The organism is Nonomuraea sp. NPDC003754 (genome assembly GCF_053605785.1).
The window spans coordinates 57,672-114,648 of sequence record NZ_JBSGJX010000016.1 but is presented as its reverse complement, the minus strand read 5'-3'; the positions used below and the strand labels follow the sequence as shown (position 1 = coordinate 114,648).

Here is a 56,977-nt window from a genome sequence, read left to right as displayed (position 1 = left end):
GAAACGGAGGGCTCCGCTCCTGCGAGGAAGACGCCGGCGAAATCATATCCGGTGCCGTTCCATGATCCGGCCCTGGCGATCTTCTTGGGGTGCGGCATGGAGCCGAACGGCAGCGCGAGCGTGTCGCCCTCCGGCGCGCCGAACTTCTTCAGCAGCCGTTGCAGCCTGACGATCTGCTCCTTGACCTTCTTGTCCGGCAGCACGGCCAGGTTGGGGTGGCCCCAGGTGTGGTTGGCCACCTCGAAGCCGTGGTCGGTCAGCCACCGCACGGCCCTGGCCTGGTCGTCCTGCCGCTGCAGCCCGAACGGCTGGCGGTTGACCCAGAAGGTGGCCACGGGCCGGAAGCCGGGGTACTTCCTGGCCACGTCGTAGATGATCGCGACGGCGGTGTCCTTCTTCGGCATGCCCGCGCCGTCCAGCGCGAAGTGGCTCGGGTGGCCGTCGTCGAAGGTGAGCACGACGGGGAACTTGCCGGCCGGCACCGCGATGTCGCCGGTCACGAACTCCTTGGCGGTGATCGGGACGTACCCCTGCCTGGCCAGCTTCTCCAGCTCCTGGCGGAACTGCGAGGGCGTGCGGTCGATCGACGCGAACCGCTTCTTCATGATCCGGTGATACATGATCGCCGGGACCAGGCCGAGCTCGTTGGCCTTCACCTGCTTGGCGAACTCCGGCGTGGCGGTGACCGGGGGCGGCCGGTCGGAACTGGGCAGGTCCGCTTCCGCCTCGGGGGTCGCAGGAGCGTTCCCTGACGGCTTGGCCGTGCCGACCGTCGCGGCCTGCCCGACGGTGGGCTCGCCGGCTGTGGGCAGCAGTAAGAGGGTGGCGATCGCGATCGTGATGACCACGACGTTGACTATCCCGATGATCCGCGTGAGCAACGCTGAATTCCGCACTGAACTCCCGTGCCGATCGGGGGCAGACCAACCATCTCAGCCTAGACCAGAACGGCTCAGAGGCTTTCATGATCGATCCGCCCGGTGGTCACATTCTCCTGCCGCTGCCCGCCGCCGGCGGCCGCAACCCCGCGCCGAGCGCTTCCCGCACAGGCCGGCCCTGTCCAGCCGAGGCACCCACCCGTCACGAGCAGGGCGCATCCCCGGCCGGGCGGGTCACGGGCGAGGTCAGGATCCCGAGCGAGTCACGCCGAGCGAGCCAAGCCGAGCGCCGCGCATCCGGACGGCCACGCGCCGGACGGAGCGCACGAGCGTCCAGAAGGACACCCGCCAGGCCCAGACGGAGGGCACGGGCCTCCGGAAGGACACCCGCCCGGCCCGGACGCAGCGCACGGGCCTCCGGAAGGACACCCGCCAGGCCCAAACGGAACGCACGGGCCTCCGGCAGGACAACCTGGGCAGGTCGTTCGCCGGCGGACAGGCGCCGTGCCGAGGGCGCGGGAAGCGCCGCTCCCCCGAGACGAAAAGCCCGTCAGCCAGCCCCCCGTGGCCGGCGGCATCGGCAGCGGCCACGGCAGGCCGCGCTCGAGCGTCCGCCCGCGGTCCGAAGAAGGCGGCCGACGACCCCGGCGTCCGCCACCCCGGCCCCGCGGGGCTGGAGTGGCGTGATGGACGGGCGCCGGCCCCGTGCCCAGAGTGGCCTATCCCCCGCGTGCCGTACAGGCACGGGGACTTCTCCCGCGCGCACAGGCATGGGGCCCTTCCCGTGCGTGCCGTACAGGCACGGGAGCCTGTCCCGTGAAACAGGCGCGGTGGCCTCTCGCGGGCGTGCCGTACAGGCACGCCCGTCGGTGCGCCCGGCGGGCATTCCCGGCCGGACGCCCGGCGGTCAGTGGCCGGCGTCCTCCCAGGTGCGGCCGACGCCGACGGAGACCTCCAGGGGCACGCGCAGGCTGTAGGCCGAGTTCATCTGGTCGCAGACGACCTGGCGGAGCGTCTCCAGCTCGCCAGGGGCCACCTCGAAGACCAGCTCGTCGTGCACCTGCAGCAGCATGCGCGAGCGCAGCCCCTCCTCGCGCAGCGCCTGGCTCACGTGGAGCATCGCGACCTTGATGATGTCGGCCGCCGAGCCCTGGATCGGCGCGTTGAGCGCCATCCGCTCGGCCATCTCCCGCCGCTGCCTGTTGTCGCTGGTCAGGTCGGGCAGGTAGCGGCGGCGGCCCATGATGGTCTCGGTGTAGCCGTCCTTGCGGGCCTGGGTGACGATCTCGTGCAGGAAGTCGCGGACCCCGCCGAACTCCTCGAAGTACTCCTCCTTGAGCGCCCTGGCCTCGGCGACGGGGATGTTGAGCTGGCCCGACAGGCCGAAGTCGGACAGCCCGTAGGCCAGGCCGTAGTTCATCGCCTTGATGCGGGCCCGCAGCTCGCCGTCGACCTGCTCGGGCGGCAGGTCGAAGACGCGTGCGGCGGTCGCCTGGTGGAAGTCGTGGCCTGACTCGAAGGCGGCGATCAGCGACTCGTCGCCCGACAGGTGGGCCATGATCCGCAGCTCGATCTGGCTGTAGTCGGCCGTCAGCAGCGTCTCGTAGCCCTCCCCGACGACGAAGCCCTGCCGGATGCGGCGGCCCTCGGACGTGCGGATCGGGATGTTCTGCAGGTTGGGCTTCTCGCTCGACAGGCGCCCGGTGGCGGCGACGATCTGGTTGAACGTCGTGTGGATGCGTCCGTTGTCGGAGATCTCCTTGATCAGACCCTCGACGGTGGTGCGCAGCTTCTGCTGGTCGCGGTGGCGCAGCATGATGACCGGCAGCTCGTGGTCGGTCTGCGTGGCCAGCCAGGCGAGCGCGTCGGCGTCGGTGGTGTAGCCGGTCTTGGTCTTCTTCGTCTTGGGCAGGTTGAGCCTGACGAAGAAGATCTCCTGCAGCTGCTTGGGCGAGCCGAGGTTGAACGGCTCGCCGACCACGCGGTGCGCCTCCTCGACGGCCTGCTTGACGGCGGCGCCGAACTCGGCCTCCAGGCCCGCGAGGTAGGCGCGGTCGGCGCCGATGCCGGCCCGCTCCATCTCGGCCAGCACGCTCAGCAGCGGAAGCTCGACGTCCTGCAGCAGCTGGGTGCCGCCCCGCCCGGCCAGGAACGACTCCAGCGAGTCGGCCAGCTCGCGCACCGCGTGGGCGCGCAGGGCGAGGTCCTTGGCGGGCGCGTCCTCGTCGTCGCCGAACAGCGCGGCCTGGCCGCCGGACTCCTCCTCGACCTTGAGGTCGCGGTGGAGGTAGCGGCGGGCCAGATCCTCGAGGGCGAAGGTGCGCTGGCCGGGCATGGCCAGGTAGGCGGCCAGCGCCGTGTCGCACGACAGGCCCTTCAGCTCCATCCCCTGGGCCCACAGGGCCAGCATGGGCCCCTTGGCGTCGTGGACGGCCTTCGGCCTCGCCTCGTCGCCCAGCCACGCTCTGAGGGCGCTCTCGTCGGCCTCGGTGAGCCGTGTGGGGTCGATGTGGGCGGCTGTGCCGTCGGGCGAGGCGATCGCGATGCCGTCGATGCGGCCGCGGCCGCTGCCGTAGGCGCCGCGGAAGGCCACTCCCGCGCGGCCCTCGGGCATCGCCGACAGCCATCCGGCCACCCTGTCGGGGCCGAGGATCACGGTCTCGACCTCGAAGCCCTGCTCGGGCTCCGCCTCGCCGGTGCCGAGCACCTTGAAGACGCGCTCGCGCAGCTCGCCGCGGATCTGCAGGGAGTCGAACAGCTTGTTGATCTCCTCGCGGTCCCAGGTGCCCTGCCGCAGCTCGGCCAGGTCGGCCTCGAGGGGCACGTCGCGCAGCAGCTCGGTCAGCCGCCGGTTCATCAGGACCTGGGCGACGTGCTCGCGCAGCTTGTCGCCGACCTTGCCCTTGACCTCGTCGACCCGGTCGATGAGGGCGGTCAGCGAGCCGAACTCGCGCACCCACTTGGCCGCGGTCTTCTCGCCCACGCCGGGGATGCTCAGCAGGTTGTCGCTGGGGTCGCCGCGCAGCGCGGCGAAGTCGGGGTACTGCTGCGGAGTCAGGTCGTACTTCTCCTGCACGGCCTCGGGAGTGAAGCGGGTCATGTCGCTGATGCCGCGCCGGGTCATCAGCACCGTGACCGCGGGGCTGACCAGCTGGAGCGCGTCGCGGTCGCCGGTGACGATCAGGACGTTCATGTCCTCGGCGGCGGCGCGGGTGGCCAGCGTGGCGATGAGGTCGTCGGCCTCGTAGCCGGCCAGCGACAGCCGCGGGATGCGCAGCGTGTCGAGCAGCTCGAAGATCAGCTGCATCTGGCCGCGGAAGTCCTCCGGCGTCTCGCTGCGGTTGGCCTTGTAGTCGGCGTACTCGGCATGCCGGAACGTGGGCTCGGACCGGTCGAAGCACACCACCACGTTGGTCGGCTGCTCATCCCGCAGGATGTTGGTCAGCATGGAGGTGAACCCGTAGACCGCCTCGGTGTGCTGACCGTCGGTGGTCATCAGGTTGGCATCCTTCAAGGCGTAGAACGCCCGATAGGCAAGGGAATGCCCATCCAGGAGCAACAGGCACGGACGGGCGGGGGTCACTTCACTCTTCGGCACACTCGCAGCCTAGTCTCCATGTGCGACAGAAAACGTGAGCTCTAGGTACAGGAGGCGTCCCCTTGACGTTCGACGTGGCAGCGGTGAACGAGCTGAACAAGGGCACGATCGGCGAGCGCATGGGCATCGAGTTCCTCGAGGCCGCCGCCGAGCGGGTGGTGGCGAGGATGCCGGTGAAAGGCAACACCCAGCCGTACGGCCTGCTGCACGGCGGCGCCTCGGTGGTCCTCGCCGAGTCGATCGGCTCGATCGGCGCGGCCATTCACGCCGGACCCCGGCGCATCGCGGTGGGGATCGAGATCAACGCCACCCACCACAGGTCCGCGACCGAGGGTTACGTGACCGGCGTGGGCACCATGCTGCACGGCGGCAGGTCGCTGGCGAGCTACGAGGTGGTGATCACCGACGAGCAGGGCCGCCGGGTGTGCACCTCGCGCATCACCTGCATGCTGCGGGACGCGTGAGTCACAGGCGCGACTTGTGCCCATTCTTTGCGCGCCCGCCCCGGGGATCGCTACGGTGGTGCCGACAGACCCGCGGGGAGGCCGAGTAGAAAACGTGTGGGGCCGGGGAAGCCCTGCACGGTCCCAAAGGCCCCCCCGGGTTGCCCCTTACGGCTAGAGCACCTTCGACAGGAACAGCTTCGTCCGCTCGTGCTGCGGATTGCCCAGCACCTCGCGCGGCGCCCCCTTCTCGACGACGACGCCGTCGTCCATGAACACCAGCGAGTCGCCGACCTCGCGCGCGAAGCCCATCTCGTGGGTGACCACGACCATGGTCATGCCCTCCCGCGCCAGTCCCTTCATGACGTCGAGGACCTCGCCGACCAGCTCGGGGTCGAGCGCGGAGGTCGGCTCGTCGAAGAGCATGAGCTTCGGCTGCATGGCCAGCGCCCTGGCGATCGCCACGCGCTGCTGCTGACCGCCGGACAGCTGGGCGGGGTAGTTGCGCATCTTCGCGCCCAGCCCGACCCGCTCCAGCAGCTCGGCGGCCCTGGCGCGGACGGCGGCCGAGGACTCCCGCTTGACCCGCTGGGGCGCCTCCATGACGTTCTCCAGCGCGGTCATGTGCGGGAAGAGGTTGAAGCGCTGGAACACCATGCCGATGTCCTTGCGCTGCGCGGCGACCTCCTTCTCCTTGAGCTCGTGCAGCTTGCCGCCGTGCTCGCGGTAGCCGATCAGCTTGCCGTCGACCCACAGGCGGCCGGCGTTGATCTTCTCCAGGTGGTTGATGCAGCGCAGGAAGGTGGACTTGCCCGATCCCGACGGGCCGATGACGCACATCACCTCGCCGTTGCGCACCTCGAGGTCGATGCCCTTGAGCACCTCGACGTGGCCGAAGTTCTTGCAGACCTGCTCGGCCCTGACCATCACATCGCTCACGCCGCACCGCCTATGATCCTGACCCGGCCGCCGCCAGGGTGCGCTCCCCTGGCGAAGTGGCGCTCCAGGTAGTACTGCCCCACCATCATGATCGAGGAAAGGATCAGGTACCAGATGCATGCCATGATCAGCATCGGGATGACCTGATAGGTCGAGGCGTAGATCGTCTGCGCGGTGAAGGTCAGCTCGAGGTACGGCACGGCCGCCACCAGCGAGGTGTTCTTCAGCATCGAGATGGCCTCGTTGCCCGTCGGCGGCACGATGACGCGCATCGCCTGCGGCAGGACGATCCTGCGCATCGTCTGCATGCGGGTCATGCCCAGCGCCTGGGAGGCCTCCTGCTGGCCGGGATCGACCGACACGATGCCGGCCCTGATGATCTCGGCCATGTAGGCGGCCTCGTTCAGGATCAGGCCGATCGCCGCCACCAGGGCCAGATTCCCCACCAGCGACTGCGTGCTGAAGCTGATGAACTCCGGCCCGAAGGGGATGCCGAGGCTCAACGTCGGGAACAGCGCCCCGATGGCGCTCCAGATCAGCAGCTGGGTGTAGAGCGGGGTGCCGCGGAAGATCCACAGGTACACCCACGCCGTGCCGCGCATCAGCGGGTTGGGCGACATCCGCATCAGCGCGAGCACGACCCCCAGGCCGATGCCGCCGACCATGGCCACGAGCGTGAGCCAGATCGTGTTGCGCACGCCGTTCAGGACCGGCGCGGACAGGAAGTACCGCCACTGCTCGGGCCAGTTGTAGTTCGGGTTGGTGATGAGGTTGCTCACCAGCATCGCGGCGAGCACCACGATGACGGCCGCCGCCACCCACCGGCCGGGGTGCCGGACGGGCACGGCCCTGATCACCTCAGGGCGTGCCCTCTCCGTGTCGCTCATGGGTTATCCCTGTGCTCCGTTGATGACCGGGTCCGTGATGGCACCGTCGCCGACGCCCCACTTGTCGAGGATCGACTTGTAGGTGCCGTCCGCGATGAGCTCCTTCAGCGCGCCGAGCCACGCGTCCTTGAAGGTCGCGGAGTTCTTTCCGATGGCGTAGCCGTAGGGCGCGGTGTCGTAGGCCTGGCCGATGATCTCCAGCTTGCCGCCGGTCTGCTTGACCGCGTAGCCGACGATGGGCGAGTCGGCGAGCATGCCGTCGATCTTGCCCGACACCAGGTCGGCGTTGACCTCGGTCTGCTGCTTGCGCACGACCTGCTCGATGGCGGGCTTGCCCGCCTTGGTGCACTCCTCGCTCTTGGCCTTGATGTCGTCGACCTGCACGGTGCCCTGCTGCACACCGATCTTCTTGCCGCAGGCGTCGGCGGGGTTGACCGCCTTCGGGTTGCCCGTCTGGGTGGCCCAGGAGGTGCCCGCGGAGTAGTAGGTGACGAAGTCGACGACCTTCTCCCGCTCCTTGTTGTCCGTGAAGGAGGAGGCGCCCAGCTCGTACTTGCCCGACTGCAGGCCCGGGATGATCGTGTCGAAGCCGGCGTTCTGGAACTCGGCGGTCAGGCCGAGCTTGCCCGCGACGGCCTCCACCAGCTCGACGTCCCAGCCCACGATCTTCTGCGTGGCGGGGTCGACCGACTCGTTCGGCGGGTAGGAGGCGTCGACACCGACGATCAGCTTGCCGTCCGACTTGATGGCGTCGGGCACCATCGCCGCCAGCGTGCTCTGCGGGCTGGCCGCCGCCGAGGAGGCCCCGGTTGCCGCCGTGGCCGCCGGACTGGCGGCAGTGGTGCCGCCTCCGCCACCACAGGCCGTGAGCGTCAGCGCGCCCGCGACGACGAACGTGCCAGCCGCGAGCGCGCGGCGGGAAAGAGTACCCATACTCACAACGGTCCCCTTCGGTTCCTGGTCTTGTCGCAGAGATGCTCCCGCAAGCTTGTCACCAGGCAGATCACCGCTCAGACACAATCGGACAACTTCCTACAAGCGTAAGTCTTTCGATGAAGACCGAATATCGGCTCAACATCTCTTGCGGCGGACACCTGTCACATTGCCCGCCCTCCTCGTACGGTGGCGACGTGCGCCGACCCGTCCTCACCGCGTGCGCCCTCGTGGCGCTGAGCGCCCTCCTGGCCGCCTGCAGCCCCGCACCTCCACCGGCGAAGCCTCAGGCCAGCCCGACCTACGACCTGCCGGCCCGCCCGGTCCGCGTCAACGAGGTGCCGATCCACGCGGCGCCCGTCACCGACGGCGACACGCGATTCCAGGTGATCGGCCTGCAGACCGGCCAGGCCAGCCTCTCAGGCAGCCACGCGGAGTGGCCCGCCAAGGGGCAGTTCGTCACTGTCCGTGTCGTGGTGGAGAACCCGGGAAGATCCACGTCCCGGTTCGACGCGCGCAAACAGCGGCTCGTCACGGCCGACAGGCGGGAATTCCCCATCAGCGACACCGCGCAGATCACCAAACGCCAGCCCGTCGAGATCCCGGTGGGCGCCGGCGTGCGCATGGAGATGGACCTCTGGTTCGACATCCCCAAGGACGCCAGACCCACCGCGGTCAAACTGTACGGTGACCCGCCCATCGGCTATCCCACCACCGACGGCGTCCGGGTGGCGCTCACGTGAGGGTGAGGTGAGCGCGGGCGGAACCTGGACGGCCCCGCCCGCGCCGTACGTCAGTGCTGCTGGCCGTTGGGGCTGGTCTCGCCCAGGTCGCCGCCCAGATAGGCGGCGCGCACGGCCGGGTCGTTGAGAAGGTCGTGCGCCGGAGCGCTCTTGACGATCTTCCCGGTCTCCAGCACGTAGGCCCGGTGGGCCAGTTGCAGCGCCTGCTGGGCGTTCTGCTCCACCAGCAGGACCGTCGTGCCCCTGCGGTTGATCTCCTCGATGATGTCGAAGATCTGCTTGACCAGTAGCGGCGCCAGACCCATCGAGGGCTCGTCGAGCAGGAGCACCTTCGGCTTGGCCATCAGCGCCCTGCCGATCGCCAGCATCTGCTGCTCACCGCCGGACATCGTGCCCGCGGCCTGGTTGCGCCGCTCGGCGAGCCTGGGGAACAGCTCGTAGGCCTCGTTCAGCTCGGGGGCGATGTCGCCGCTGCGCGAGTAGGCGCCCATCAGCAGGTTGTCGTGGACCGACATGCCGGGGAAGATGCCGCGGCCCTCGGGCGCCTGGCCCAGGCCCGCCTCGACCCGCTTGTGGCCGGCCAGCTTGCTGATGTCCTTGCCGTCGAAGACGATCGAGCCCGACGACAGCGGGCGCAGGCCCGAGATGGTCTTCAGCGTGGTCGTCTTGCCCGCGCCGTTGGCGCCGATGAGTGTGACGATCTCGCCCTCGTTGACCTCGACCGAGATGCCCTTGATCGCCTCGATCTTGCCGTAGTGGACGTGGATGTCCTTGACCTCAAGAAGCATCTGCGGGTGCCCCCAAGTACGCCTCGATGACCCGAGGGTCGTTCCGCACCTCGTCGGGCAGGCCGTCCGCGATCTTCTGACCGAAGTCGATGACGCCGATGCGGTCGCTGATGCCCATGACGAGGCTCATGTCGTGCTCGATCAGCAGGACGGTGCGCCCCGCGTCCCGGATCTTCCTGATGAGCTGCTGCAGCGACTCCTTCTCCGCGGGGTTCATGCCCGCCGCGGGCTCGTCGAGCAGCAGCAGCTTCGGCTTGGTGGCCAGCGCCCTGGCGATCTCCAGCCGGCGCTGGTCACCGTAGGCGAGATTCTTGGCGTAGTCGCCGGCCCGGCTGGCCACGCCGCAGAACTCCAGCAGCTCCATCGCCAGCTCGCGGCCCTCGCGCTCGGCCTTGCGGTGCCACGGCAGGCCGAGAGCCACGCTGACCATGCCCGACCTGTGGTGCGCGTCGGCGCCCACCATGACGTTCTCCAGCGCCGACATGTTGTGGAACAGCCGGATGTTCTGGAACGTACGGGCGATGCCCCGCTTGGTGATCTTGAAGCGCTTCAGACCGCTGATCTTCTCGCCCTCGAAGCGCACCTCGCCCTCGGTCGGCTGGTAGACGCCGGTGACCACGTTGAACACCGTGGTCTTGCCGGCGCCGTTAGGGCCGATCAGCGCGAAGATCTCGCCCTCGTTGACGGTGAGCTCGACGCCGCGCAGCGCCGTCACGCCGCCGAAGCGCATCGTGAGCCCTCGCAGCTCGAGCAGGGCCTTCTTCTCCTGGTTCACTTGCTGGCCCCCTCAACGACCTCGGGCTTGGCCTCGGGCCCCGCGACCTCGGCACCGAGACTGCCCATGCCGCCCGAACCTTCCTTCAGCTCGGCCTTGCGTTGTCTGGAGGGCAGCAGACCCTCCGGCCTGAAGATCATCAGAGCGACCAGCACCGCACCGAAGATCAGCATGCGGTATTCCTGCAGGCCACGGAAGCGCTCGGGCAGCCACGCGACGATGAACGCGCCCAGCATGACACCCGGAAGGTTGCCCGCGCCACCCATGACCACCGCGGCCAGGATCGTCGCCGACAGCAGGAACAGGAAGTCGTTCGGGTTCAGCGAGATGACCTTGGCCGCCCAGACCACGCCCATCGCGCCACCGATCGAGGCGCCGATGGCGAAGGCGAGCATCTTGAACCTGAAGGTCGGCACGCCCATGACCTCGGCGGCGTCCTCGTCCTCCCGGATGGCCGCCCAGGCCCGGCCGACACGGCTCTTCTCCCAGCGCTTCACCAGGATGATCACGACGACCGCGAGCGCGACCAGCATGTAGTAGTACGGCCGCGGGTCCAGCACGCCGTACTTGAAGATCTGGATGCCGAACAGCTCCACACCCTCGATGCTCGGCGGGTGCGGGATGCCGCGGATACCGTTCGGGCCGCCGATCGCGTCGGTGTTGCGGGCCGTGATGCGGATGATCTCACCGAAGCCCAGCGTGACGATCGCCAGGTAGTCACCGCGCAGCCGCAGCGTCGGCGCTCCCAGCACGACGCCGGACAGGGCGCAGATGAGGATGCCGACGACCAGGATCTCCCAGAAGTTCCAGCCCAGCTTGGTGCCCAGCAGGCCCATCGCGTAGCCGCCCACCGCGTAGAAGGCGACGTACCCGAGGTCGAGCAGACCGGCCTGGCCGACCACCACGTTGAGGCCGATCGCCAGCACCACGAAGGTGCCGATCGGGAAGAACAGCACGCTCGCCCAGTCGGAGTACGGCGACATGATCGGCGCCAGCGAGTCCGACGGGAGGAGCAGCGCGGCGACGATGAGCAGGATGTAGACCGCCCAGCGCTGCCACCAGGGAGCCACGGCCCACGCGTGGTGCAGGCGGTCGGTGAAACCGCCCCACGCGGAACGGATGTTTGACATTGCGTTCTTCTGGTTCATGCGCGCGCCTGCTGGAGTGATTCACCGAGAAGACCGGTGGGCCGGAACATCAGGACCAAGACGAGGACCGTGAACGAGATCACGTGCTTCCAGTCGGAGCCGAAGATGATGGCGCCGTAGTTCTCCACCAACCCCAGCGCGATTCCGCCGACCAAGGCGCCACGAAGGTTTCCGATGCCGCCGAGAACGGCCGCGGTGAAGGCTTTGATGCCGAAGAGAAAACCGATGTAGTAGTTGGTGTTCTCGTACGCGAGCAGATACAGCGCGCCGGCCACACCGGCCATCGCGCCGCCGATCAAGAACGTCATCTGGACGATCTTGTTGATGTCGACGCCCATGAGCACCGCGGCCTCGGGATTCTGCGCGGTCGCGCGAATACCACGGCCGATCTTGGTCCGGTTGACCAACCGCTCCAGCAGGATCATCATCAGCAGCGCGGACACGACCACGAACACCTGGTGAGCCATCACCTTGTGACCGAAGATCGAGAACAGCTCCGTGCGCTCCATGATGCGCGGCAGGCCCATCTGAATGCGGCCGCGCTCAGGCCTGTCGAAGACGGTAGGGATGATCAGGAGCGCGAACAGCTCCTGAAGGAAGATGGAGGCGCCGATGGCCGAGATGAGCGCGGCCAGGCGGGAGGCGCCACGCTTGCGCAGCGGGCGGTAGGCGATCCGCTCGAGCGCCGCGGCGGTGCCCGCCGAGGCGAGCGCACCGGCCGCGATCATGGCCACGACGAGGCCGACCAACGCGACACCGGTCAGGGGCGAGTTGATGCCGAGCGCGAACGGCACGTACATCGCGCCGAAAGTGCCGATCATGAACACTTCGGAGTGCGCGAAGTTGATCAGCCGCAGCACGCCGTACACCATCGTGTATCCGAGCGCGATCAGCGCGTAAATGGATCCGAAGGCAAGGCCGTCAATGGTTTGCGGCCAGAACTGAGCAAAGAAGTCATTGAACACTTGACGATAACCACTTCTAGGCGAGGGTTCTCCAGCACTGCCGGTAGCGAATGCGCGAAAGGAGCGGGACCGCTCGCGGCGATCCCGCTCCCCGCGTTCATCAGCTACCCGATCTCACCTGAGAGACAGGCGGGAGACCGTTACCCGAGCTTGGCCTCGGAAGCCTTGCCGAGCAGGCTGATGTTGCCACCCTTGACCTGGTACATGTAAATGTCCTTGGCCACGACCTCACCATTGGACTCGAACTTCACCTGCTTGGAAACGCCGGGGAAGTCGACCGTCTGGATGAAGGTGTTGATGTCCTCGGGCGTCACCTTGCCGGCCTTGACGGCCTCGATGAAGACCGAGGCGGCATCGAAGCCCTCGGTGGCGTAGATGGCGGGGTCGGCGCTGTAGGCGGCCTTGTAGTCGGCCGCGAACTTCTTGACCTTCTCGTCGGTCACGTCAGGCGTGGCGATGTAGCAGGGGCAGCCCACGAGCGCACCCTCGGCGTTGGCCGCGCCGGCGCCCTCGATGAGACCCTTGTCCAGCGAACCGTCGCCGCTGAAGAACTTGGCGTCCTTCACACCCTTGTCACGCAGCTGCTTGAGCAGCGGACCTGCCGCCGCGTAGTAGCCGCCGAAGAAGATGGCGTCGGGCTTGCCCGCGGCCACCTTGTTGACCACCGAGGAGAAGTCGCTCTCCGCCGGGTCGAGCGAGTCGTCGGTGACGGTCACGCCCTTGGACTTCAGCTGCGCGCGGACAGCGTCGGCCAGCGGCTTGCCGTACTCGGACTTGTCGTCGATCACGAAGACGTTCTTGGCCGCGGCGGCGCCGGCGATGAAGTCGGCGATGCCGGGACCCTGCACGCTGTCGTTCGGCAGCACGCGGTGCCAGTACTTCCAGCCGTTCTGTGCCAGCGCGGCGTTGGTCGCCGAAGCCGAGACACTCGGAATCTTGGCCTCTTCAAGCACCGGGGCCACCTGGGCGGACTCACCGGAGAACGCGGGGCCGACCAGAGCCACGATCTTGTCGGTCTTGATGGCCTGCTGGGCGAGGCCGACCGCCTTGGTGGCGTCAGCCTGGCTGTCGTACTCCACCATCTCGATCTTGACCTTGGGGTTGGTCGCGTTGTACTGGTCGATGGCCAGCTTCGCGCCGTTCCTGGGCGGGATCACGATGCCCGCGTTGGAGCCAGTCAGGTCGCCCATGAAGCCAATCTTGACAGTGGTGGGCGCCGCTTCACCGCCACCAGTGGGCGCTCCCGCGGGAGCGTCGGAGCCGCCGCCGCACGCAGCGAGACCGAGCGTGAGAGCCATACCAACGGCAAGCGCGCCGCCGAAGCGAGCAATCTTTGGCCGCAAGGCTGCCTTCCTTTCGCCTGATCCTTTGTCAGGACCGGAATCACAGAGTCATACCCATGCTGGGCTGACCCAGGGGGGTTGTGACGGTTAGTACAGCCAGGAGATGTCACGGGTTGGTACAGCGAACAGCCTCGTTACCGCTTCGTTATTACACCGATCCTTTACGGCTACCGCAGCGAATTGAAAGGTCAAACAACCTCAAAGGAACGTTCCACAGTATGAAACGACCAGTAGACACTTCCGCACATCAGAGGGCATGCTGATGTGAAATCGGCCGGCGGATGACGCTGTGGCGGTCGGGAATCCGGCCGATTCCTCACCCCTGCTTGGCGGCGTCGTCCACGACGATCTGCGCCACCTCGCGCATGCTCAGCCGGCGGTCCATCGAGGCCTTCTGGATCCACCTGAACGCCTGGGGCTCGCTCCAGCCGTGCTGGGCCATCAGCAGACCCTTGGCCCGCTCGACGAGCTTGCGGGTCTCCAGCCGGCCCGACAGCGACGACACCTCGGCCGCCAGCGCCACCATCTCCTCGTGCCTGCTGACCGCCATCTCGATCGCCGGCACGAGGTCGGCCTTGGTGAACGGCTTGACCAGGTAGGCCATGGCGCCCGCGTCACGCGCCCGCTCCACCAGGTCACGCTGGGAGAAGGCGGTGAGGATGAGGCAGGGCGCGACCCTGTCGGCCACGATCCGCTCGGCGGCGGAGATGCCGTCGAGGATGGGCATCTTCACATCGAGGATCACCAGGTCGGGACGGAGCTCGGTGGCCAGCTTGATCGCGTGCTCGCCGTCACCGGCCTCGCCCACGACGACGTAGCCGTCCTCCTGGAGCATCTCCTTGAGGTCGAGGCGGATCAGCGCCTCGTCTTCCGCGATCACCACTCGCCGCTGCGTACTCACGAGCAGAAGCCTACCGACGTCCGCTAGATTAGATCCACGCTGGCGTCCGGGGCTGATCCACCGCTGTGGGTAGACTCTGGACAGCAGAACCGGACAAGTCCGAAAAATGCCCCGATATCCCAATGGCAGAGGAAATGGTCTCAAACACCATCGAGTGTGGGTTCGAATCCCACTCGGGGCACCATCACCGCCGACCCTCCGATCCCGCCCCTCCGTAGAGCCACCATCCCGAAACTGTCGGTGACGGTTGCCATGCTGGCGGCATGCACCCTCGCGACACCGTGGACCGCGCACTCTCCCTGTCCGCCCAGGGCGTGAGCGACAGGGAGGTGGCCGCGCGATGCGGCGTCTCCGTCGGCGCCGTCAGGAAGTGGCGCACGGGCGAGCGGCGGGCCCGCGACGAGGCCGACCGACGGCGGCGCCGCGACTGCCCGCGATGTCACGACCGCCCGATGGACGTCACGGCCTACGCCCAGCCAGGTAGGCGACGCCGGGCGCGTCGGGCAGGTCCAGCGCCGCCACCGCCTTCACCAGCGTCTCGGAGCCGGCCGCGGGGGCGCCGCTCCTGCACACCCTGACCAGGTCGCGCGGCAGGTCGAGATGGTCGCCGCCCTCCTCGGCCTCCACCGCGCCGAAGACCGCCGCGTCCGCCGGTACGGCACGCAGCATCGCCCCGAACGCCACCGCGGCCGTCTCCTCCCCCGCGAACAGGTGGTACGGCGCGCCCTGCCGTACGGTGAGCTTGCCTTCGGGTTTGGTGAAGGCGACCTCCTGGCCGGGGCGGGCGGTCCTGACCCAGGTGGCGCCGGGCGCGTCGGCGCCGTGGTCGTAGCCGATCAGGTCGATGCACTCCCATGTGGGGTCGTGCTGCCAGACGGCGTACGTGCGCAGCGTCAGCGGGGCGTCGACGAGGACGCGGACGTGTTGTCCCGGTGTCCAGGCCAGGCCGGCCCGGCGATCCTGAGCCTGCGCATCCTGGGGGCGACCTGTTCGGCTGCCACGATCTCACCGGTGACGAACAGCCGGGAACGCAGCGCGCGGGTGATGGTGTTCACGGCACCCCTCTCCGATATATCTGTACTATTCAGCGACTATATCGCGACATATCGCGCTGGGCACGGGGTTCTGCGCCCCGAGATGTCGGCGGCGGCTCGGTTGGGATCGCGCTGGGCGGGGATGTTCTCCATCGACGTGATCACTGGAGGGGGGCAGGGATGACGCTGACCGTGTCGGACCGTGAGGCGTTCCTGGCAGAACCGCACATCGGGGCGCTGGCCGTACATGAGGAGGAAGGGCGCGGGCCGCTGGCCGTGCCGGTCTGGTACCACTACACGCCCGGCGGCGAGGTGGCGTTCCTGACCGACGGCGACTCCCGCAAAGCCGCGCTGATCACCAAGGCGGGGCGGTTCACCATGCTCGCCCAGCGGATGATCCCCACCTACCGCTACGTCTCGGTCGAGGGCCCCGTCATCTCCGCCAACCCGACGACCGTGGAGGAGATGGCCAAGATCGCCGCGCGCTACCTGCACGAGGACGCCGTCGAGGGCTACGTCGCCCAGTCGAACCTCTCGGCGCTCGTGACCTTCCACATGCGTCCCGAGCGCTGGCTGTCAGCTGACCTGGGCACCATCTGACGCTCCGGTATTTTGTGCCATGTGACTGCTATCGATCCCACCAGCACCGGCGCGTACGGCGTCGGGCTTGCCACGATTGCCGCCGACGGCACGGTTCTCGACACCTGGTTCCCCGCCCCCGCGTTGGGTGAGCCGCCCTCCGTGGGCACGCGGCGCCTGTCCGCCGAGGAGGCCGGCGACCTCGCCGCGCTGACCGGCAGGGACGACGCCCGTGGGGTCGAGGTGGTCGCCGTGCGCACCGGCATCGCCAAGCTGTCGGAGGCACCCGCCGACGCCCACGACGCCTACCTGCGCCTGCACCTGCTGTCGGCCCGACTGGTCCGCCCGCACGGGCTGAACCTGGACGGCGTGTTCGGCAAGCTGGCCAATGTCGTGTGGACCAACCACGGCCCGTGCGCCGTCGACGGCTTCGAGCAGACCAGGGTACGGCTGCGCGCCAAGGGCACGGTGACCGTCTACGGCGTGGACAAGTTCCCGCGGATGGTCGACTACGTGGTGCCGTCCGGGGTGCGCGTGGCCGACGCCGACCGGGTACGGCTCGGCGCCCACCTGGCCAGCGGCACCACGGTCATGCACGAGGGCTTCGTGAACTTCAACGCCGGAACGCTCGGCGCGTCGATGGTCGAAGGGCGGATCTCGGCCGGCGTCGTGGTCGGCGACGGCTCCGACGTCGGCGGCGGCGCCTCGATCATGGGCACCCTGTCCGGCGGCGGCAAGGAAGTCATCTCGATCGGCGAGCGCTGCCTGCTCGGCGCGAACGCGGGCATCGGGATCTCGCTCGGCGACGACTGCGTGGTGGAGGCCGGGCTGTACGTCACGGCCGGCACCAAGGTGGCCCTCCCCGACGGGCGCGTGGTGAAGGGCAAGGAGCTGTCCGGCTCGAGCGGGCTGCTGCTGCGCAGGAACTCGCAGACGGGAGCGGTGGAGGCGGTTCCGCGCACCGGAACGGGCATCGAGCTGAACGCGGCCCTGCACGCCAACGACTGACCCCGGACCCTTCTGTGTCGCCGACCGGAGTCATGGCCGGTCGGCGACGTCAGTCGAACAACTCGTCCACGGTGGTGACGTCGAACGCCCGGTCGATCCACGCGTCCGCGAGATCGGGATCGTGGCAGGCGAGGATCCGCTCCCGCGCCTGCTCCGAGACGACGAGCTTCCGCCTGGCGAGGATCTTCAGGATGGCCTCGGCCTTCCCTTCAATCTTCCCTTCGGCCTGATACTTCCGAGCGAAGTCGCTCTTGTACTCGTACGTTCCCACAGCCATCAATTCCTCCAGATGCTTGCGGGCGGCCTCCGGCAGCGCCGAGACCAGGTAGTTCAAGGGTGAGACCCATGGCGGATTATCGATATTGCCTTCGAGGAAGGCGTGAGGCACCGCGGGAGAGCGACAGCACACTCCTGAGGAGCGCGCCTGCGCGGCGGCTCCCCGGAGGATGCGCATCCGGGGAGACACAGCCGAGGGCGCCGGGCGGGCGACCGTACCGCTCGCCTGGGGTCCGCCCGTCCCGTCTGGATCGGGACGGCACGGGCGCCGGGTGAAGGGCGTGCTGTCAGTGGGCGTGGGAGACGGCGGAGCCGATCGTGTGGACGCGCAGCGCGTTCGTCGAGCCGGGCGTGCCGGGAGGCGAACCCGCGACGATGACGACCTTGTCGCCCTTCTCCAGCCGGCCGGTTGACAGCAGGGACGCCTCCACCTGCCTGACCATGTCGTCGGTGTGGTGCACGAACGGCACCTGGAACGTCTCCACCCCCCACGTCAGCGACAGCTGTCCGCGCACGTGGGGCGCGGAGGTGAAGGCCAGCAGCGGGATCGGCGAACGGTAGCGGGCCAGGCGGCGCGCGGTCTCGCCGGACATCGTGAACGCGACCAGCGCCTTCGCCCCGACGATCGCGCCGACCTCGGCCGCGGCGCGGGCGATGGCGCCGCCGGTGGTCTCGGGGAGACGGTCGAGGCTGTGGGTGGCGCGCAGCGACGACTTCTCCGCGGCGCAGGCGATGCGGTCCATGGTGGCGACGGACTCGACGGGGAAGCTCCCGACCGAGGTCTCGCCGGACAGCATGACCGCGTCGGCGCCGTCCATGACGGCGTAGGCGACGTCGGAGGCCTCGGCGCGGGTGGGACGCGGGGCGTTCATCATCGAGTCGAGCATCTGGGTGGCCACGATGACCGGGCGGGCCTTCTCGCGGCACAGCTCGATGATGCGCTTCTGGACGATCGGCACCTCTTCGAGAGGCAGCTCGACGCCGAGGTCGCCCCGGGCGACCATGATGCCGTCGAACGCCTCGACGATCTCGGGCAGCCGCTCGACGGCCTGCGGCTTCTCGATCTTGGCGAGCAGCGGGAGCCGTACGGCCTCCTGCTCCATGATGTTGCGGACCACGTCGGCGTCGGAGGGGCGGCGCACGAACGACAGGGCGATCATGTCGAACCCGGTGCGCAGCGCCCAGCGCAGGTCGGCCTCGTCCTTGTCGGTGAGGGCGGGGGCGCTGACGTTGACGCCCGGCAGGTTGAGCCCCTTGTTGTCGGAGATCATGCCGCCGATGACGACGCGGGTGGTGACGCGCGGGCCGTCGACGCGGGTGACCTCCAGGACCACGCGCCCGTCGTCGACGAGGATCGTGTCGCCGGGCCGCACGTCGTTCGGCAGGCCCTTGTAGGTCGTGGAGACCTGCTCGCGGTCGCCGGGGACCTCCTCGGTGGTGACGGTGAACACGTCACCGAAGCCCAGACGCACCGGGCCTTCCTCGAACTTGCCCACCCGGATCTTGGGGCCCTGCAGGTCGGCGAGCACGCCTACACCGCGGCCGAGGTCGGCCGCCACCTCCCGCACGCGGTCGAAGACCTCTTTGTGCAGCTCGTGGGAGCCGTGGCTGAGGTTGAAGCGGGCGACGTCCATGCCGGCGCCGATCAGCTCGCGGAGCCGGTCGGGCGTGGAGGTGGCAGGACCGAGGGTACAGACGATTTTCGCGCGACGAGTCACGTGTCCTACCTTAATTGGTACAGACCACTTGGCAGTCACGCGCGGGAGAAATCCCGGTGACGACGTCTCCACAGGTACCCGACCCAGGAGATAACTACAAGGACGGCCACGCCGAGCCGTACGAGATTGGTGTATTGCTCCGGATAGATGACGCCCTCGATGTAGTGGTCGATGAACCCGGACGGCGGCAGCCCCGCCATCCCGGCCCGGCGCCGCCCCCAGTCCTCGGCGACGGTCAGCGGGCACTCGACGCCGGTGATGATCGACAGCACTCCCCAGCCGGCGACCGCCAGGTGCGCCCAGATGGAGCGCGGCCACCGCCACGCGAGGAAGCCGCCCACCGCCAGGTAGGCGAGGAACAGGAAGTGCGTGGTCATCGCGGCGTCCGCGACCAGCCGGTACAGCATGCCGTCCAGTACGGTCCTGTCCAGCAGCGTCCCGTCCGGTAGCGTCCCATCCAGTACGGCAAGCACGAGATAGCTCCTCCGTGGTCACCGGCTGACGTCTGCCCGGTCGACGCCACTCGGGCGCGACGGCGGGCCGCCGTCACATCACCCGCCGATCGCCTGGCCGTGCGCCGAACGAACCACGGACTGCCTGGCCCGTGTGCCGACCGCCCGCGATCCGCCACGCCGGAGAGTCCACCGGTGTCGCGGTCCACGGGGCTGACCGCTCGCGAGCCGTCGAGCCGGGGCCCGCGATCCGGAGACCCCCGACCGAGGGGCGCCGGGGCGCGTGACCACGGGGCAGCCGGACCACGGACCGAATGAATCCGCAGCCCACCGGTCCAGGTGCCGCCGACCCCACGGACTTGCCAGGCCGCCGGACCACGGACCGCCGAACCCACGGACCCCGGACCACGTAACCCGCGAACCACCTAACCCACGATCCACGGACCGCCGGACCGAGGACCGCCGGACCTACGGACCTACGGACCACGTAACCCACGATCCACGGACCGCCGGACGGAGGGCCGCCGGTCCACCGAGCCGCTGATCCACCGGACCGTGCGACCACCGGGACCGCGCCCAGGAGACCACCGAGCCGCCAAACGATCGGACGCCGAGCCATCCAGCCGCCAGCCCACCAGCCGTCAGGCCTCAGGCCTCAGGCCGCCGGACTACCGGACTTTCCATCGGACCGGCAAACCGCCGAACCGAAGGGGCCCGAATCTGCCGAGCCGACAGATCGCCAAGCCGCCAAGCCGTCAGGCTGCCAAGCCACCAAGCCGCCAGATCGCCAAGCCGCCGAGGTCCCCGGGCTGTCGGGTCGCCGAGCCGCCGAGATCGCCGGATCGCCGAGGTCACCGGTCCGCCGGATCACGGGACCGCGACCCAGGAGACCGCGACCGTAAAGACGTCAGGTCGGAAACCGAACCCTTACCTCATGTTCTACCTCGCCGGCCCGCCTCGCGCCCCGTCTGTGCCAGATCAGATCCGCGCCCGTTTCAAGACGCGATCGTCTTCCCCAGCGCGAGCGTCTTCCAACGCGCGAGCGTCTTCCAACGCGCGAGCGTCATCCAAGGCGCGAGGTTCATCCAGGGCAGCGAGCTTCATCCAGGGCGCGAGCGCCTTTCAGGGCGCGATCGTCGCCGCCTTGTAGGCGTTGACGACGCCCCTGCCGTAGAACCCGTTCTTCGCCGTGTCGCCCTCGCAGACGTGGGTCTCTGTCTGCCCGAAGTACTTGTACTGGAAGGCGCGCGGCGACGGGCACGGCTTCGGTGTCGCGCTCGAGTACATCAGTCGCTCGACCGAGGCCGCGTCCATGGTCACCCCGCCGGGGCCCGGCCGGCCGAAGCGGCTGATGAGGATCGCGGCGACGCCGGTGGCGTGTGGCGCGGCCATCGAGGTGCCGTCCAGGTACTGGTAGTAGGCGCACCTGCCGTCGTGGCAGTCACGGACGACCTCCGCGGTCTTGGGCATGCCCGCCGCGTCGATCTTGTTCGTCGCGCGCATCGCGGCGGTAGGTGCCGCGGCCAGGATGGACCTGGTGGGCGAGATGCCGCCGCCGTCGAGCGAGTCGCCGCCGGGCGCGGACAGGTCGGTCTGCTCGATGCCGTAGTCGGAGTAGACCGCCTTGCGTCCCGACGGGCCGAGCGCGGCGATGGAGATGACGCCGTTCGACTCGACCGGCACGTTCAGGCAGGTGTTGTCAATCGTGCGGGACCGCTGGGAGTCCTTGGGGTAGTTGGGGCTCTTGTCGTCCGTGCGTGGGTGGCCCAGATCGGTGGAGCCGTTGCCGAGAGCGGCGATCACCGTGACGCCCTTGCTGCGGGCGTAGTCGATGGCGCGCTGCATACCGGTGATGATGGCGCGCTGCTCCGTCCGCTCGCGCTGGCTGTCGGCCTTGTTGTTCGGACAGTTGAACATCCACGGGTCGAGGTAGTAGCTCATGTTCACCACGTCGACGCCGGCGTCGGCGGCGTAGGTGAGCGCGTCGAGGCTGGGCTTGAGGAAGAACATGCCGGAGTCCTGGCCCGCCCGCAGGTTGAGCAGCTGCACGTTGGGGGCGACGCCCGCGATGCCCTTGCCGTTGATCGGGGAGCCGATGGTGCTGGCGACGTGGGTGCCGTGCCCGTCGTCGTCGACGTCGACGGGGTCCTTGCAGCTCTTGACCTCGCAGGGTCCGTCGAGGGGCTGGCCCTTGGGGTCCTTGGGCCGGTCGGTGACGAAGTTGCGGCTGAGCTCGCGGTTGAAGTTGGGGGCGATGTCGGGGTGTTTGCCGTCGATGCCGGTGTCTATGACGCCGACGAGCACCTTCTTGTCGCCGGGCGCGATCGCGTTGGCACGGTCGGCACCGATCATCTTCATGTCCCACTGGCGGGAGGCCAGCGGTTCGGCGGCCCGGGTGCCGGGCGCTCTCATGTCCGGCATGACAGAGGCGCGGGCCGACAGGGGCCGGGCGGGGAGGGCGGAGGCGTCGGCGCGTCCGGCTGCCATCCCGGCCTGTCCCGGGTGGAGGGCGGCCCACTGGTCCCGGGCGGAGACGTCGGCGCGCCCCGCTTCGGGGTGGAGGGCGGCCCATCGGTCCTGGGCGGCGGCCGAGGCGAAGCCGATCGGGCGGTCGCTGGAGACTCCCACGATCGCCGCGTCACGGGCGAGCGTGTCGACGAACGCGCCTTCGGTTCCCTTCACCACCACGTATCCGAGCTTGGGCTCGACCGACACGGCACGGCCGCCGTGGGCGGCGATCGCGGCGACGGCCTGGGCCTGCCTGCCCGCGGCGTAGAAGACGAGGTAGTCGGCGTCAGCGGAGGAGACCGGCCGCGCGAGCGTGGCGGCGGTGGTACATGCGGTCACCGACATCGCCATCGCCGCCGCGAGAAGTCCCAAGGTGATACGCCGCATAGAAACCCCCGTTTTCGGTCGCCGCATACGAGGGGAGCATCTTGTCGAGACCATTCCCCGTCTGCAACTTATTCACCCCTTTGTGTGCTTTATCGCGATCTTTGCCGCATGTTGGTCACGTACGCCAGCGCGCCACGCCGCCAAGGCGTACAGAACCTGCCGGCGCCGTGGAAGGGCCACGCCGGTGAACGGCGCCGCCCTGACGACGCGACCTGCCGGACCAGGCACCGTGGACGGCGTGACAGGCACTGAACGGCACCGTCTGGACGACGCGGCCTGCCGCCAGCCACGGATGCCACTGAACGGCACCAGGTCAGGCGTCATGGACGGGATCGCACACCACTGCACGGTACCGCCGGGGAGATACGCCACGACCTGCGGTGGCACTCGACGCGCACAGATGGAGCCCCGCCACGGCCCGCGCCGGCCAGCCACGCCGCCGGGATGCACATCACCTGCTGGAGCATGCGACGGACCGGCGCACACCGGCGGCCACCATGGTGGGCGCGGCCAAACCACGCCGCCAGGGATGTGCGCGAGCGGGCGCCAGGAGCGTTCCGGTGGTTCTGCGGCACCAGGCGTCATAACAGGCACACACCGGCGAACGGCCCCGCCAGGGGCGCACAGAACCCGCCAGAGCAGACGCCATGGGACGGGCCGCACGACGGTCAACGCCGCCAGGGTCGCACACAACCCCGCCAGAGCAGACGCATGGACCGACACACACCGACAAACCGCATCGCCAGAGGGCACAGTTGCGCCTCCGCCGGCGGGTCGCACACAACCCCGCCAGAACAGATCGCCATGGGACGGGGCCGCACGGGGGCAGAGCCGCCGGGGCCGCACCGGGCTGTCGGAGCAGGTCAGGCGGGGTTTGCGATCCCCGAAGAAAGCGGGCTGCCGATCATCGCCGTGGTGTGCGCCGGACGATCCGGCCAAGGCCGCGCCGGCCACCGCGATGGCGAGGGCGGCGGCGCAGCGCCATACGGAAGGCGACGAGAACGCCCGCCCGGGAAGCCCGGGCGGGCGTTCGTCGTTCACCTCGGCCGCGTCACACCAGCGGGCGCGCCGTCGGCAGGATCGGGTACGGCAGCGCCGTCTCGCCGGTCAGGAAGCGGTCCACGCCGGACGCGGCCGCCCGCCCCTCGGCGATGGCCCACACGATGAGCGACTGGCCGCGTCCCATGTCCCCGGCGACGAACACGCCGTCGACGTTGGTCATGTAGGTCTTGTCGCGTGCCACGTTGCCCCTGGCGTCGTAGTCCACGCCGAGGTCCTGCAGCAGCGCCCCCTTCTCGGGGCCGACGAAGCCCATCGACAGGGTGACCAGCTCGGCGGGGATCTCCCGCTCGGTGCCGGGGATCGGCTTGAAGCCTGCCTGCGGCCCCTCGACCTCGACCAGGCGCAGTGCCCTGACGTTGCCGTCGGCGTCGCCGACGAACTCGGTCGTGGAGACCGCGTAGACCCGTCCGCCGTCCGCGTCGGCCAGCTCCTCGTGGGCGCTCTCCATCTTGAACAGGATGGGGAACGTCGGCCAGGGCTGCGAGCCGGGCCGCGCGGCGGGCGGCTGGGGCATGATCTCCAGCTGGGTCACCGAGACGGCCCCCTGGCGGATCGCGGTGCCGATGCAGTCGGCTCCGGTGTCGCCGCCGCCGATCACCACGACGTGCTTGCCGCGGGCGTTGATCGGGGAGTCGTCGAAGTCCCTGTTGGCCGGCGGGAGGTACTCCATCGCCTGGTGGACGCCCTTGAGGTCGCGTCCGGCGACCGGCAGGTCGCGCCAGGCGGTGGCGCCGCCCGACAGCACGATCGCGTGGAACTCCTCGCGCAGCTGGGCGGCGGTGATGTCGACGCCGACGTTCACCGAGGTCCTGAACTCGGTGCCCTCGGCGCGCATCTGCTCCAGGCGCCGGTCGATGTGGCGCTTCTCCATCTTGAACTCGGGGATGCCGTAGCGCAGCAGCCCGCCGACGGCGTCGGCCCGCTCGAAGACCACGACGTCGTGGCCGGCGCGGGTGAGCTGCTGGGCGGCGGCCAGGCCCGCGGGGCCCGAGCCGACGACCGCGACCTTCTTGCCGGTCTTCACGGCGGGGGGCTGCGGCGTCACCCACCCCTCGGTGAAGGCGCGGTCGATGATCTCGACCTCGACCCGCTTGATCGCCACGGGGTCGGAGTTGATGCCGAGCACGCAGGCCGCCTCGCACGGTGCGGGGCAGAGCCTGCCGGTGAACTCGGGGAAGTTGTTGGTGGCGTGCAGCCGCTCGATCGCCTCACGCCAGTCGTGGCGGTAGACGAGGTCGTTCCACTCGGGGACGAGGTTGCCGAGCGGGCAGCCGTTGTGGCAGAACGGGATGCCGCAGTCCATGCAGCGGGCGGCCTGCTTGGTCAGCTTCGGCGCGGGGAAGTCCTCGTAGACTTCCCGCCAGTCGCGGATGCGGACGTCGACGGGACGGCGCGCCGGCAGCTCCCGGTCGTGCGTGAGGAAACCCTTGGGGTCGGCCATGGTGTGCGCCTCCTTAACCCTGAACCGCGGCGGCCATGACCGCCTCGTCGATGTCCCTGCCTTCGATGCGGGCGGCCTCGGCGGCCTGCAGTACCCGCTTGTAGTCGGTCGGCATGACCTTGCCGAACCTGGTGAGCGCGCCGTCCCAGTCGGCCAGCAGTTCCTTGGCGACGGGGGAGCCCGTCTCCTCGAAGTGCCTGCCGACGGTCTCGTGCAGGAAGGCGGCGTCCTTGTCGGTCAGCGGCTCGATGGCGACCATCTCGCGGTTGACCCGCTCGGCCCGCAGGTCGAGCAGGTAGGCGACGCCGCCCGACATTCCGGCGGCGAAGTTGCGCCCGGTCGGGCCGAGCACGACGACCTTGCCGCCCGTCATGTACTCGCAGCCGTGGTCGCCGACGCCCTCGACGACCGCGGTGGCGCCGGAGTTGCGGACGCAGAAGCGCTCGCCGACCACGCCGCGGATGAACACCTCTCCCGACGTCGCGCCGTACAAGGCGACATTTCCGGAAATGATGTGGCCGTCCAGCGGGGCGGTGTCGTGCGGGCGGAGCGTGATCCGGCCGCCGGACAGGCCCTTGCCCAGGTAGTCGTTGGCGTCACCGGTCAGCCGCAGGGTCACGCCGCGCGGCACGAACGCGCCGAAGGAGTTGCCCGCCGAGCCGGTGAAGCTCACGTCGATCGTGTCGTCGGGCAGGCCCGCGCCGCCGTACCGCCTGGTCACCTCGTAGCCGAGCATGGTGCCGACGGTGCGGTTGACGTTGCGGATCGGCAGGTCGAGCGTGACCGGGGTGCCGTGCTCCAGCGCGCCCTCGGCCAGGGCGATGAGCGTGTTGTCCAGCGCCTGCTCCAGGCCGTGGTCCTGGGCCACGGTACGGCGAAGCGGCGTGCCCTCGGGCAGCTCGGGCCGGTGCAGGATCGGCGACAGGTCCAGACCGTTGGCCTTCCAGTGGTCCTCGGCCGCGCTCATGTCGAGCATCTCGACGTGCCCGATCGCCTCGTCGAGCGAACGGAAACCCAGCTCGGCGAGGTACTCGCGGATCTCCTCGGCGATGAACTCGAAGAAGTTCACCACGAACTCGGGCTTGCCGCTGAAGCGGCTGCGCAGCTCGGGGTTCTGGGTGGCGACGCCCACGGGGCAGGTGTCGAGGTGGCAGACGCGCATCATGACGCAGCCGGACACGACCAGCGGGGCGGTGGCGAAGCCGTACTCCTCGGCGCCGAGCAGGGCGGCGATGACCACGTCGCGGCCGGTCTTGAGCTGGCCGTCGACCTGGACGACGATGCGGTCGCGCAGGCCGTTCAGCAGGAGCGTCTGCTGGGTCTCGGCCAGGCCGAGCTCCCACGGGGCGCCCGCGTGCTTGAGCGAGGTCAGCGGGGAGGCGCCGGTGCCGCCGTCGTGGCCGGAGATCAGCACGACGTCGGCGTGCGCCTTGGAGACGCCCGCGGCGACCGTGCCGACGCCGACCTCGGCCACCAGCTTCACGTGGACCCTGGAGACCGGGTTGGCGTTCTTCAGGTCGTGGATGAGCTGGGCCAGGTCCTCGATGGAGTAGATGTCGTGGTGCGGCGGCGGCGAGATGAGGCCGACGCCGGGCGTGGAGTGCCTGGTCTTGGCGATCCACGGGTAGACCTTGTGGCCGGGCAGCTGGCCGCCCTCACCGGGCTTGGCGCCCTGGGCCATCTTGATCTGCAGGTCGTCGGCGTTGACCAGGTACTCGCTGGTCACGCCGAACCGGCCGCTGGCCACCTGCTTGATCGCGCTGCGCCGGGCGGGGTCGTACAGGCGCTCGGGCTCCTCGCCGCCCTCACCGGTGTTGGACTTGCCGCCGAGCCTGTTCATCGCGATGGCGAGCGTCTGGTGCGCCTCCATCGAGATGGAGCCGTAGGACATGGCGCCGGTGGAGAAGCGCTTGACGATCTCCGAGACCGGCTCGACCTCTTCCAGCGGCACGGGCGCCCGGTCGGACCTGAAGGTGAACAGGCCGCGCAGCGTCATCAGCTTCTCGGCCTGCGAGTCGACCAGGCCGGTGTACTCCTTGAAGATCTCGTAGCGGCGGCTGCGCGTGGCGTGCTGCAGCTTGAAGACCGTCTCGGGGTTGAACAGGTGCGGCTCGCCCTCGCGCCGCCACTGGTACTCGCCGCCCACGTTGAGCCGCCGGTGGGCGTTCTCGACGCGCGGGTAGGCGTGGCGGTGGCGGGCGGCGGCCTCCTGGGCGAGCACGTCGAAGCCGACGCCGCTCAGGCGCGAGGTGGTGCCGACGAAGCAGGTGTCGACGACCTCCTCGCCCAGGCCGAGCGCCTCGAAGATCTGCGCGCCGGTGTAGCTGGCCACCGTGGACACGCCCATCTTGGACATGACCTTGATGACGCCCTTGCCGTAGGCCTTGATCAGGTTGCGCACGGCCTTGGGCTTGTCGACCTGGAGCATGCCGGTGTCGACCATGTCCTCGACGGTCTCGATGGCGAGGTAGGGGTTGACGGCGCCGGCGCCGTACCCGATGAGCAGCGCCATGTGGTGGCACTCGCGCGCCTCGCCGGTCTCGATGACCAGGCCGATCTTGGTGCGGGTCTTCTCGGCGATGAGGTGGTGGTGGACGGCACCGGTCAGCAGTAGCGACGGGATCGGCGCGAGCCGCTCGGAGAAGCCGCGGTCGGACAGCACGATGACGCGCGCGCCGCCCGCGATCGCCTCGGAGACCTCGGCGCAGATGGCGGCCAGCCGGTCGCGCAGCGCCTGCCCGCCGCCGGCCACCTCGTACAGGCCGCTGACGACGTAGGGGTGGAAGCCGGGCAGGTGGCCCTCGTCGTTGATGTGGATGATCTTGGCGAGCTCGTCGTTGTCGATCACCGGGTACGGCAGGACCAGCTGCCGGCACGAGGCGGGGCCGGGCTCGAGCAGGTTGCCCTCGGGGCCGAGCGTGCTGGCCAGCGAGGTGACCAGCTCCTCGCGGATGGCGTCCAGCGGCGGGTTGGTGACCTGGGCGAACAGCTGGCTGAAGTAGTCGAACAGCAGCCTGGGCTTCTCGCTCAGCACGGCGACGGGCGTGTCGGTGCCCATCGAGCCGATCGGCTCCTGGCCGGTCCTGGCCATGGGGCCCAGGATGATCCGCAGCTCTTCCTCGGTGTAGCCGAAGGTCTGCTGCCGCTTGACCAGCGTCTCGTGGGTGGGCAGCTCGTGAGCGCGGGCGGGCAGCTCCTCGAAGCGCACCAGACCCGCGTGCAGCCAGTCCTCGTACGGGTGCGCCGAGGCCAGCTCGGCCTTGATCTCGTCGTCCTCGATGATCTTGCCGCGGGCGGTGTCGATGAGGAACATGCGGCCGGGCTGCAGGCGGCCCTTGCGGACGACGTCCTCCGGCGCGAAGTCGAGCACACCGGCCTCGGAGGCCAGCACGACCAGGCCGTCGGTGGTCACCCAGAACCGGCCGGGGCGCAGCCCGTTGCGGTCGAGGACGGCTCCGGCCAGCGTGCCGTCGGTGAAGGTGATCGAGGCGGGGCCGTCCCAGGCCTCCATCATCGAGGAGTGGAACTCGTAGAAGGCCCGGCGCTGCGGGTCCATCTCGGTGTGGTTCTCCCACGCCTCGGGGATCATCATCAGCACCGCGTGCGGCAGCGAGCGCCCGCCCAGGTGCAGCAGCTCCAGCGTCTCGTCGAAGGAGGCGGTGTCGGAGCCGTCCGGGTCGCAGATCGGGAAGAGCCGCTCCAGGTCGCCGGGGATGAGGTCGGAGGCCAGCATCGCCTCGCGGGCGCGCATCCAGTTGCGGTTGCCCTTGACCGTGTTGATCTCGCCGTTGTGGGCGACGTAGCGGTAGGGGTGGGCCAGCGGCCAGCTCGGGAAGGTGTTGGTCGAGAAGCGCGAGTGCACCAGCGCGATGGCGGTGTCGTAGCGCTCGTCGGACAGGTCGGGGAAGAACGGCTCGACCTGCAGCGGGGTGAGCATGCCCTTGTAGACCAGGGTGCGGCTGGACAGTGAGGGGAAGTAGACGTCCGCCTCGTGCTCGGCCCGCTTGCGCAGGCAGAAGGCGAGCCGGTCCAGCTCCAGGCCGCTGCCGCCGTTCGGGTCGGCGACGAACAGCTGGCTGAAGTGCGGCATGACGGCGCGGGCGCTCGGGCCCGCGTTCGAGGTGTCCACGGGGACCTCGCGCCAGCCGAGGACCGTCAGGCCCTCCTGCGCCGCGATCTCCTCGATGAGCCGCACGGCGCTCTGCCGGGCCTGGCCGTCGACGGGCAGGAAGGCCATGCCCACGGCGTAGTGGCCGGGCTGGGGCAGCGGGAAGCCGGTGACGGCCCGCAGGAAGGCGTCGGGGATCTGCGTCAGGATGCCGGCGCCGTCGCCGGTGTCCGGCTCACTACCCTTGGCCCCCCGGTGGTCGAGATTGCACAGCGCCGTCAGGGCCTTCACGACGATCCCGTGGTCTCGGCGCCCGTTCGCGTCCGCGACCATGGCGACACCGCAGGCGTCGTGCTCGTTGGCGGGGTGGTAGAGGCCCTGGGGGGCGGGGAACCCGATGTGGGCAGCAGGCATTGAATCCCTCCCGTCGTCATCGTCTGCTTTGGTGTTGCAGGCGGGGACGACGTTGGCCCTGCTGCTGTTCGGTGGGTAGAGGGTATCGCACCCTGCCGGATTAGTGCCCACCCGGTCCACATCGCGAACATTCACAATATTTCGGCATGTGGACTCAGGTGTCCCAACACGCGATACCTTCCACATATTCCTCACTGATGTCCGCCCAGTCACCGGCGCCGGGCGCGCAGGCGCTCCCCCGTCGCGCGGCTAAGGTTGCTCCATGGAACGCGACGGCCTCGAAGCCCTGCTGGCGAGCGCGGGCGCCGACGGCAAACGGCTGCGCCACGCCCTCATGCTCGTGTGCGACAGCCAGTGGTGGACCCTGGCCGACCTGGTCAGGGCGAGCGCCACCTCCAGACGCTCCGTCGAGGCGCTCCTGCGCGAGATCAGGCTCGAACGGCAGGGCGAGCGCTTCCGGGTGCCGCTCCCGCACACCCCCGACTACCAGGACCTGTTCGCGGTCAGCGAGCCGCCCGCCGACCCCGTCGCCCACCTGCTCCCCCACTACGAGCACGTGGTCAAGCGCATGCACCACCTGATCAGGCATGCCCCCGCCGCGCGGCAGGCGCTCGACCACGTCTCCGCCACCGCCGAGACCGTCGTCCGCCGCGCGCTGCTGCTCGGCGCCAGGTTCTGGCTGCCGGGCGCGCGCGTGCTGTGCGTCGGCGACCACGACCTGACCTCCCTCGCGGTACGGCTGGTGCATCCCGAGGCCGAGGTGACGGTGGTCGACATCGACGAGCGCATCCTGGCCTACATCGACGCCCAGGAGCTGGGCGTGTCCACGCGGTGGGCCGACCTGCGGCTCGGGCTGCCCGCCTCGGTGCGTGAGCACGACCTGGCCGTCACCGACCCGCCGTACACGCCGGAGGGGGTGGGGCTGTTCGTGGGCCGCGCCGTCGAGGGACTGAAGGACGACGGCCGGATCCTGCTGGCCTACGGCGCGAGCGAGCGCACGCCCATGCTCGCGCTCAAGGTGCAGCACACGCTGTCGGCACTCAACCTCGCCTACGAGGCGGTCTACCCCGACTTCAACCGCTACTTCGGCGCGGAGGCGATCGGCTCGGCCGCCGACCTGTACATCCTGCGGCCCACGACGAAGACCCGCCCCGCCGTCGCGGCCCGCGTCGACAAGCTCGCGACCGCGATCTACACCCACGGGCCGCAGTCGATCGAGTCGGCACCCAAGGGGGCCGAGAAACCCCAGGGCGGTCCGGGCACGGGGCCCGACCTCGCGCCCGGGTTCGCGCCCGACCTGCTCGTCGGCGACTGGCCCAAGGAGCTGCCCCAGCCGCGCGCCAGGCTGGCCACCTGGCTGACCAAGCCGCACGCGACCGCGCCCTCGACGGTGGCGATCGCGGTGCCGGCGGGGCTCGAGGCCGCGCTCCCCCGCCTGCTGCTGGCCGGGCGCGCCGCGCGCGTGCGGGTCCACCTGGCCCAGCCGCCGCGCGACCTGCCGCGGCTCCCGGAAGTCTACGAGATCACCATGGACGGCCCGGTCCTGGACGCGGTACGGCTGCCGCCGCCCGCCGACGAGACGGGCCGGCTGGTGCGCCGGGTCCTGGACAACGCCCACGGCAAGGCGGCCAACACCTGGCGGGAGGGGCTGATCGCCGCCGCCGCGGCCAGGGGCGTGACGCTGACCAAGAACGACGCCAGGGCGCTCATCCGGGCGGCCGCCCCGTGGGTGGAGTCGGTCACCGTGCTGGAGCTGCCGCTCCACCGCCTGGAGTCGCTGCCCGAGGCGGTCGCCGCCACCCTCGCGGCCCTCCCCCGCTGACGGGCCCGGCGCCCGCCTCCGCCGCGGGACAAGGTGCCGGGCGGCGCGGCCCCGCACCGAGCTCAGGTCGCGCGACCGGGCGGCGGCCTCAGGCGGCTCAGGTGGGGCGGGCCTCAGGCGGGCCTCAGGCGGGCTCAGGTGGCGGGCCCTCAGGCGTGCTCAGGTCGCGGCGATGACGCGGTCCGCGACGACCGCGCGGGCCAGGCCGTCGAGCGCGATCTGCGGGTGGACGAGGTCGTGGTCGCCGCCGCCGACCGGCCCGACCCAGCTCACCGTCACGAAGTGGCCGAGGGCCCGGGCCTGCGCCCTGCTGCGGGCGGCGTCGAAGGCGACCGTCTGCCGGACGAAACCGCTCGATCCCAGCGCGGACACCAGTGCGTCGGCGGCCCGTCCGTCGGTCAGGTTGAACAGCAGGAACTGGCCCGCGACCGTCCGGTCCGCGCTGGTGTAGGCGGCGTGCAGGACCTGCGTGCAGCCCTCGGCCGCCACGCCCGCCAGCATCTCGCCGCAGTCGTCCAGCAGGCCGGAGGAGCCGCGCACCATGGTGACCCCGCCCGAGGCGAGCGTCGTGGTCTGCGGGCCGAGAACCTCGGCCACGGTGAGCGGCGTGGGGTCGAGCGCGGCGGTGTGGATGACGGCGTACTGCGCCGAGGTTCGCTCGCCGGCGAAGACCCCGGGTCGCGGCCCGTCGCCGCGCAGGAAGAGATAGGCCGTGGCGGCGGCGAGCGCCACCAGGGCGACCAGGACGGGGATGAGAACGCGGCGCGGCACGGTCATCAAGCCTAGGAGGTGCCGGTGAGCGCCACGACCCGCTTGAACAGAGCCTTCTCGGCGGCCCGCACGGTCAGGGCGAGGTTGGCGAAGTCGTCCCTGGGTGCGGGCTCGGCGCCGTCGGCGCGCGCCAGCCACACCAGCGCCACGTAGTGGCCGAGCGCGTAGGCGCCGCCCTCGGTGTAGGCGTCCGGGGGGAAGGCGGTGACCGGACGCACCCAGCCGCCCCTGTGCAGCGACTTCAGCGACTCGACCAGCTCGCCCGCGACCTTGGCGTCGTTGAGGTTGAGCAGCGTGAACTGGGCCAGGTAGCGGCCGTCGGCGCTGGTGTAGGCGGCGCGCGCGGCCTGCGAGCAGCCCGCCTCGGCGGCCTCGGTGACCAGCTCCGCGCCCCAGAGGGCGGCCGCGCAGTCGGCGTCGACGACCTTCTCCGACAGTTTGAAGGTGACCTTGTGCGCCCCGGTGAGGGTCCTGCCGGGGAACAGCTCCTTGGCGGTGAACGGCTTGGCGTCCTTGGACCGCTCGGCGATGGGCTCGAACACCTTGGGCGAGGCCCATCCCTCGAACCGCTCCGGCCGTAGCCCCTCGACGGTCAGCCCGGCGGCCTGCTGCGGCTCGGTCCTGGCGTCGGCGCCGAGCGCGGCGACGACGGAGGTGAGCGTCACGGCGGCGACGAGCACGCCCGCGACGCAGGCGATGATCACCAGCAGGCGCTGCTGTTCCGGCCTCAGCCCCCAGTCGGTGAGCAGGGGGAGGTTCCAGTCGGGCGGCGGTGTCTTCCGGCGTTTCCTGGTGCTCACAGCCCGCCCGTTCCTCCGATCAGGTGGCCGAGTCCGAAGGTGAGGCCCGCCGCCACGACCCCGACGACGAGCTGGCGCAGCCCCGAGTACCACCAGCTGCGGGCGGTGACGGTGGAGACCAGCGCGCCCGCCCCGAACAGCGCCAGGCACGACAGCACGGCCGAGGCGGTCAGGCTCGTGACGCCGAGCAGGTACGGCAGCAGCGGCAGGAGCGCGCCCACGCTGAAGGACAGGAACGACGACACCGCGGCGGTCTTGGGTGAGGGCAGGTCGGCAGCGGTGACGCCCAGCTCGGCCTGGGTGTGGACCTCCAGCGCCCGGTGCGGGTCGCGGGAGATCTGCCTGGCCACCTCGGCGGCGAGCTCCGGGTCGACGCCCTTGTCGATGTAGGCCTGGGCGAGCTCTTCCTGCTCGGCCTCGGGATGCCGGGCGAGCTCGCGCCGTTCGACGTCGATCTCGGCGAGGGCCAGCTCGCGCTGGCTGGCCACCGAGACGTACTCGCCGCCCGCCATGGAGAACGCGCCCGCGGCCAGCCCCGCGATGCCGGCGAGCGCGATCACCTTGGTGTCGCCGGTGCCGCCCGCGACACCGGCGATGAGCGCGAAGTTGGACACCAGCCCGTCCATCGCGCCGAAGACCGACGGGCGCAGCCATCCGCCGTTGACGTCACGATGCTGGTGGTGGATCTCCGCGCGCCCGCTCATCAGGACTTCTCTTCCTCCGGTACGGCCTGGGCCTTGCCGTCCCCTTCCCCGTCGGGCGCCTTGTCCTCGTCGTCGTTCCGCTCGCTCCCCGCGCTGTCCTCCTCACCGGCGGGCGGCGCCTGCTCGGCGGCGGTGTCGCCGCCGGACGGGTCGGCCGAGGGCGAGACGACGATCTCCTCGGTGTCCTTGTTCCTGGTGGCCCAGAAGTAGACCAGGGCGCCGACGAACAGCACGAGCGCGGTCCACTGGTTGATGCGCAGGCCGAGGAAGTGGACGGCGTGGTCGACGCCGCCGACGGGGTCGACCCGCAGCCCCTCGATCCAGAACCGGCCGAGGGTGTAGCCGGCCACGTAGAGCGCGAACAGCCTGCCGTGGCGCAGCGTGAACCGCTTGCCCACCCAGATCAGCAGGAAGCCGAGCGCGACGTTCCACAGCGACTCGTACAGGAACGTCGGGTGGTAGAGGCCGGTGTAGCCCTCGATCGTGCCCGCCTTGCCCGGTTCGATCTCCAGCCCCCAGGGCAGCGTCGTCGGGCTGCCGAACAGCTCCTGGTTGAAGTAGTTGCCCCACCGGCCGATGGCCTGGGCGAAGGCGATGCCGGGCGCGACGGTGTCGGCCACCGCGCCCAGTGACAGCCCCCGCTTACGGCAGGCCAGCCAGACGCCCACGCCGCCGAGCGCGATCGCCCCCCAGATGCCGAGCCCGCCGTTCCAGATGAACAGCGCCTCGTACGGCTCGTTGGGCGCCCGGTCACCGAAGTAGAGCTGCCAGTCGGTGATCACGTGGTAGAGGCGGCCGCCGATCAGGCCGAAGATCACCGCCGGGACGGCGATGTCGACGATCGTTCCGGGCGTGCCGCCGCGAGCCCGCCAGCGACGCTCGCTGATCCAGACCGCGACGATGACGCCCAGGACGATGCACAGCGCGTAGGCCCTGATCGGGATCGGGCCGAGGTACCAGACCCCCTGGGAGGGGCTGGGAATCGAGGCAAGGGGCATGTCAGTGGAGAGTAGCGGACCGAGGGCTACTTGGCGGCATCGAGCCGAGGGCTACTTGCCGGCATCGAGCACGACCCTGCGCAGCTCGCTGGGCACGAAGGCGACGTCCTGCTCCATCTTGGTGCCGTTGAGCTTGACCGTCGGCGTGCCCTCGATCTTGGCCGCGGCGAGCGCCTTGTCGCTGTCGGCGATGTGGGTCTGAGCGTGCTTCTGCGAGGTCACGCAGGTGGCGAAGTCGGGGGCGGTGACGCCGGCCTCCTTGCCGAGCTCGACCAGCTCGGCGGTAGTGAAGCCCTCGACGTGCTCCTGGGGCTGCTTCTCGAAGAGCTTGTCGTGGAAGGCCATCCACTGCTTGCCGTCGGTGACGCAGCGGGCCGCGGCACCGGCGCGTACCGAGTTGCTCCGGGTGATGCCCTTGTTCATCTGCGGCGGGAAGATCGTCAGCGGGTGGTAGACGACCTTGGCCTTGCCCTCGGCGGCCAGGTTCTTGAACGTGGCGCCGCTGGTCTTCTCCAGCTGCTTGCAGGCGGGGCACTGGAAGTCTTCGTAGATGTCGATGACGGGGGCGGTCACGCCCGGGTTGGCCATCACGGCCGTGCCGTCGCTCTGCAGCGCGATGGGCGCGAGGTTGTCGCCGGCCTGCTCCGACTGGCTCTGGTTGGCCGCGTACAGCCACCCGGCGCCGACGGCCGCGAGGGCGACGACGCCCACGGTGACGTAGGTGGCCATGCGCTTGCGCTGGTCCTGCTTCTTGTCGGCCTCGCGCTGCGCCTTGATCCTGTCCCGCGCGGACTGTTCCCGCTGGGCCTTACTCATCGTCGTCCCCTTCGAAATCATCACTGTGCCCGCTTCCTCCCGCCAGCCCGAGGGCGGCGTCCAGGGCGAACCGCCCCGGAGGGAAGCGAACGGTCCACGCGGCCAGCAGCACCAGGCCGAAGTCGCGGACGATGTCGAGCAGGTAGCTCGGCTCCTCCCACGCCTTGAGCTCGCCGCCGCCGCCGAAGCAGCCGCAGTCGATCCGCAACCCGTTGGCCCACGCCCACGCGATACCGAGGACGAAGGCCAGCATGAGGAGCCCGCCCACCACCGCGGCCACCCTGGTGAGCAGGCCGGCCACCAGCAGCACGCCGACGACGATCTCCACGATCGGCAGGGCGTAGCCCACTGCCGTGGCGATCGCCTCGGGCAGCAGCTGGTAGGCCTTGACGGCCAGGACGGAGTTGTAGATACTACCGATCTTCAGGCCGCCGGCCACGATCAGCACTCCACCCAGGACCAGTCGAGCGACGGTCGTCACCCAGGGTATCGCCACCCTCGCACGCTGTAGCGGTTGCAACGCGGTCACATGCCTCTCCTCTGTTGTCGCACCTGGGAATGCGCACAGTACCTGGGTGTCATCTGATCACGTGCTGAATAAGGCTCAACTAAGGTCGGCGGTCACCAGACCGCCGTGTTGCTGAGCGCGGAACTCGCTGGGCGGCAGGCCCGCCCTGCGGGTGAAGATCCTGGTGAAGTAGGCGGGGTCGTCGTAGCCGACCCGCCTGGCGATCGCGGCGACCGGCAGCTCCGAGCCGGCCAGCAGGTCCTTGGCCCGGTTGAGCCTGATCGACAGCAGGTAGTCCTTGGGGCTGCAGCCGGCCAGGCGGCGTACCACCACGCGCAGGTCGCCGACCGTCATGCCGAGCCGTTTGGCGTGCTCGGCGACGGAGATGGGCAGGCAGGCGTCCCTGGCCAGGCCTGCCAACACCGGGTGGCCGGTGGCGTCCTCGTCGGCCCTGGCGTGCCGGAGCGCGACGAGGACCTCGTGGACCAGCGCGGAGGTCTCGACCTCCAGGTAGGGGCTGCCCCTGCGGATGGCCTGCGCGATGCGGCCGATGGCGTGCGCGGCGGGCTCGGCGGTGGTCAGCGGGGTGACGGGCGTGGCCGTGTCGACGAAGCCGAGGTCCTGGTAGGCGGTGGCGGCGGGCCCGGTGAAGTCGACGAACCATTCGACCCAGCCGGTGTCGTGCGGCGCGTAGTGGTGCTTGACGCCGGGCAGCAGCCACAGGACCGACGGGGCGGTGACCTCCACGGGTACGCCGCCGGCATGGGAGAACCAGCCGTTGCCCTGGGTGACGACGACGGCGACGTGGTGGTCGAGCGCGCGCGGGCCCACGGTGGGCAGCCGGCCCTCCAGGTGGCCGACGCCGAGGCAGACGAGGCCGAGCCTGCGGTGAGCGGGGCCTGGGGTGAGGTAGTGCATCCACCGCCGGAAGTCTTCGGCCATCCGCTCCCCCTTCCGTCCAACAACTTCACCAGCTTTGTCCATGGCCCCTGAGCTGGGGAATCGGCAAGCTGCTACGCGCGGAATCCTATCCCAAGGGGCAAGATGCGATATTTCACGATAAATGGGGGCGCTTTTCGGCTGGACGGCGAGGAGTTCAGGGTGCTTTCAGGCGCCCTGCACTACTTCCGCGTCCTCCCCGAGCAGTGGAGCCACCGGCTGAGGATGCTGAGGGCCATGGGCCTCAACACGGTGGAGACCTACGTGCCATGGGACCTGCACGAGCCCCGCAAGGGAGAGTTCCGCAGGCTCGACGAGCTGGGCGCCTTCCTCGACGCCGCGGCGGCCGAGGGGCTGCTGGCCATCGTCAGGCCCGGGCCGTACATCTGCGCGGAGTGGGACAACGGCGGCCTGCCCTCGTGGCTGACCGCCGAGCTCGGCCCCCGGGTGCGCACCAGGGACGCTGAGTACCTCTCCCACGTCGAGCGCTTCTTCGACGAGGTCGTCCCGCTGATCGCCGACCGGCAGGTCACCAGAGGCGGCAACGTGATCATGGTGCAGGTCGAGAACGAGTACGGCTCCTACGGCAGCGACGCCGTCTACCTGCGCCACCTGGCCGACGACCTGATCGCGCACGGCGTCGAGGTTCCCCTGTTCACCTCCGACGGCGCCGACGACTTCTACCTGACCGGCGGCACCGTCCCCGGCGTGCTGGCGACCGTGAACTTCGGCTCCGGTCCCGAGGCGGCCTTCGCCAAGCTGCGCGAGCACCGCCCCGACGACCCGCTGATGTGCATGGAGTTCTGGTGCGGGTGGTTCGACCACTGGGGGCAGCCGCACGTCACCCGCGACGCCGCCGACGCGGCCGACAACCTGGAGCGGATCCTGGGCGCGGGCGCGTCGGTGAACCTGTACATGGCCCACGGCGGCACCAACTTCGGTACCACCGCCGGCGCCAACCGGGTCGGCGAGCTGGCCCGCGGCGAGTACCGGCCCACGGTCACCTCCTACGACTACGACGCCCCGATCGACGAGCGCGGCGCCCCGACGGAGAAGTTCTGGCGCTTCCGCGAGATCCTGTCCCGGTACAACCCGTCGCCGCCGGACGTGCCCGGACTGCCTCCCGTGCTCCCGCCCTCCGTGGTGCCGCTGGCCGAGTCCGTACGGCTGCGCGACGTCCTGGACGAGGTGGCGGGTCCCGCGGTGACCGCTCCGCTGCCGCCGTCGTTCGAGGATCTCGGGCTGGCCCACGGTCTGGTGCTGTACCAGGTGGAGGTGCCGGGGCCGCGCAGGCCGTACCGGCTGCGGGTGGGCAGCGTGCACGACCGCGCCCACCTGTACGTGGACGGCGAGCTGGCGGCGGTGCTGGAGCGCGACGGCGAGGAGCCGGTGCTGGAGGTGCCGGGCCCGGCGCGGCTGGAGCTGCTGGTGGAGTCGATGGGCAGGACGAACTACGGGCCCGCGCTCGGCGAGCGCAAGGGCCTCATGGCGCCGCCCATGCACGACCGGCAGTACCTGCACGGCGTGACGGCCAGGCCGATCCCGCTGGACGAGCTGCCCGCCCTGCCGTTCGGGGAGGGGCCGGGCGCGCAGGTGCCCGCCTTCTTCCGCGGCGCGTTCGAGGCGGCCGAGCCGGCCGACGCTTTCCTCGCCCTGCCCGGCTGGGGCAAGGGATACGTGTGGGTGAACGGTTTCCTGCTCGGCCGTTACTGGGACAGGGGCCCGCAGCGCACGCTGTACGTGCCGTGGCCGCTGCTGCGGGCGGGCGCGAACGAGGTGGTGATCCTGGAGCTGGACCGCGCGGGGTCGCCGGAGCTCGAGCTGCGTCCCGAGCCCGACCTGGGCTAGTGGTCACATGAGGCGGGCCCCAGGGGAACCTCCCCTGGGGCTCGGCGCGTGTCAGGGGTCAGCGGCAGGAGAGCCTGGCGTCGCCCCAGTCGGCGTGGTCGTTGCCGTTGCCGTCGCCGCCGTCGGCGACGCGCAGCTGCACGTTCCTGGCGCCGGTGACGTCGGCCTTCAGCTCGTAGGCGGGGTCGGCGGCGCGCAGCACCGGGCTCTGCGCCACCACCGTGCCGTCGGCCACGACGGAGTACTGGACCGACCCGCGCGTGGTCTGCACGTCGTCGACGCCGACCCAGGCGGACAGGGCGGTGCAGCGCCCGCCGAGGAAGTAGGTGATCGTGGCGGGAGCGTGGGTGCCCAGGCCCTTGGCGAAGGACCGGCCGCCGATCGTGATCGGCCTGCCGTCGCCCTGGCCCTGCTCGCCGTTGGACTGGTCGCGCTCGACGGGCCCCCAGCCGTTGGTGGCCGCGGTCCAGTCGATGTCGCTGACGTACACGTCGCTGGTGGGCGGCGGCGGCATCGTCCGTACGGCGGCGCCGGCCTCCAGCGTCTTGACGACCCCGCCCACCTCGTAGGTGAGGGTCGCCTTGAGCTGGTAGGGCTGGTACGGCGCGTCGACGGGCGGCGTGACCTTCCACGCGGTGGACAGCTGCCGGCCCGGCTCGACGGCGGCGGCGGTGCCCTCGCCGGTGACCGTCCAGCCCTGCGGCGCGGTCAGCCGTACCGAGACGTTACGCGCGGCGGTGTCCTCCAGGTTGGCGAACACGGTGGTCACGTCGTTGGGCAGGCCGGGCTCCAGCGTCTCGGCGGCCGGGCGGACCGCCAGCGAGGCGCAGGCGAGCTGGTCCTGGGCGGGGCCGAGGTCGGTGACGGAGAAGTCGTCGAGGACGAAGTCGGCGCCGTCCCTTTCGGCCTGCAGCGAGCGCAGGCCCACCCAGACGTCGCCGCAGCCCGCGACGACCCGCTCGGTGAACGTGGCGGTGGTCAGCTTCTGCTCCAGCGGGGTCTGGCGCAGTTCGACCGTCTGGCCGGCCTTGTCGTAGCCGGTCACCCAGGCGAAGGTGTTCGGCAGCGCGTTCTGGTAGCGGAAGGACACCTCGTAGGCGTGTCCCGGCTCGAACCTGGTGCTCCACGGCACGGTCCGGTAGACCAGTCCCCTGCGCTCCTCGTGCGCCTTCAGCGACTCCTGCCCGCCGATGACGTCGTCGACGGCCTTGCCGTTCCAGCCGGCCTGGGTGTAGGGGGCGTGCTTCTGGGCGATGTGGGTGCGCGGGTCGGTGCTGCCGCCGGCGTCGCCCTTGACGAACGGGCCCCAGCCCTGGTCGACGTGCTCGAAGTCCTCGACCTTGCCGGTGGGCTCGGCCCGCACCAGCCGTACGTCGTCGACGCGCACGGCCGCCTGTCCCGCCTCGGCGGTGACGTGCACGGTCGCCTTGTCCTTGGGCGCGGTGAAGACCACCTTGACCCGCTGGAAGTAGGTGTCGTGCTTCTCGTCGGCGGCGACGTGGTTCTTGACGGCCGAGCGGTCGAGGGAGGCGGAGACGTTCAGCCCGCGACCGCCGTCCACGGTGAGCGTGGTGCGCCGCGAGGCGCCCGGCTGGACCTCGATCCACGCCGAGAGGCTGTAGGTGGCGCCAGGGGTCAGGCCCTTGAGCCGCTGCCGCAGCTCGGCGCGCTCGCCGCCGCCGAGCAGCGCGACCCGCTGGCCCGTGGCGGTGGTCTCGACGCTGACCGCGCCGCCGGTCTCCCATGCGCCGGTGAGGTCGCCGTTGAAGCCGGGGTCGGCGACGCCGCTGCCCTCACCCCAGCGCGGGCGGTCCTGCTCGGGCGCCTTACCGGGGTAGAGCACGTACGGCACGCCCGCCTCGGCGGTCAGGGTGATCTTGCCGTCGACCGGGGTGACGGTGCCGGCCTCCACCCTGCCCTGGGTGGTGAGCTTGTAGACGCGCATCGTGGTGGTGGCGTCCCACGTGGTCGTCCCGCCCGCCGGGTTGTAGTGGTAGTACCTGCCCTCCCACGGGATCAGGTAGGTGCCGCCGTCGATCACCTTGGCGGAGCCGGCGTAGACCTCGCGCTTGCCGCCGACGGCCGTGGCGCGCACACCGTCGCCGAAGACGATGCCGTCGGCGTTCCAGTCCATGATCGGGAAGTGCTGGAGGTACTTGGCGGGGAGGTTGTTCTCCCAGATGTTGCGGTAGAAGGGGGTCCAGTCGACCTCGCCCGTCCAGCCCTCGAACTCCTCGATGCGGGCGTTGCCCAGGATGGGGTGGTTGTTCCAGACGTCCTTCTCCTGGTTGCGGATGAAGCGGATGATCTGGGAGTTGAGCCCCTTGTTGGTGGCGCCGCCGTAGTTGAGGTCGGCGGCCCAGTGCGACCACAGCGAGGCCCGCTCCAGCTTGTCGGCCCACTCGCTGGAGACCTGCCAGCCCTGCTCGCGCAGTTCGGCCAGGGTGCGGTCGGCCACCCAGCCGTGGGTGTAGTAGACGTCGAGGTAGAGCAGCGCGAGGTTGCGGTCGGTCTCCTCGCGCAGTTGCTTGAAGCGCTTGGCCAGGTTGCCCGTGGCCAGGTCGTGGCGCTGGTCGATGTAGTACGACTGGCCGAGCCAGTCCCAGCCGCGGGCGTTCTTGTTGACCAGGTTCTCGTCGAAGGCGCCGGCCTCGGCGTACGCCTCGGTGGCGTTGACGTGCACGCCGAAGGCGGCGTTCCAGTCCTTGCCGGCGCGCAGCAACGTGTTGAGGTCCTTCAGCCCGCCCGCGCGCTTGTTGTAGTTGCCGCCGTAGTCGGGGTGGGCGGAGTCGTGGCCCTCCGACTGGTAGCCCTTGAGGATGGCCAGCTGGCCGAGCCCGTCGGTGGCCAGCGAGATGCGCTTGACGTCGTCGAGCGTGCGCAGGAACGAGTGGGTGGCCTGGCTGGCGAAGTTGAAGGGGATGTGGATGGCTACGCGGTCGCGGGTCTGGTCGGCCCCGGGCGGCTTGACGCCGATCTCCCGGAAGGCGACGGCGCCGTCCTGCCAGTCGACGCCGCCGTCGCCGTTGGCGTCGGGGGTGACGACGACCTTGGCCCACGGCAGTTCCTCGGTGAACGGCGCGCCCGCGGCCCGGTAGGTCCACTGGCCGCTCCACACCCCGACGGTGACCCGGCCTGCCGCGTCCTTGCGGGCCTGGTGCCAGAACCTGGCCGCGTCCACGTTGGTGGGGCCCGAGGGCTGGTCGTAGCTGGAGTTCGACTCGATGGCGGCGGCGAGCCCGCCGGTGTTCACGATGGCGTAGGTGGCGCCCACGGGGGCCGTCTCGGCCGGGGTGGCCGGGGTGACCTGCGCGAACCTGTCCGCGGTGCGGGTGGAGTCGGGGTCGAGCCTGGTGAAGGCGGTGGCGGCGCCCGCCTGGTCGCTGGAGACCGACACCAGGTCGTGCCCCGGGATGTCGATCGTGCCGACCCTGAAGGCCTCGGTGTCCTTGACGGCGTCGATCCTGAACGTGGTGGTCCGGCCGTCCAGGGCGATGCTGGCCTCCAGCTCGACGCCGGGCAGCGCGTCGAAGGTCAGCCGGTACCGGGCCGCCGCGGCGTCGCTCCCGATGGAGACGCCCTTGACCGGGTACGGCTTGCCGTTCAGCACCACGTCGGTGACCGGGGCGGCCGAGCCGCCGAGCTTGTCGCCGCTGGGGGCGGTGTAGCCGAGCACGCGGGGGAAGTCGCTCGCCACGGCGACGGTGAGCTCCGGCGAGGTGAGGGTGATCACCTCCTCGGCGGCGGCCGTTGGCGTGAGTGCTAATCCGGACAGCGTGAGGCCGCCCGCCAGGGCAGCCGAAAGCAGACGCATGGGCATCGCTCCTGCGCGTTAGGGGGGTGTAAGGGGGGTGTTGGGGTGAGAAGGGGGTGGAGCAGGCTCAGAGCTTGACGCCGCCCGCGGCGAGGTCCGCTTTCCAGAACCTCTGCAGGCCGATGAAGGCGAGGATGACGGGGATGACGGACACGAACGCGCCGGTGATGACCATGTCGCGGTAGAAGCCGTAGCGCAGGCTGTTCCACTTGACCAGGCCGAGCGTGATCGGCCACAGCGACTCGTCGTTCAGGACGATATTCGGCAGGAAGAAGTTGTTCCAGATCGCCACGAACTGGAACAGGAAGAGCGTGACGAGGGCGGGGGCCATCAGCCTGATGGCGACGGTGAAGAAGATGCGCAGCTCGCCGGCGCCGTCCAGCCGGCCCGCCTCCAGCAGCTCGCCGGGCACCGCCGCGTCGGCGTAGACCCTGGCGAGGTAGACGCCGAACGGGCTGACCATGCTCGGCAGCAGCACCGCCCACATGGTGTTGAGCAGGCCGATCTGGGTGAGCAGCAGGTACAGCGGCAGGCCCAGCAGCGGGACGGGGATGAGCACCGCGAACATGATCGTGGCGAAGACGGCGCCGCGTCCCCTGAAGGGGTACTTCGACAGCGCGTAGCCCGCCATGGCGGAGATCACGGTCGCGCCGAGCGCGCCGCCGACGGAGTAGACGACCGTGTTGAGCATCCAGCGGGGGTAGACGCCGCCGTCCTGCTCCATCAGCCTGGCGAGGTTGGTGCCGAGGTTGAGGTCGCCGAACCACAGCGCTGGCGTGTCGAACAGGTCGCCGCCCGACTTGGTGGCCGAGACCAGCAGCCACCAGATCGGCAACAGGATGTAGACCGCGACCAGGAACATGAACGCGGTGGTCAGCGTGCGCGAGCGCACGGTCGGCTTCATCGGTTCACTCCCCGGGCGGTCAGCCAGGCCGACAGTCGGATGAACAGGTAGGACAGGCCGGCCGCGAGCACCGCGAGCGTGAGCGCGATGGCCGTGCCCTGGCCGTAGTCGTTGTTGTCGAGGGCGACCTGCAGCGACCGCATCAGCGGCGTGTAGTCCCTGCCGACGGCGGGGGTGATCCTGCTGAGCACCATCGGTTCGTTGAACAGCTGCAGGGTGCCGATGATGGAGAACACTCCGGTGAGCACCAGCGAAGGCCGCACCAGCGGGATCTTGACGTACCAGGCGGTCTTCCAGCCGCCGGCGCCGTCCAGCTCGGCCGCCTCGTACAGCGAGGAGGGGATCGACTGCAGCGCCGCGTAGATGACCAGCATGTTGAAGCCGACCCAGGTCCAGGTGACGATGTTGGCCATCGACCACATCACCACGTTGTCCGACAGCAGGTCGAAGGGGAGCAGGTCGGCCACCGGGGAGATGTCGGGGGTGTAGAGGAACGACCAGACGATGGCGGCGATCACGCCCGGCACCGCGTACGGCAGGAAGTAGGTCAGCCGGAAGAAGCCCTTGAACCGGGCGCTCGCGCTGTCGAGCAGGAGGGCCAGCACCAGCGAGAGACCCAGCATGATCGGCACCTGGACGACGCCGAACAGCAGCAGCCTGCCGACGCCGGCCACGAAGCTGCCGTCGGCGAAGACGGCGGTGAAGTTGTCCAGCCCGGAGAAGACCCGCTCCGGGGTGCCGAAGCCGAGCCCCGAGCGCTTCACCCGGTAGAAGCTCTCGTTGATCGCGTAGCCGATCGGGACCAGGAAGAAGACGACGAACAGCACCGTGAACGGCAGCAGGAAGACGAACGCCGCCTTGTTGCTGGTCGGCCTGCCGCGTCTGCGGGCGGGGGCGGCTCTGGTCTCGTCGGCTCGGAGCTGGATTGCTGCCATCGGTCCTCCACGTCACCGCCGGTCGGGGCGGTGACGGTCTCGCACGGTCGAAGCTGTGGGGTGTCGTCGGGGGTGCGGGCGGCGCGTCAGGGGGCGACGGTCAGGCCCTTGTCCTTCACGGTGGCCACCGCCTTGTCCTGGATGGTCGCCAGCGCCGAGCCGAGCGTGCCGCCCTTGCCGTTGGCGGCCTTGGCGAACTCCTCGCCGAAGACGGCGTTCACCGCCGGCATCGTCGGGCCCCACCCGAAGTCGGGGCTGACGTTCTTGCTCGCCTCGGCGAAGGTCTGGAAGACCTTCTGGTCGCCGTAGAAGGGCCGGCCCGCGTTCATGTTCGGCAGCGATGCGCCGTCGACGGTGACCGGGAACAGGCCGCCCTTGGCGATCAGGCCGTCGAAGGCGGCGGCGTCGGTCGACATCCAGGCGGCGAAGTCGACCGCCTCCTTGACGTTCCGGCAGCCCTTCAGCACGGCGCTGGGCGAACCGCCCGCGTTGCCGACGGCGGGGCTGGCCGGGTCCCACACCGGCATCGGCGCGACCGCCCACTTGCCCGAGGTCTTGGGGACGGAGTCCTCGAGGACCTTGGTCATCCAGACGGCGCCGACGACCGTGGCGCTCTTGCCGTCGGCGTAGTTCTTCCACATCGCGTCGGACCAGCCGGGCAGCACGTCGACGACCTTCTTGTCGATCAGGCCCTGCCAGTAGTCGGCGACCTTGACCGACGCGGGGTCGTTCATCTTGACCTGCCAGGCGTCGCCCTCGATGCCGAACCACTTGGCGCCGGCCTGCTGGGCGTACCCGGCGAACAGGTACATGTCGTCGGGGGTGAAGGTGGTGATGGAGACCTCAGGGTCGGCCTTGCGCAGCTTCTCGCCGGCGGCGGCGAACTCGTCCCAGGTCTTCGGCACCTCGATGCCGTGCTTGTCGAAGATGTCCTTGCGGTAGAACATGCCCATCGGGCCCGAGTCGACGGGGACGCCGAACTGCTTGCCGCCGAAGGTGACCGTCTTGAGCGTCCAGGGCTGGAACTTGGCGTTGTACGGCTGCGCGTGGGCGGTGATGTCCTCGAGCGCGCCCTCGACCAGGAAGCTGGGCAGCGTCTCGGCCCCCACCTGCGCCAGGCACGGCGCGTTGCCGGCCTTCACGGCGGCGAGCATCCGCTGGTAGCCGCCCTGCGAGCCCGGCTGCGTCTGGGTGAACGTCACCTGGACGTCGGGGTGGGTGGCGTTCCACGCCTTGACGGCGTCCTCGTAGCCGGGCGCCCAGCCCCAGAACTCCAGCGTCACGGGCCCGCCCTTGGCGCCGGTCGGCGCGGCGGCGGAGGGCGCCGCCGAGCTCGCGGTTCCCGCCTGTCCGCCGCACGCGGCCACCAGCGACACACAGACCAGCGCGCCCGCGGCGCCCAGGATCGTCCTTGACTTGCCCATCGTCTTTCCCTCCAGGCCACGCGGGTGCACCACCCGCGTCCGATGCCCGTAACCTTGGCCCGCGTGCCGGTCGGGAGCCATGGACAAACGATGAGCAGCCCTTGCACTTACGTGTTCAGAGGGCGGCGATATCGCACAGAAACAGAAACGCGGCTGTCTTGTTACGACAGCCGCGTCGCATCTGTTACTTCCATGCGAGCTGTATGAGCCATCTCCATGCCGGCGTGACGGCGATGGCCGTCGGCGTGGCGGCACCCCACGGAGGGGACGGCGGCGCGCCGGGACGGCCGGTCGCCTCCCGCGGTGGCGGGCGGATCAGCGGGCGGCGACGCCCGCGCGCATCTCGGCGGCCAGCGTGCGCACGTCGGCCAGGCCGGCGGCCTGGTCGGGCGCGTCGAGCAGGCGGCGGATGAAGGCCGAACCCACGATGACGCCGTCGGCGTAGCCGGCCACCTCGGCCGCCTGCGCGCCAGTGCCGACGCCCAGGCCCACGCACACGGGCAGCGAGGTGTGCGCCCGCGTGCGGGCCACCAGGCCCTCGGCGGCCACGTTCACGCTCTCCCTGGCGCCCGTGACACCCATCAGCGAGGCCGCGTAGACGAAGCCCGTGCAGCACTCCACGACGGCCTTGATGCGCTCCTCCGTCGAGCTGGGGGCCACCAGGAACACCGTGTCGATGCCCGCCTCGGCGGAGGCCGCCCGCCACGGGCCTGCCTCCTCGGGCGTGAGGTCAGGCGTGATGGTGCCCACGCCGCCGGCGTCGGCCAGGTCGCGGGCGAAGCGCTCGACGCCGTAGCGGTCGATCGGGTTCCAGTAGGTCATGACCAGCGTCGCCGCGCCGGTCCTGGCCACGCCCTCGACCGTGCGCAGCACGTCGGCGATGCGCGTGCCGTTGACCAGCGACCGGTGCACCGCATCCTGGATGGTCGGGCCGTCCATGAGCGGATCGGAGTACGGCAGGCCGATCTCGATGACGTCGCAACCGGCCTCGACCATGGCGGTGGCGGCCTCGACCGCGCCTTCCTTGGTCGGGAACCCCGCGGGCAGGTAGCCGACGAGCGCCGCCCTGTTGTCGGCCTTGGCCTTGGCGAACACCGTCTGAAGAGTCGTCATCTCACAGCCCAAAGTACTTCATGGCGGTGCCCATGTCCTTGTCACCGCGGCCGGACAGGTTGACCAGGATCGTGGCCTCGGGGCCGAGCTCGCGGCCGAGCTGCAGCGCGCCCGCCAGGGCGTGGGAGGACTCGATGGCCGGGATGATGCCCTCGGTCCTGGCCAGCAGGGCGAAGGCGTCCATGGCCTCGGCGTCGGTGATGCCGTGGTAGGTCGCGCGGCCGGTGTCCTTGAGCCAGGCGTGCTCGGGGCCGACGCCGGGATAGTCGAGCCCCGCCGAGATGGAGTGGGACTCGATGGTCTGGCCCTCGTCGTCCTGCAGCACGTAGGTGCGCGAGCCGTGCAGCACGCCGACCGAGCCCGCGGTGAGCGTGAGCGCGTGCTCGCCGGTCTCCAGCCCCCGGCCGGCGGCCTCGTAGCCGTGCAGGGCCACGTCGTGGTCGTCGAGGAAGGCGTGGAAGATGCCGATGGCGTTGCTCCCGCCGCCCACCGCGGCGCAGATCGCGTCGGGCAGCCCACCGGTCAGCTCGAGCATCTGGCGGCGGGCCTCGACGCCGATGATCCGCGCGAAGTCGCGGACGATCTCGGGGAAGGGGTGCGGGCCCGCGATGGTGCCGAACAGGTAGTGCGTGGTGTCGACGTTGGTGACCCAGTCGCGGAAGGCCTCGTTGATGGCGTCCTTGAGGGTCTGGCTGCCGTTGGTGACGGGCACGACCCTGGCGCCGAGCAGCTTCATCCTGGCGACGTTGAGCGCCTGGCGCTCGCAGTCGACGGCGCCCATGTAGATCACGCACTCCAGGCCCATGAGGGCGGCGGCCGTGGCCGTGGCCACGCCGTGCTGGCCCGCGCCGGTCTCGGCGATCACCCGGCTCTTGCCGAGCCGCTTGGTGAGCAGCGCCTGGCCGAGCACGTTGTTGATCTTGTGGGCGCCGGTGTGGGTGAGGTCCTCGCGCTTGAGCACGATCCTGGCGCGGCCGGCGTGCTCGGCGAAGCGCGGCACCTCGGTCAGCGTCGTGGGGCGGCCCGCGTAGGTGCGCAGCAGCTGGTCGAACTCGGCGATGAAGGCCGGGTCGGTCCTGGCCACGGCGTAGACGGCGGCGACCTCGTCGAGGGCCGGGATCAGCGCCTCGGGGACGAATCTGCCACCGAAGATGCCGAACTTGCCGGCGGCGTCGGGGTCGTCGCCGCGGGCTCCATTGCCAGCCAGGTCGGCGGCGGTCAGGACAGTCATCTCATCCCTCTGATCCGTGGTCGGGTCGCGTCGCGGGGTGGGCGCCGGCCGTCACCAGGGCCTCGACCGCCTTGCGCGGGTCCTTGCCGGTCACCAGGCTCTCGCCGACCAGGACCGCGTCAGCCCCCGCCCGCGCGTACGCTAGCAGGTCGTGCGGGCCGCGAACGCCCGACTCGGCGATCTTGATGATCCCGTCGGGAATCTTGGGCGCGAGCTTGGCGAAGACGTCACGGTCGACCTCCAGGGTCTTGAGGTTGCGCGCGTTGACGCCGATGATCCTGGCGCCCGCCGCGACCGCCCGCTCCACCTCCTCCTCGGTGTGGACCTCGACGAGCGGCGTCAGGCCGATCGACTCGGCGCGCTCGATGAGGGAGACCAGCGCGGGCTGCTCCAGCGAGACCACCATGAGCAGGACCAGGTCGGCGCCGTGGGCCCGCGCCTCCCACAGCTGGTAGGAGGTGACGATGAAGTCCTTGCGCAGGATCGGGATGTCGACCCTGGCGCGGACCGAGGCCAGGTCCTCGAGGCTGCCGCCGAAGCGGCGCCGTTCGGTCAGGACGCTGATGACGTGGGCGCCGCCCTCTTCGTAGTCGGCGGCGAGCGCCGCGGGGTCGGCGATGGCGGCCAGCGCGCCCTTGGACGGGCTCGACCGCTTGACCTCAGCGATGACCGAGACCTTGTCGCCGCCGAGCGCCGCGTAGGCGTCCTTGGCGGCCGGGGCGCGCCTGGCGCGCTCCTTCAGCTCGTCGAGCGACACCGCTTTCTGCCGTTCGGCAAGATCTTCTCGCACACCGGCCAGGATGTCGTCGAGAACGGTCCCGCTCAGGCTCCGCTCGTTCACGCGATCAAGATCCCTCCGGTCGGCTGTGGTGGGGGCGACGAGGAGTTCGCGCCGGCGTCCGCTCCCCTTCTTGTCTTGCGATGGTATCGGCCGCGCCGAGGTCACCTCGCCACAGCCCCCCTGCTACGGGGCAAGAAACGCGCCGAAAGGCAGGTTACGGACGACCCAGAAGACCAGGATGAGCGCCAGCAGCGACCAGATCAGGAGGGGCCGCGGCGCGGGCGGCCGCCAGGGCCGCCCTCGCCATCCGGCGACCAGCCATCTGGTCCAGAAGTAGGCCAGGACCGGCACCGCGAGCACGATCAGCGGGTTGAGGCCGAGCGCGGCCACCGGGTCGAGGTGCGCGAGCGCGTGGGCGGCCCGCAGCCCGCCGCAACCCGGGCAGTACCAGCCGGTGAGCGCGAGGAAGGGACACGCCGGATAGTGGCCGGGCTGGTTGGGGTCGACCAGCCCCACGTAGGCGAAAGCCGCCCCCGCCACCAGGGCCACGCCCAGCGGTGCGAGGACGGCTTTCCGGCCGCGTGTGCCGGTGAACACGCTTCCCACGTTCCTAGTAGGTGGCGCTCACCGAGGCCGCCCAGCCGAAGAGGCCGATCCAGAAGATCAGGAAGAGCACCCAGCCCGCGATGCCGACGTAGGACAGGATGAGACCGGCCAGGGCCATGCCCCTGCCCTCCTCGCCGGTCTTCTTGATCTGGCCGAGCGAGATGTGGCCGAGGATCACCCCGACGATGGAGGCCACACCACAGGTGATCAGACCCACGATGCCGCTGATCAGCGCGGCGATCGCCATGCCGTTGGTCTTCGTCGGCTGCGGACCGCCGTAGCCGTAGGGGTCGTAGCCGCCACCGGGAGGAGGCGGGTAGCCGCCGGCGGGCTGCGCTCCGTAACCACCCGAGCCGTAACCACCCTGCTGGTACCCGCCCGAGCCCTGGCCGGCGCCGTAACCACCGGAACCCTGGCCCGCGCCGTAACCGCCCGAGCCGGCCCCGTACCCTCCCGAGCCCTGACCCGCGCCGTAACCACCGGAGCCCTGACCACCCGCCGGCGGGCCGTAACCGCCACCCCCGGGCGGCTGTTCGCCGTAGCCCCCGCTACCGCCCTGGTTTCCGTAGCTCATACCGACGACTCCTCATGAATAGCGAATTGCCCGCCGAGCTTAGCGAGAAGCTGTCCGCCACGCGCAGAAGCCGCTGTTTTGTGGGCCTTTTGTGATCCTGCGATCAGGCGTGCCGCTCGCCGAGCCCCACCGGTTACGTGATCGTGCCGACCGTGACCCCCTGCCGTCTCGCCGAGCCCTCCCCAGCAGCCTAGCCCCGCGACCGGCGCCAGGCCGAGACCCACGGGGACCGAGCCGCCGGGCGATCCGCGCCGGGCTCTCACGGCGATCCGCACCGCCGTCCCACCGCGGTCCGGACCGGGATCCGCGCGGAAGGATGCCCGGCTCCCGTCAGCGCTCCTCGGTCGGGTCGTCTCCCCTGTCGATCGCCTCCCACAGCGACCTGTCGTCGCGGGGCCCCGCGGCCGGCCCCGGGCGGTCGTAGCGGGCCGACATGCCGGCCCACCCCGTGGCGCGCAGCACGGCCAGCACGCCGCCCGCGCAGAGCAGCACGCCGCCCGCCACCGCCACGTACGGCCAGGCGGTGTGGGCGATCGCCACGGCGTCCTGCGTGGCCGCCCCGACGGGATTGCGCCGGGCGGCGAGCTCCAGGGCCGCCGAACCCGCCGTCGCCACCCAGGCCGACAGCGCCACGCCCAGCCCGCACAGCGCCAGCACCGCGCCGACGACCCTGCGCCACACGCCCCTGGTCGCGAACAGCGCCACGACCGCCGCCAGCCCGGCCAGGGCCAGCGGCTGCGCGGCCGGCGCCAGCTCGCCGCCGGTCAGCTCGACCGGCGCGCCCGCGCCGTACGTGACGGTGGTCCAGACGCGGCCGGCGGCCAGCAGCGACAGGCCGGCGCCCGCCGCGCACAGCAGCAGCCAGAGGGTGAGCTCTCGTTTCACGACAGGGGCAGCGGATCGGCGTCGAAACAGGTGCGGTCGCCGGTGTGGCAGGCGGCGCCCACCTGGTCGACCTTGACCAGGATCGTGTCGCCGTCGCAGTCGAGCGCGACGGACTTGACGTGCTGGACGTGGCCGGAGGTGTCGCCCTTGACCCAGTAGGAGGCGCGGCTGCGCGACCAGTAGGTGGCCCTGCCCGTGGTCAGGGTGCGATGCAGCGCCTCGTCGTCCATCCAGGCGAGCATGAGGACCTCGCCCGTGTCGTACTGCTGGACGATGGCGGGCACGAGCCCGTCGGGATTGCGCTTCAGTCGCGAGGCGACCTTCGGGTCGAGGGACATGCGGCCATTCAACCAGGCACGGGCGGCGATGCCGTCCCTCACCCCGGCGCACCGCCACCGCCGGTGAACCGGCACGGGCGACCGCCCGCCCCACCGCCCTCATACGGCACCGGCGCCCGCCGTCCTGTCACCCTCATACGGCACCGGCGCCCGCCCGTCCCGCCGCCTCATGCGGCACCGGCGCCCGCCCGTCCTTCCGCCCTCGCACAGCACCGGCCGCCGCCGCCCATCGTCCGCGGGCGGCGGCCGGTGCCCCTGCGCCTCGCGGGCAGGGGCGGGTCAGGAGCGGGCGGCGGAGACCCAGGAGGCGTGCAGGTCGGCGTAGACGCCGGGCTCGCGGACCAGGTCGGCGTGCGGGCCGCGCTGGACGAGGCGTCCGGCGTCGAAGACGAAGACCTCGTCGGCGTTCTCGGCCGTCGACAGCCGGTGCGCGATCGAGATGGCGGTCCGCCCCCTGGTGACCCCGTCGAGGGCACGGGCGAGCCGTACCTCGGTGGCCGGGTCGACGGCGGAGGTCGCCTCGTCCAGCAGCAGCAGGTCGGGGTCGGCGAGGTAGGCGCGGGCGAGGGCGACCAGCTGGCGCTCGCCCGCCGACAGTGACTCGCCGCGCTGTCCCACCGTGGTGGACAGCCCCTCGGGCAGGCCCTCCAGCCAGTCGGCGAGGCCCAGCTCGGTCAGCGCCAGCGCGATCTCCTCGTCGGTGGCCGACGGCCTGCCGAAGCGGACGTTGTCGGCGAGTGTCCCGTCGAACAGGAAGCCGTCCTGCGGCACCATGACGATCCGCTCCCGCAGCGAGGAGAAGCGCACGTCGCGCAGGTCGTGGCCGTCGACGGTGACGCGCCCGTCCACCGGGTCCATCAGCCTGGTCAGCAGCTTGGCGAAGGTGGTCTTGCCGGACCCGGTCTCACCGACGACCGCGACGCGGGCGCGCGGGGGGATGGCGACCGACAGCTCGCGCAGGACCGGCGCGCCGCCGGGGTAGGCGAAGTGGACGTCCTCGAAGGCCACGGAGATCGGCCCGCGGGGCAGGCTGACGCCCTCCTCGCCGGGGTCGGCGACGTCGGGCGGCGTGTCGAGCACGCCGAGGACGCGCCGCCAGCCGGCGACCGCGTTCTGCGCCTCGTTCAGCACCTCGGTGGCGATCTGCAGCGGCGAGACGAACAGGGTGACCAGGAACAGGAAGGCGACCAGCCGGCCCGCGGTGATGTCGCCCGACAGGCCCAGCCTGACGCCGAGCAGGACGATCCCTGCGATGGCCGCGGCCGCCACGATCTCGGTCAGCGGGAAGACCAGGCCGACGATCTTCTGCGCCCTGACCTGCGCGCTCCGGTTGGCGTTGATCGCGGTGTCGATGCGGTCGGAGGTCCGGCGCTCGGCGCCGTAGGCGCGGATGACGGCCGCGCCGACGACCGACTCGCTCACGGCGGCGAGCATGTCGCCCGTGCGCTCGCGGACGATGGTGTAGGCGTTCGACAGCCAGCGCTGGAAGCGCGGCAGGGCGATCATCAGCGGGATGAAGCAGACCCAGACCAGCAGGGTCAGCTGCCAGGAGTAGACGAACATCAGCACCGTGGCGACCAGCAGCTGGCCGAACGCCACGATGATCATCAGGCCGCCCCACTGCATGAAGTTGCTGATCTGGTCGATGTCGTTGGTGACGCGGGAGACCAGGGCGCCGCGGCGCTCGGAGTTCTGGGTGAGCACGGACAGGTCGTGGACGTGCCGGAACCCGCGGACCCTGAGCGTGGCGAGGGAGGCCTCGGTGGCCTTGTAGAGGCGGACGTTCATCACGTAGCCGCACAGGGCGGTGATGACGACCGCCGCGGCGCACAGCAGGACCGCGCGCGAGATGTAGGAGATGTCCGGCGTGCCGGTCTTGAGGCCGGTGTCGATCGTCTGCTGCACGGCGATCGGCACGATGACCTTGCCGATGGTGGCGACGACGGCCAGGACGAGCGTGCCCGCGAGGCCCTTGCGGAACTCGGGCGTCAGCGAGAGCCCGTGTCGCACGGTGGCGAGCGCCGACCGCCCCGAGTCCTGGAAAGCGACGCTCATGCCACGACCTCTTCCTCTTCCTCTTCCGCCGTGATCGCGGCCCGCTCGGCCTCTTCGCGCTCGTAGGCGGTGACCAGGTTCCGGTAGCCGGGGCAGCGCTCGAGCAGCTGCTCGTGGCTGCCGCGGTCGACGACGTTGCCCCTGTCGAGATAGACCACCTCGTCGGCCAGCGCGATCGTGGCCAGCCGGTAGGCGATGACGACCACCGTCGAGGCGTCGCCCGGCCGGTCGGCCGTGTCCTGCTCGCCGGTCGCGGCCGCGTTCAGGTGGCGCAGGCCGTACAGGATCTTGGACTCGACCTGGGGGTCGACGCTGGAGGTGGCGTCGTCGAGGATGAGCAGGCGCGGGCGGCGGACGACCGCGCGGGCCAGCGCGATGCGCTGGCGCTGGCCGCCCGACAGGGTGGTGCCGCGCTCGCCGACCTTGGTGTCGAGCCCGGCGGGCAGCTTGGCGACGAAGCCGTCGGCCTGGGCCAGGCGCAGGGCGGCCCAGACCTGGTCCTCGGAGACGTCGAGGCCGAGCGTGATGTTGCCGCGCACGGTGTCGTCGAACAGGAACGTCTGCTGCGGCACCAGCGCGACCGTGTCGGCGATGCCGCCGTAGGCGATGTCGCGCAGGTCGACGCCGTCCAGGCGCACCTCGCCCTTGTCCGGGTCGACCAGGCGGCCCAGCGCCTGCACGAGCGTGGACTTGCCGGAGCCCGTGGGCCCGACCAGCGCCACGGTACGGCCCGCCGCCACCTCGAAGGTGACGTCGTGCAGCACCTCGGCCGTGCCGTAGGAGTAGGACAGGCCGGAGACCGCCAGCCCCACGGCGCCCGAACCGGGCACGCTCGAGCGGCCGTAGTCCATCGAGCCCGTCGCGTCGAGCACCGCCTGCACCCGCTGCCAGCCGACGACGCTGCGGGGCAGCTCGGCCAGCACCCAGCCGAGCGCGCGGATCGGGAAGGCCAGCAGCGTGAACAGGTAGGCGACCTGGACCAGTTCGCCCGAGGTGATGGAGGCGGCCGACAGCCGCAGCGCGCCGACCATCAGCACGATGAGCACGCCGAGCGTCGGCAGCGCCTCCAGCATCGGGTCGAACAGGCCGCGCACCCGGCCGACGGCGATGTTGGCGTCGCGCAGCTCGCGCGCCCTGCGCTCGAACCGCGCGGTCTCCAGGTCCTCGCGGCCGAGGGTCTTGACGACCAGGGCGCCGTCGAAGCTCTCGTGGGCGATCTCGCTGACCTCGGCGCGCAGCTGCTGGGCGCGCGTGGCCAGGGGGCTGAGCCTGCGCTGGTAGACCAGGTTCAGGACGGCGATGGCCGGGAAGATCAGGAAGCCGACGAGGGCGAGCACCGGGTCGGTGATCACCATCGCGACCGCGGCGGTGACCAGCATGACGATCACGCCCACGGCCATGGGCAGCGGCGCCAGCGGCGCCCAGGCGGCCTCGGCGTCGGCGCTGGCGTTGGACAGCAGCTGTCCCGTGGGGTGCTGCTGGTGCCACGACAGCGGCAGGCGCAGGTACTGCTTGGTGACGTCCCTGCGCGAGCGGGCCTGCATGCGGTACTGCAGGACGCCCGCCAGGATGCGCCGGCCCGCCACGCCGAGCGCCTTGAGCAGCGCGGTGCCGACGATGAGAAGGACCGAGATCCACAGCGCGCCCGCGGTGACCTCGCCCTTGGCGAAGGCGGGCAGGACGGCGTTCTCCGTGGCCCAGCCGAGCGCCCAGGCCGAGGCGACGGTCATGCCGCCGTACAGGGCGCTGCTCAGCACGGCGGCGGTGAACACCGCCTTCTCTGTGCGGATGGCGACCCCGAGAACGCGGAGTCCCTGGCGCATCACGGCTGAGGTGACCTTGGTCGCCACTCGAGGGAGATCCTTCCGCTGGGGATATTTGTACTTAAGTCCCTATCATGGTCGATCATCTGCTTATTCCCCGCCCCAGTAGAATCGTCTGGTGACTCACGCCCGCGGCGAACGCGCCGCACTGTGCGACCTGCTCGACACGCTCGGCCCCGACGCCCCCACGCTGTGCACGGGCTGGAGCACCCGCGACCTGGCCGCCCACCTCGTGCTGCGCGAGCGGAGGATCGACGCCAACCCCGGCATCGCGCTCAAGCCGCTGGCGGGCTACACCGCCTCGGTCCAGGAGGGCCTCAAGGCCAAGCACTCCTTCTCCGAGCTGGTCGGCCTCGTGCGCAGGCCGGGCGGCGTGTACGGCCTGCTGCCCCCGCTCGACGAGGCGGTCAACACGCTGGAGTACTTCGTCCACCACGAGGACGTGCGCCGCGCCCAGCCCGGATGGGAGCCGCGTGAGCTGCCCGACGACCTGGAGCGCCTGCTGTGGCGGCGCCTGGAGATGGGGGCCAGGATCATGCTGCGCCGGTCGCCGGTCGGGGTGGTCCTCCACCGCCTGGGCGGCGGGGTGGCCCTCGGCGGCGCCAAGGAGGGCCCCAAGGTGGAGGTCACCGGCAAGGGCAGCGAGCTGCTGCTGTTCTGCTTCGGGCGCCAGGAGCACACCAGGGTCGACCTGACCGGCGACGCCGACGCCGTCGCCCGCCTCACCCGCGCCCCGCTCGGCATCTGACCGGGCCCGGCGCGCGCGGGGCGGGCTCAGCAGGCGGCGGGTCCGGCCGTCCGGAGCGGCTGCGACCTCTCCACCTGGGCGATCCTGCGCAACGCCGCGACCAGCGCGTCCCCGAGCGAGGTGGCCACCACGACCAGTTCCATCGCGCGCTCTCTGTCGTCGGCCGGCCCCAGCACGCCGAGGTCGACCGCGGCGATCCGGTCGGCCGCGGCGGCGTAGGCGTCGAGCGCGGCGATCATGTCCTGCCGCCCGAGCTCCCCCAGCGCGGCCAGCACCCCGACGGCCATCCGCACCGCGGGATGGGCGGCCTGGGACCTGCTCCATCCCCTCCTGGTCATCATCTCGCCCATCAGCCGCTCGGCCGCGGCCAGGTGCGGGCCGCCCCGGGGCTCCTGGCGTCCGGTCATGGCCATCTGCGTGAGGGCGAGCAGGTCGTAGCCGGAGCGGTCGCCGCCGTCCAGGTGGCCGACCAGCTCACGGATCGTCGCGATCGGCAGCCCGCCGTAGTCGGCCAGCGCCCGTACGAGCCTGAGCCTGCGTACGTGCCCCCCGTCGTAGTCGGCCTGCCTGCGACCGACCGGGCGGCCCGGCGGCAGCAACCCCTCCCGCACGTAGAACTTGATCGTCGGGACGGGGATCCCCGTCGCCTCGCTCAGCTCCGCCATTCGCACGTGTTCCAGCCCCCTCATTGGATAGCAGGACTATCTTAGTCGGCGGCGCACGTGGTGATCCATCCCACACGAGGCCGTCCCCAGGGCTGGATTTCCGTATCCGGCAGCGAGTCCGCCGCCCGAATCGGGGTCGATGGCCGTACGATGGCCAGGTAAAGACGCCCCCCGGTTATGATCAAGAACATCTTCATAGAAGATGCCAGTGATCGCCCAGATCCGGGTATATACGGCTGGGAATGGACTGCAGGAGGCCCCCCATGCAGGTCAAGAAGGTCCTCACGTATCTCGCCGTGGCCTTCGTCGTCTTCTATCTGTTCACCCAGCCGAGGAACGCGGCGGCGGCGGTCAACAGTGTGTTCGACGGCATCGTCAACGGAGCCAATCAATTGGCCGTCTTCTTCACCAACGTCGTGACCTGACAGACGTGCCGACCCGTCTTGACCACGGGTCGCGCGTGTTGCCACCGACCTGAGATCGAAGAGCGTAGAGTCGATCGATGAGAGATCGCCGAAGCGTCATCGAGCGGGCCGAGACCGAGGGC

The 56,977-nt window shown here is 70.5% G+C and carries 50 protein-coding genes and 1 tRNA gene (2 of these 51 only partly in view); 11 read left to right on the top strand and 40 right to left on the bottom strand.

Translation table 11 applies throughout. The features are described from left to right. Positions 1-848 carry the 5' portion of a polysaccharide deacetylase family protein gene (locus ACWEVS_RS21290; protein ID WP_452552907.1) on the bottom strand. 223 nt of this gene lie to the left of the window's left edge, so only the first 848 of its 1,071 coding nucleotides appear in the window; the start codon lies at positions 846-848; its stop codon lies beyond the left edge, outside the window. Between the two features lie 937 nt (positions 849-1,785). Beyond that, positions 1,786-4,476, bottom strand: coding sequence for a DNA polymerase I (polA, locus tag ACWEVS_RS21285; RefSeq protein WP_452552905.1), 2,691 nt, complete (start codon positions 4,474-4,476; stop codon positions 1,786-1,788). A gap of 119 nt (positions 4,477-4,595) precedes the next feature. On the opposite strand from polA, the gene ACWEVS_RS21280 reads away from it, so the two are divergent. Next, entirely contained in the window at positions 4,596-4,940 is a 345-nt protein-coding gene (locus ACWEVS_RS21280; protein ID WP_354910544.1) for a PaaI family thioesterase, read from the top strand. Between the two features lie 153 nt (positions 4,941-5,093). On the opposite strand, the gene ACWEVS_RS21275 is transcribed toward ACWEVS_RS21280, so the two are convergent. Genes ACWEVS_RS21275 through ACWEVS_RS21265 form a run of 3 tightly spaced genes read right to left on the bottom strand, consistent with a single transcriptional unit; the run spans position 5,094 to position 7,678 of the window. After that, positions 5,094-5,846: an amino acid ABC transporter ATP-binding protein gene (locus ACWEVS_RS21275; RefSeq protein ID WP_354910543.1), complete on the bottom strand. Its 753-nt coding sequence runs from the start codon at positions 5,844-5,846 to the stop codon at positions 5,094-5,096. An 8-nt stretch (positions 5,847-5,854) separates the two neighbouring features. Further along, a complete protein-coding gene (locus tag ACWEVS_RS21270; RefSeq protein WP_449920877.1) occupies positions 5,855-6,745 on the bottom strand; it encodes an amino acid ABC transporter permease in 891 nt (296 codons plus the stop codon). Between the two features lie 3 nt (positions 6,746-6,748). Beyond that, positions 6,749-7,678: an ABC transporter substrate-binding protein gene (locus ACWEVS_RS21265; RefSeq protein ID WP_354910497.1), complete on the bottom strand. Its 930-nt coding sequence runs from the start codon at positions 7,676-7,678 to the stop codon at positions 6,749-6,751. Positions 7,679-7,875: 197 nt separating this feature from the next. Between ACWEVS_RS21265 and ACWEVS_RS21260 the strand changes: the two genes are divergently transcribed. After that, positions 7,876-8,421, top strand: coding sequence for a DUF4352 domain-containing protein (locus ACWEVS_RS21260; RefSeq protein WP_452552903.1), 546 nt, complete (start codon positions 7,876-7,878; stop codon positions 8,419-8,421). Positions 8,422-8,471: 50 nt separating this feature from the next. On the opposite strand, the gene ACWEVS_RS21255 is transcribed toward ACWEVS_RS21260, so the two are convergent. The 6 genes from ACWEVS_RS21255 to ACWEVS_RS21230 form a co-directional block, all read right to left on the bottom strand. Continuing rightward, the gene (locus ACWEVS_RS21255; protein WP_449920883.1) at positions 8,472-9,209 is read right to left on the bottom strand and encodes an ABC transporter ATP-binding protein; all 738 of its coding nucleotides are present in this window, start codon (positions 9,207-9,209) and stop codon (positions 8,472-8,474) included. Next, positions 9,199-9,939: an ABC transporter ATP-binding protein gene (locus ACWEVS_RS21250; RefSeq protein WP_354910542.1), complete on the bottom strand. Its 741-nt coding sequence runs from the start codon at positions 9,937-9,939 to the stop codon at positions 9,199-9,201. The genes ACWEVS_RS21255 and ACWEVS_RS21250 overlap by 11 nt, the downstream gene beginning before the upstream one ends. A 41-nt stretch (positions 9,940-9,980) precedes the next feature. Further along, entirely contained in the window at positions 9,981-11,114 is a 1,134-nt protein-coding gene (locus ACWEVS_RS21245) for a branched-chain amino acid ABC transporter permease (protein WP_452552901.1), read from the bottom strand. A gap of 14 nt (positions 11,115-11,128) precedes the next feature. Next, positions 11,129-12,097, bottom strand: coding sequence for a branched-chain amino acid ABC transporter permease (locus tag ACWEVS_RS21240; protein WP_354910487.1), 969 nt, complete (start codon positions 12,095-12,097; stop codon positions 11,129-11,131). Between the two features lie 140 nt (positions 12,098-12,237). Then, positions 12,238-13,395 carry a branched-chain amino acid ABC transporter substrate-binding protein gene (locus ACWEVS_RS21235; protein ID WP_449920887.1) on the bottom strand — a complete coding sequence of 386 codons (1,158 nt, stop codon included), beginning with the start codon at positions 13,393-13,395 and terminating at the stop codon, positions 12,238-12,240. A 361-nt stretch (positions 13,396-13,756) separates the two neighbouring features. Continuing rightward, positions 13,757-14,323 (bottom strand): ANTAR domain-containing response regulator, encoded by a 567-nt coding sequence (locus ACWEVS_RS21230; protein ID WP_452415717.1) that lies wholly within the window; start codon positions 14,321-14,323, stop codon positions 13,757-13,759. Positions 14,324-14,449: 126 nt separating this feature from the next. On the opposite strand from ACWEVS_RS21230, the gene ACWEVS_RS21225 reads away from it, so the two are divergent. Next, a tRNA-Leu gene (locus ACWEVS_RS21225) sits at positions 14,450-14,525 on the top strand. Positions 14,526-14,604: 79 nt separating this feature from the next. Further along, a complete protein-coding gene (locus ACWEVS_RS21220; protein ID WP_452552900.1) occupies positions 14,605-14,919 on the top strand; it encodes a helix-turn-helix domain-containing protein in 315 nt (104 codons plus the stop codon). Here the strand turns inward: ACWEVS_RS21220 and ACWEVS_RS21215 are convergent. Next, positions 14,801-15,187, bottom strand: coding sequence for a siderophore-interacting protein (locus tag ACWEVS_RS21215; RefSeq protein WP_452552997.1), 387 nt, complete (start codon positions 15,185-15,187; stop codon positions 14,801-14,803). The two genes, ACWEVS_RS21220 and ACWEVS_RS21215, sit on opposite strands and share 119 nt — an antisense overlap. Positions 15,188-15,234: 47 nt before the next feature. After that, the gene (locus ACWEVS_RS21210; protein ID WP_452552999.1) at positions 15,235-15,396 is read right to left on the bottom strand and encodes a hypothetical protein; all 162 of its coding nucleotides are present in this window, start codon (positions 15,394-15,396) and stop codon (positions 15,235-15,237) included. Between the two features lie 159 nt (positions 15,397-15,555). On the opposite strand from ACWEVS_RS21210, the gene ACWEVS_RS21205 reads away from it, so the two are divergent. After that, entirely contained in the window at positions 15,556-15,975 is a 420-nt protein-coding gene (locus ACWEVS_RS21205; RefSeq protein WP_354910478.1) for a pyridoxamine 5'-phosphate oxidase family protein, read from the top strand. Positions 15,976-15,996: 21 nt separating this feature from the next. Continuing rightward, complete coding sequence (gene dapD / locus ACWEVS_RS21200; RefSeq protein ID WP_449920896.1) at positions 15,997-16,962, top strand: 2,3,4,5-tetrahydropyridine-2,6-dicarboxylate N-succinyltransferase; 966 nt, start codon at positions 15,997-15,999, stop codon at positions 16,960-16,962. A gap of 49 nt (positions 16,963-17,011) precedes the next feature. On the opposite strand, the gene ACWEVS_RS21195 is transcribed toward dapD, so the two are convergent. The 6 genes from ACWEVS_RS21195 to gltB form a co-directional block, all read right to left on the bottom strand. Beyond that, positions 17,012-17,416, bottom strand: coding sequence for a hypothetical protein (locus tag ACWEVS_RS21195; RefSeq protein ID WP_452552898.1), 405 nt, complete (start codon positions 17,414-17,416; stop codon positions 17,012-17,014). A 109-nt stretch (positions 17,417-17,525) separates the two neighbouring features. Continuing rightward, entirely contained in the window at positions 17,526-18,956 is a 1,431-nt protein-coding gene (pyk, locus tag ACWEVS_RS21190) for a pyruvate kinase (protein ID WP_354910472.1), read from the bottom strand. Between the two features lie 35 nt (positions 18,957-18,991). Continuing rightward, the gene (locus ACWEVS_RS21185) at positions 18,992-19,429 is read right to left on the bottom strand and encodes a DUF2784 domain-containing protein (protein ID WP_452552896.1); all 438 of its coding nucleotides are present in this window, start codon (positions 19,427-19,429) and stop codon (positions 18,992-18,994) included. 1,101 nt (positions 19,430-20,530) lie between these two features. Next, the gene (locus ACWEVS_RS21180; protein WP_452552894.1) at positions 20,531-22,303 is read right to left on the bottom strand and encodes a S8 family peptidase; all 1,773 of its coding nucleotides are present in this window, start codon (positions 22,301-22,303) and stop codon (positions 20,531-20,533) included. A gap of 1,051 nt (positions 22,304-23,354) precedes the next feature. Continuing rightward, positions 23,355-24,806, bottom strand: coding sequence for a glutamate synthase subunit beta (locus tag ACWEVS_RS21175; protein ID WP_452552893.1), 1,452 nt, complete (start codon positions 24,804-24,806; stop codon positions 23,355-23,357). A 13-nt stretch (positions 24,807-24,819) separates the two neighbouring features. Continuing rightward, a complete protein-coding gene (gene gltB / locus ACWEVS_RS21170; protein WP_452552891.1) occupies positions 24,820-29,328 on the bottom strand; it encodes a glutamate synthase large subunit in 4,509 nt (1,502 codons plus the stop codon). Positions 29,329-29,590: 262 nt separating this feature from the next. Here gltB and ACWEVS_RS21165 point away from each other — a divergent pair, with 262 nt between their 5' ends. Continuing rightward, entirely contained in the window at positions 29,591-31,150 is a 1,560-nt protein-coding gene (locus tag ACWEVS_RS21165) for a bis-aminopropyl spermidine synthase family protein (protein ID WP_452552889.1), read from the top strand. Between the two features lie 159 nt (positions 31,151-31,309). Here the strand turns inward: ACWEVS_RS21165 and ACWEVS_RS21160 are convergent, their stop codons facing one another. The 7 genes from ACWEVS_RS21160 to ACWEVS_RS21130 form a co-directional block, all read right to left on the bottom strand. After that, positions 31,310-31,921, bottom strand: a complete 612-nt coding sequence (locus ACWEVS_RS21160; protein WP_452552887.1) for a hypothetical protein — start codon at positions 31,919-31,921, stop codon at positions 31,310-31,312. Positions 31,922-31,932: 11 nt separating this feature from the next. After that, positions 31,933-32,721 (bottom strand): hypothetical protein, encoded by a 789-nt coding sequence (locus ACWEVS_RS21155; RefSeq protein WP_449920909.1) that lies wholly within the window; start codon positions 32,719-32,721, stop codon positions 31,933-31,935. Then, positions 32,718-33,425: a VIT1/CCC1 transporter family protein gene (locus ACWEVS_RS21150; protein ID WP_354910451.1), complete on the bottom strand. Its 708-nt coding sequence runs from the start codon at positions 33,423-33,425 to the stop codon at positions 32,718-32,720. Before ACWEVS_RS21150 ends, ACWEVS_RS21155 begins: the two co-directional genes overlap by 4 nt. Further along, entirely contained in the window at positions 33,425-34,423 is a 999-nt protein-coding gene (lgt, locus tag ACWEVS_RS21145; protein WP_449920912.1) for a prolipoprotein diacylglyceryl transferase, read from the bottom strand. The genes ACWEVS_RS21150 and lgt overlap by 1 nt, the downstream gene beginning before the upstream one ends. A gap of 51 nt (positions 34,424-34,474) precedes the next feature. Beyond that, the gene (locus ACWEVS_RS21140) at positions 34,475-35,239 is read right to left on the bottom strand and encodes a DsbA family protein (protein ID WP_452552884.1); all 765 of its coding nucleotides are present in this window, start codon (positions 35,237-35,239) and stop codon (positions 34,475-34,477) included. Then, positions 35,232-35,735, bottom strand: a complete 504-nt coding sequence (locus ACWEVS_RS21135; RefSeq protein ID WP_452552882.1) for a MauE/DoxX family redox-associated membrane protein — start codon at positions 35,733-35,735, stop codon at positions 35,232-35,234. Before ACWEVS_RS21135 ends, ACWEVS_RS21140 begins: the two co-directional genes overlap by 8 nt. Before the next feature lie 108 nt (positions 35,736-35,843). After that, complete coding sequence (locus tag ACWEVS_RS21130) at positions 35,844-36,689, bottom strand: AraC family transcriptional regulator (protein WP_449920919.1); 846 nt, start codon at positions 36,687-36,689, stop codon at positions 35,844-35,846. Positions 36,690-36,791: 102 nt separating this feature from the next. Here ACWEVS_RS21130 and ACWEVS_RS21125 point away from each other — a divergent pair, with 102 nt between their 5' ends. Continuing rightward, on the top strand, positions 36,792-38,534 hold the full coding sequence (locus ACWEVS_RS21125) for a glycoside hydrolase family 35 protein (RefSeq protein ID WP_452415675.1): 1,743 nt from the start codon (positions 36,792-36,794) through the stop codon (positions 38,532-38,534). 58 nt (positions 38,535-38,592) lie between these two features. Here the strand turns inward: ACWEVS_RS21125 and ACWEVS_RS21120 are convergent, their stop codons facing one another. The 13 genes from ACWEVS_RS21120 to ACWEVS_RS21060 all read right to left on the bottom strand — a co-directional run bounded on the left by ACWEVS_RS21120 (position 38,593) and on the right by ACWEVS_RS21060 (position 55,017). Then, the gene (locus ACWEVS_RS21120) at positions 38,593-42,348 is read right to left on the bottom strand and encodes an endo-alpha-N-acetylgalactosaminidase family protein (protein WP_452552880.1); all 3,756 of its coding nucleotides are present in this window, start codon (positions 42,346-42,348) and stop codon (positions 38,593-38,595) included. A 67-nt stretch (positions 42,349-42,415) separates the two neighbouring features. Beyond that, positions 42,416-43,252, bottom strand: a complete 837-nt coding sequence (locus tag ACWEVS_RS21115; protein ID WP_449920927.1) for a carbohydrate ABC transporter permease — start codon at positions 43,250-43,252, stop codon at positions 42,416-42,418. After that, positions 43,249-44,187, bottom strand: a complete 939-nt coding sequence (locus ACWEVS_RS21110) for a carbohydrate ABC transporter permease (RefSeq protein WP_354910435.1) — start codon at positions 44,185-44,187, stop codon at positions 43,249-43,251. The genes ACWEVS_RS21115 and ACWEVS_RS21110 overlap by 4 nt, the downstream gene beginning before the upstream one ends. Positions 44,188-44,273: 86 nt before the next feature. Further along, the gene (locus tag ACWEVS_RS21105) at positions 44,274-45,611 is read right to left on the bottom strand and encodes an ABC transporter substrate-binding protein (RefSeq protein WP_452552878.1); all 1,338 of its coding nucleotides are present in this window, start codon (positions 45,609-45,611) and stop codon (positions 44,274-44,276) included. A gap of 315 nt (positions 45,612-45,926) precedes the next feature. Further along, on the bottom strand, positions 45,927-46,724 hold the full coding sequence (gene trpA / locus ACWEVS_RS21100; protein ID WP_452552876.1) for a tryptophan synthase subunit alpha: 798 nt from the start codon (positions 46,722-46,724) through the stop codon (positions 45,927-45,929). 1 nt (position 46,725) lies between these two features. Next, the gene (gene trpB, locus ACWEVS_RS21095) at positions 46,726-47,955 is read right to left on the bottom strand and encodes a tryptophan synthase subunit beta (protein WP_452552874.1); all 1,230 of its coding nucleotides are present in this window, start codon (positions 47,953-47,955) and stop codon (positions 46,726-46,728) included. A gap of 1 nt (position 47,956) precedes the next feature. Then, positions 47,957-48,796 carry an indole-3-glycerol phosphate synthase TrpC gene (gene trpC / locus ACWEVS_RS21090; protein ID WP_354910426.1) on the bottom strand — a complete coding sequence of 280 codons (840 nt, stop codon included), beginning with the start codon at positions 48,794-48,796 and terminating at the stop codon, positions 47,957-47,959. Between the two features lie 123 nt (positions 48,797-48,919). Then, positions 48,920-49,333, bottom strand: a complete 414-nt coding sequence (locus ACWEVS_RS21085; protein WP_449920934.1) for a DUF2752 domain-containing protein — start codon at positions 49,331-49,333, stop codon at positions 48,920-48,922. A gap of 13 nt (positions 49,334-49,346) precedes the next feature. Beyond that, positions 49,347-49,916 (bottom strand): DUF4190 domain-containing protein, encoded by a 570-nt coding sequence (locus ACWEVS_RS21080; protein ID WP_449920936.1) that lies wholly within the window; start codon positions 49,914-49,916, stop codon positions 49,347-49,349. A gap of 330 nt (positions 49,917-50,246) precedes the next feature. Continuing rightward, a complete protein-coding gene (locus tag ACWEVS_RS21075) occupies positions 50,247-50,801 on the bottom strand; it encodes a Trp biosynthesis-associated membrane protein (RefSeq protein ID WP_449920939.1) in 555 nt (184 codons plus the stop codon). Then, positions 50,798-51,139: a phosphoribosyl-AMP cyclohydrolase gene (gene hisI, locus ACWEVS_RS21070; protein WP_354910418.1), complete on the bottom strand. Its 342-nt coding sequence runs from the start codon at positions 51,137-51,139 to the stop codon at positions 50,798-50,800. Before hisI ends, ACWEVS_RS21075 begins: the two co-directional genes overlap by 4 nt. 279 nt (positions 51,140-51,418) lie before the next feature. After that, a complete protein-coding gene (locus ACWEVS_RS21065) occupies positions 51,419-53,194 on the bottom strand; it encodes an ABC transporter ATP-binding protein (RefSeq protein ID WP_449920941.1) in 1,776 nt (591 codons plus the stop codon). After that, on the bottom strand, positions 53,191-55,017 hold the full coding sequence (locus tag ACWEVS_RS21060; protein WP_452552996.1) for an ABC transporter ATP-binding protein: 1,827 nt from the start codon (positions 55,015-55,017) through the stop codon (positions 53,191-53,193). The genes ACWEVS_RS21065 and ACWEVS_RS21060 overlap by 4 nt, the downstream gene beginning before the upstream one ends. A gap of 118 nt (positions 55,018-55,135) precedes the next feature. Here ACWEVS_RS21060 and ACWEVS_RS21055 point away from each other — a divergent pair, with 118 nt between their 5' ends. Continuing rightward, the gene (locus ACWEVS_RS21055) at positions 55,136-55,765 is read left to right on the top strand and encodes a TIGR03085 family metal-binding protein (protein ID WP_449920944.1); all 630 of its coding nucleotides are present in this window, start codon (positions 55,136-55,138) and stop codon (positions 55,763-55,765) included. Between the two features lie 26 nt (positions 55,766-55,791). Here ACWEVS_RS21055 and ACWEVS_RS21050 read toward each other — a convergent pair whose 3' ends face one another. Further along, positions 55,792-56,430, bottom strand: coding sequence for a MerR family transcriptional regulator (locus ACWEVS_RS21050; RefSeq protein WP_449921435.1), 639 nt, complete (start codon positions 56,428-56,430; stop codon positions 55,792-55,794). A 263-nt stretch (positions 56,431-56,693) separates the two neighbouring features. Between ACWEVS_RS21050 and ACWEVS_RS21045 the strand changes: the two genes are divergently transcribed. Both ACWEVS_RS21045 and ACWEVS_RS21040 read left to right on the top strand, forming a co-directional pair. After that, entirely contained in the window at positions 56,694-56,855 is a 162-nt protein-coding gene (locus tag ACWEVS_RS21045) for a hypothetical protein (protein WP_354910408.1), read from the top strand. Between the two features lie 77 nt (positions 56,856-56,932). After that, positions 56,933-56,977, top strand: the 5' end (the start) of a protein-coding gene (locus tag ACWEVS_RS21040) for a glutamine synthetase family protein (protein ID WP_449920947.1). The gene runs 1,284 nt beyond the window's last position; only the first 45 of its 1,329 coding nucleotides appear in the window; its start codon is at positions 56,933-56,935; its stop codon lies beyond the right edge, outside the window.

What these genes read in the sequence shown, in the direction of transcription:
- ACWEVS_RS21280 (WP_354910544.1), top strand. Translation starts at nt 4,596, where the DNA reads ATGGGCATCGAGTTCCTCGAGGCCGCCGCCGAGCGGGTGGTGGCGAGG.
- ACWEVS_RS21275 (WP_354910543.1), bottom strand. Translation starts at nt 5,846, where the DNA reads ATGGTCAGGGCCGAGCAGGTCTGCAAGAACTTCGGCCACGTCGAGGTG.
- ACWEVS_RS21270 (WP_449920877.1), bottom strand. Translation starts at nt 6,745, where the DNA reads ATGAGCGACACGGAGAGGGCACGCCCTGAGGTGATCAGGGCCGTGCCC.
- ACWEVS_RS21265 (WP_354910497.1), bottom strand. Translation starts at nt 7,678, where the DNA reads ATGGGTACTCTTTCCCGCCGCGCGCTCGCGGCTGGCACGTTCGTCGTC.
- ACWEVS_RS21255 (WP_449920883.1), bottom strand. Translation starts at nt 9,209, where the DNA reads ATGCTTCTTGAGGTCAAGGACATCCACGTCCACTACGGCAAGATCGAG.
- ACWEVS_RS21250 (WP_354910542.1), bottom strand. Translation starts at nt 9,939, where the DNA reads ATGCGCTTCGGCGGCGTGACGGCGCTGCGCGGCGTCGAGCTCACCGTC.
- ACWEVS_RS21245 (WP_452552901.1), bottom strand. Translation starts at nt 11,114, where the DNA reads ATGTCAAACATCCGTTCCGCGTGGGGCGGTTTCACCGACCGCCTGCAC.
- ACWEVS_RS21235 (WP_449920887.1), bottom strand. Translation starts at nt 13,395, where the DNA reads ATGGCTCTCACGCTCGGTCTCGCTGCGTGCGGCGGCGGCTCCGACGCT.
- ACWEVS_RS21220 (WP_452552900.1), top strand. Translation starts at nt 14,605, where the DNA reads ATGCACCCTCGCGACACCGTGGACCGCGCACTCTCCCTGTCCGCCCAG.
- ACWEVS_RS21205 (WP_354910478.1), top strand. Translation starts at nt 15,556, where the DNA reads ATGACGCTGACCGTGTCGGACCGTGAGGCGTTCCTGGCAGAACCGCAC.
- ACWEVS_RS21195 (WP_452552898.1), bottom strand. Translation starts at nt 17,416, where the DNA reads ATGCGCATCCTCCGGGGAGCCGCCGCGCAGGCGCGCTCCTCAGGAGTG.
- ACWEVS_RS21180 (WP_452552894.1), bottom strand. Translation starts at nt 22,303, where the DNA reads ATGCGGCGTATCACCTTGGGACTTCTCGCGGCGGCGATGGCGATGTCG.
- ACWEVS_RS21175 (WP_452552893.1), bottom strand. Translation starts at nt 24,806, where the DNA reads ATGGCCGACCCCAAGGGTTTCCTCACGCACGACCGGGAGCTGCCGGCG.
- gltB (WP_452552891.1), bottom strand. Translation starts at nt 29,328, where the DNA reads ATGCCTGCTGCCCACATCGGGTTCCCCGCCCCCCAGGGCCTCTACCAC.
- ACWEVS_RS21165 (WP_452552889.1), top strand. Translation starts at nt 29,591, where the DNA reads ATGGAACGCGACGGCCTCGAAGCCCTGCTGGCGAGCGCGGGCGCCGAC.
- ACWEVS_RS21150 (WP_354910451.1), bottom strand. Translation starts at nt 33,425, where the DNA reads ATGAGCGGGCGCGCGGAGATCCACCACCAGCATCGTGACGTCAACGGC.
- lgt (WP_449920912.1), bottom strand. Translation starts at nt 34,423, where the DNA reads ATGCCCCTTGCCTCGATTCCCAGCCCCTCCCAGGGGGTCTGGTACCTC.
- ACWEVS_RS21140 (WP_452552884.1), bottom strand. Translation starts at nt 35,239, where the DNA reads ATGAGTAAGGCCCAGCGGGAACAGTCCGCGCGGGACAGGATCAAGGCG.
- ACWEVS_RS21130 (WP_449920919.1), bottom strand. Translation starts at nt 36,689, where the DNA reads ATGGCCGAAGACTTCCGGCGGTGGATGCACTACCTCACCCCAGGCCCC.
- ACWEVS_RS21125 (WP_452415675.1), top strand. Translation starts at nt 36,792, where the DNA reads ATGCGATATTTCACGATAAATGGGGGCGCTTTTCGGCTGGACGGCGAG.
- ACWEVS_RS21120 (WP_452552880.1), bottom strand. Translation starts at nt 42,348, where the DNA reads ATGCGTCTGCTTTCGGCTGCCCTGGCGGGCGGCCTCACGCTGTCCGGA.
- ACWEVS_RS21115 (WP_449920927.1), bottom strand. Translation starts at nt 43,252, where the DNA reads ATGAAGCCGACCGTGCGCTCGCGCACGCTGACCACCGCGTTCATGTTC.
- ACWEVS_RS21110 (WP_354910435.1), bottom strand. Translation starts at nt 44,187, where the DNA reads ATGGCAGCAATCCAGCTCCGAGCCGACGAGACCAGAGCCGCCCCCGCC.
- ACWEVS_RS21105 (WP_452552878.1), bottom strand. Translation starts at nt 45,611, where the DNA reads ATGGGCAAGTCAAGGACGATCCTGGGCGCCGCGGGCGCGCTGGTCTGT.
- trpA (WP_452552876.1), bottom strand. Translation starts at nt 46,724, where the DNA reads ATGACGACTCTTCAGACGGTGTTCGCCAAGGCCAAGGCCGACAACAGG.
- trpB (WP_452552874.1), bottom strand. Translation starts at nt 47,955, where the DNA reads ATGACTGTCCTGACCGCCGCCGACCTGGCTGGCAATGGAGCCCGCGGC.
- ACWEVS_RS21080 (WP_449920936.1), bottom strand. Translation starts at nt 49,916, where the DNA reads ATGAGCTACGGAAACCAGGGCGGTAGCGGGGGCTACGGCGAACAGCCG.
- hisI (WP_354910418.1), bottom strand. Translation starts at nt 51,139, where the DNA reads ATGTCCCTCGACCCGAAGGTCGCCTCGCGACTGAAGCGCAATCCCGAC.
- ACWEVS_RS21065 (WP_449920941.1), bottom strand. Translation starts at nt 53,194, where the DNA reads ATGAGCGTCGCTTTCCAGGACTCGGGGCGGTCGGCGCTCGCCACCGTG.
- ACWEVS_RS21060 (WP_452552996.1), bottom strand. Translation starts at nt 55,017, where the DNA reads ATGCGCCAGGGACTCCGCGTTCTCGGGGTCGCCATCCGCACAGAGAAG.
- ACWEVS_RS21050 (WP_449921435.1), bottom strand. Translation starts at nt 56,430, where the DNA reads ATGGCGGAGCTGAGCGAGGCGACGGGGATCCCCGTCCCGACGATCAAG.
- ACWEVS_RS21045 (WP_354910408.1), top strand. Translation starts at nt 56,694, where the DNA reads ATGCAGGTCAAGAAGGTCCTCACGTATCTCGCCGTGGCCTTCGTCGTC.